Source organism: Facivitalis istanbulensis (assembly GCF_040560405.1).
Lineage (GTDB): Bacteria > Pseudomonadota > Alphaproteobacteria > Sphingomonadales > Sphingomonadaceae > Sphingomonas > Sphingomonas istanbulensis.
In genome coordinates this window covers 54334-110995 of record NZ_JAVSCQ010000004.1, presented here as the reverse complement: position 1 = coordinate 110995, position 56662 = coordinate 54334, and the positions used below count along the sequence as shown (strand labels likewise).

The 56662-nt window shown below is 67.6% G+C and carries 52 protein-coding genes (1 of these 52 cut by a window edge); 15 read left to right on the top strand and 37 right to left on the bottom strand.

What is annotated here, in order from left to right; genetic code table 11:
- From RN629_RS04370 to RN629_RS04355, 4 genes are all read right to left on the bottom strand, one after another.
- Positions 1-216: the 5' portion of an RcnB family protein gene (locus RN629_RS04370; RefSeq protein ID WP_407034051.1), read on the bottom strand. 774 nt of this gene lie to the left of the window's left edge; 216 of the gene's 990 nt are visible here — the first part of the coding sequence; the start codon lies at positions 214-216; its stop codon lies beyond the left edge, outside the window.
- A 121-nt stretch (positions 217-337) separates the two neighbouring features.
- The gene (locus RN629_RS04365; protein WP_407034169.1) at positions 338-832 is read right to left on the bottom strand and encodes a GAF domain-containing protein; all 495 of its coding nucleotides are present in this window, start codon (positions 830-832) and stop codon (positions 338-340) included.
- 146 nt (positions 833-978) lie between these two features.
- A complete protein-coding gene (gene arfB, locus RN629_RS04360; protein WP_407034050.1) occupies positions 979-1404 on the bottom strand; it encodes an alternative ribosome rescue aminoacyl-tRNA hydrolase ArfB in 426 nt (141 codons plus the stop codon).
- 13 nt (positions 1405-1417) lie between these two features.
- Positions 1418-2062 carry an RluA family pseudouridine synthase gene (locus RN629_RS04355; protein ID WP_407034049.1) on the bottom strand — a complete coding sequence of 215 codons (645 nt, stop codon included), beginning with the start codon at positions 2060-2062 and terminating at the stop codon, positions 1418-1420.
- A gap of 49 nt (positions 2063-2111) precedes the next feature.
- On the opposite strand from RN629_RS04355, the gene RN629_RS04350 reads away from it, so the two are divergent.
- Positions 2112-2882, top strand: a complete 771-nt coding sequence (locus RN629_RS04350; protein WP_407034048.1) for a M15 family metallopeptidase — start codon at positions 2112-2114, stop codon at positions 2880-2882.
- A 60-nt stretch (positions 2883-2942) separates the two neighbouring features.
- On the opposite strand, the gene wrbA is transcribed toward RN629_RS04350, so the two are convergent.
- Both wrbA and RN629_RS04340 read right to left on the bottom strand, forming a co-directional pair.
- Positions 2943-3545 carry an NAD(P)H:quinone oxidoreductase gene (gene wrbA / locus RN629_RS04345; RefSeq protein WP_407034047.1) on the bottom strand — a complete coding sequence of 201 codons (603 nt, stop codon included), beginning with the start codon at positions 3543-3545 and terminating at the stop codon, positions 2943-2945.
- 31 nt (positions 3546-3576) lie between these two features.
- A complete protein-coding gene (locus RN629_RS04340; protein ID WP_407034046.1) occupies positions 3577-4311 on the bottom strand; it encodes a pirin family protein in 735 nt (244 codons plus the stop codon).
- Positions 4312-4463: 152 nt separating this feature from the next.
- On the opposite strand from RN629_RS04340, the gene RN629_RS04335 reads away from it, so the two are divergent.
- The 3 genes from RN629_RS04335 (at position 4464) to ctrA (ending at position 7298) form a co-directional block, all read left to right on the top strand.
- Positions 4464-5390 (top strand): LysR family transcriptional regulator, encoded by a 927-nt coding sequence (locus RN629_RS04335; protein ID WP_407034045.1) that lies wholly within the window; start codon positions 4464-4466, stop codon positions 5388-5390.
- Positions 5387-6472, top strand: coding sequence for an AI-2E family transporter (locus tag RN629_RS04330; protein WP_407034044.1), 1086 nt, complete (start codon positions 5387-5389; stop codon positions 6470-6472). Before RN629_RS04335 ends, RN629_RS04330 begins: the two co-directional genes overlap by 4 nt.
- A 115-nt stretch (positions 6473-6587) precedes the next feature.
- Positions 6588-7298, top strand: a complete 711-nt coding sequence (gene ctrA, locus RN629_RS04325) for a response regulator transcription factor CtrA (RefSeq protein WP_407034043.1) — start codon at positions 6588-6590, stop codon at positions 7296-7298.
- Positions 7299-7400: 102 nt separating this feature from the next.
- Here the strand turns inward: ctrA and RN629_RS04320 are convergent, their stop codons facing one another.
- The 3 genes from RN629_RS04320 to RN629_RS04310 all read right to left on the bottom strand — a co-directional run bounded on the left by RN629_RS04320 (position 7401) and on the right by RN629_RS04310 (position 10766).
- Positions 7401-8477, bottom strand: a complete 1077-nt coding sequence (locus RN629_RS04320) for a choice-of-anchor A family protein (RefSeq protein ID WP_407034042.1) — start codon at positions 8475-8477, stop codon at positions 7401-7403.
- Between the two features lie 83 nt (positions 8478-8560).
- Positions 8561-10234, bottom strand: coding sequence for an amidohydrolase (locus tag RN629_RS04315; protein WP_407034041.1), 1674 nt, complete (start codon positions 10232-10234; stop codon positions 8561-8563).
- Between the two features lie 88 nt (positions 10235-10322).
- A complete protein-coding gene (locus tag RN629_RS04310; RefSeq protein WP_407034040.1) occupies positions 10323-10766 on the bottom strand; it encodes an Lrp/AsnC family transcriptional regulator in 444 nt (147 codons plus the stop codon).
- Positions 10767-10904: 138 nt separating this feature from the next.
- Here RN629_RS04310 and ald point away from each other — a divergent pair, with 138 nt between their 5' ends.
- On the top strand, positions 10905-12011 hold the full coding sequence (gene ald / locus RN629_RS04305) for an alanine dehydrogenase (protein ID WP_407034039.1): 1107 nt from the start codon (positions 10905-10907) through the stop codon (positions 12009-12011).
- 105 nt (positions 12012-12116) lie between these two features.
- Here ald and RN629_RS04300 read toward each other — a convergent pair whose 3' ends face one another.
- The 6 genes from RN629_RS04300 to ccmC all read right to left on the bottom strand — a co-directional run bounded on the left by RN629_RS04300 (position 12117) and on the right by ccmC (position 16843).
- Positions 12117-12743 (bottom strand): tetratricopeptide repeat protein, encoded by a 627-nt coding sequence (locus RN629_RS04300; RefSeq protein ID WP_407034038.1) that lies wholly within the window; start codon positions 12741-12743, stop codon positions 12117-12119.
- Positions 12743-13120, bottom strand: coding sequence for a cytochrome c-type biogenesis protein (locus RN629_RS04295; RefSeq protein ID WP_407034037.1), 378 nt, complete (start codon positions 13118-13120; stop codon positions 12743-12745). The genes RN629_RS04300 and RN629_RS04295 overlap by 1 nt, the downstream gene beginning before the upstream one ends.
- Positions 13117-13644, bottom strand: coding sequence for a redoxin family protein (locus RN629_RS04290; protein WP_407034036.1), 528 nt, complete (start codon positions 13642-13644; stop codon positions 13117-13119). Before RN629_RS04290 ends, RN629_RS04295 begins: the two co-directional genes overlap by 4 nt.
- A 10-nt stretch (positions 13645-13654) precedes the next feature.
- Positions 13655-15589, bottom strand: a complete 1935-nt coding sequence (locus RN629_RS04285; RefSeq protein WP_407034035.1) for a heme lyase CcmF/NrfE family subunit — start codon at positions 15587-15589, stop codon at positions 13655-13657.
- Positions 15586-16020 carry a cytochrome c maturation protein CcmE gene (gene ccmE / locus RN629_RS04280; protein ID WP_407034034.1) on the bottom strand — a complete coding sequence of 145 codons (435 nt, stop codon included), beginning with the start codon at positions 16018-16020 and terminating at the stop codon, positions 15586-15588. The genes RN629_RS04285 and ccmE overlap by 4 nt, the downstream gene beginning before the upstream one ends.
- Positions 16021-16117: 97 nt before the next feature.
- Entirely contained in the window at positions 16118-16843 is a 726-nt protein-coding gene (ccmC, locus tag RN629_RS04275) for a heme ABC transporter permease CcmC (protein WP_407034033.1), read from the bottom strand.
- 260 nt (positions 16844-17103) lie between these two features.
- Here ccmC and RN629_RS04270 point away from each other — a divergent pair, with 260 nt between their 5' ends.
- Positions 17104-19209 (top strand): TonB-dependent receptor, encoded by a 2106-nt coding sequence (locus RN629_RS04270; protein WP_407034032.1) that lies wholly within the window; start codon positions 17104-17106, stop codon positions 19207-19209.
- A 9-nt stretch (positions 19210-19218) separates the two neighbouring features.
- Here RN629_RS04270 and RN629_RS04265 read toward each other — a convergent pair whose 3' ends face one another.
- From RN629_RS04265 to RN629_RS04245, 5 genes are read right to left on the bottom strand one after another with little or no spacing between them, the layout of a single operon-like run.
- A complete protein-coding gene (locus tag RN629_RS04265) occupies positions 19219-19671 on the bottom strand; it encodes a MaoC family dehydratase (protein WP_407034031.1) in 453 nt (150 codons plus the stop codon).
- Positions 19668-21521: an acetyl/propionyl/methylcrotonyl-CoA carboxylase subunit alpha gene (locus tag RN629_RS04260; RefSeq protein ID WP_407034030.1), complete on the bottom strand. Its 1854-nt coding sequence runs from the start codon at positions 21519-21521 to the stop codon at positions 19668-19670. The genes RN629_RS04265 and RN629_RS04260 overlap by 4 nt, the downstream gene beginning before the upstream one ends.
- A gap of 4 nt (positions 21522-21525) precedes the next feature.
- The gene (locus tag RN629_RS04255) at positions 21526-21801 is read right to left on the bottom strand and encodes a barstar family protein (protein ID WP_407034029.1); all 276 of its coding nucleotides are present in this window, start codon (positions 21799-21801) and stop codon (positions 21526-21528) included.
- Between the two features lie 5 nt (positions 21802-21806).
- On the bottom strand, positions 21807-23405 hold the full coding sequence (locus tag RN629_RS04250; RefSeq protein ID WP_407034028.1) for a carboxyl transferase domain-containing protein: 1599 nt from the start codon (positions 23403-23405) through the stop codon (positions 21807-21809).
- A gap of 16 nt (positions 23406-23421) precedes the next feature.
- Positions 23422-24588, bottom strand: a complete 1167-nt coding sequence (locus tag RN629_RS04245) for an acyl-CoA dehydrogenase family protein (protein WP_407034027.1) — start codon at positions 24586-24588, stop codon at positions 23422-23424.
- A gap of 181 nt (positions 24589-24769) precedes the next feature.
- On the opposite strand from RN629_RS04245, the gene RN629_RS04240 reads away from it, so the two are divergent.
- Positions 24770-26926, top strand: a complete 2157-nt coding sequence (locus RN629_RS04240) for a histidine kinase dimerization/phosphoacceptor domain -containing protein (RefSeq protein WP_407034026.1) — start codon at positions 24770-24772, stop codon at positions 26924-26926.
- 39 nt (positions 26927-26965) lie between these two features.
- Here RN629_RS04240 and RN629_RS04235 read toward each other — a convergent pair whose 3' ends face one another.
- From RN629_RS04235 to rpiA, 6 genes are all read right to left on the bottom strand, one after another.
- Positions 26966-27712 carry an HAD-IIB family hydrolase gene (locus RN629_RS04235; RefSeq protein WP_407034025.1) on the bottom strand — a complete coding sequence of 249 codons (747 nt, stop codon included), beginning with the start codon at positions 27710-27712 and terminating at the stop codon, positions 26966-26968.
- Positions 27709-28530 (bottom strand): Cof-type HAD-IIB family hydrolase, encoded by an 822-nt coding sequence (locus RN629_RS04230; protein WP_407034024.1) that lies wholly within the window; start codon positions 28528-28530, stop codon positions 27709-27711. The genes RN629_RS04235 and RN629_RS04230 overlap by 4 nt, the downstream gene beginning before the upstream one ends.
- Positions 28527-29510 (bottom strand): phosphogluconate dehydrogenase (NAD(+)-dependent, decarboxylating), encoded by a 984-nt coding sequence (gene gnd, locus RN629_RS04225; protein ID WP_407034023.1) that lies wholly within the window; start codon positions 29508-29510, stop codon positions 28527-28529. The genes RN629_RS04230 and gnd overlap by 4 nt, the downstream gene beginning before the upstream one ends.
- Before the next feature lie 85 nt (positions 29511-29595).
- Complete coding sequence (tal, locus tag RN629_RS04220; protein WP_407034022.1) at positions 29596-30720, bottom strand: transaldolase; 1125 nt, start codon at positions 30718-30720, stop codon at positions 29596-29598.
- A complete protein-coding gene (gene tkt, locus RN629_RS04215) occupies positions 30720-32807 on the bottom strand; it encodes a transketolase (protein ID WP_407034021.1) in 2088 nt (695 codons plus the stop codon). Before tkt ends, tal begins: the two co-directional genes overlap by 1 nt.
- Positions 32808-32876: 69 nt before the next feature.
- Positions 32877-33548: a ribose-5-phosphate isomerase RpiA gene (gene rpiA / locus RN629_RS04210; RefSeq protein WP_407034020.1), complete on the bottom strand. Its 672-nt coding sequence runs from the start codon at positions 33546-33548 to the stop codon at positions 32877-32879.
- Between the two features lie 210 nt (positions 33549-33758).
- Between rpiA and RN629_RS04205 the strand changes: the two genes are divergently transcribed.
- The 3 genes from RN629_RS04205 to RN629_RS04195 are packed head-to-tail and all read left to right on the top strand — an operon-like array spanning position 33759 to position 39770.
- The gene (locus RN629_RS04205) at positions 33759-34994 is read left to right on the top strand and encodes an efflux RND transporter periplasmic adaptor subunit (protein ID WP_407034019.1); all 1236 of its coding nucleotides are present in this window, start codon (positions 33759-33761) and stop codon (positions 34992-34994) included.
- 7 nt (positions 34995-35001) lie between these two features.
- Positions 35002-38226, top strand: a complete 3225-nt coding sequence (locus tag RN629_RS04200) for a multidrug efflux RND transporter permease subunit (protein ID WP_407034018.1) — start codon at positions 35002-35004, stop codon at positions 38224-38226.
- Complete coding sequence (locus RN629_RS04195) at positions 38226-39770, top strand: efflux transporter outer membrane subunit (protein ID WP_407034017.1); 1545 nt, start codon at positions 38226-38228, stop codon at positions 39768-39770. Before RN629_RS04200 ends, RN629_RS04195 begins: the two co-directional genes overlap by 1 nt.
- Before the next feature lie 49 nt (positions 39771-39819).
- Here RN629_RS04195 and phaP read toward each other — a convergent pair whose 3' ends face one another.
- The 6 genes from phaP to RN629_RS04165 all read right to left on the bottom strand — a co-directional run bounded on the left by phaP (position 39820) and on the right by RN629_RS04165 (position 42850).
- Positions 39820-40182, bottom strand: a complete 363-nt coding sequence (gene phaP, locus RN629_RS04190; protein WP_407034016.1) for a TIGR01841 family phasin — start codon at positions 40180-40182, stop codon at positions 39820-39822.
- 106 nt (positions 40183-40288) lie between these two features.
- Entirely contained in the window at positions 40289-40747 is a 459-nt protein-coding gene (locus RN629_RS04185; RefSeq protein ID WP_407034015.1) for a hypothetical protein, read from the bottom strand.
- Positions 40734-41225 (bottom strand): hypothetical protein, encoded by a 492-nt coding sequence (locus RN629_RS04180; RefSeq protein ID WP_407034014.1) that lies wholly within the window; start codon positions 41223-41225, stop codon positions 40734-40736. The genes RN629_RS04185 and RN629_RS04180 overlap by 14 nt, the downstream gene beginning before the upstream one ends.
- A 51-nt stretch (positions 41226-41276) precedes the next feature.
- Positions 41277-41594: a hypothetical protein gene (locus RN629_RS04175; RefSeq protein ID WP_407034013.1), complete on the bottom strand. Its 318-nt coding sequence runs from the start codon at positions 41592-41594 to the stop codon at positions 41277-41279.
- 84 nt (positions 41595-41678) lie between these two features.
- Positions 41679-42260 (bottom strand): helix-turn-helix domain-containing protein, encoded by a 582-nt coding sequence (locus RN629_RS04170; RefSeq protein ID WP_407034012.1) that lies wholly within the window; start codon positions 42258-42260, stop codon positions 41679-41681.
- Positions 42261-42544: 284 nt separating this feature from the next.
- A complete protein-coding gene (locus RN629_RS04165) occupies positions 42545-42850 on the bottom strand; it encodes a hypothetical protein (RefSeq protein WP_407034011.1) in 306 nt (101 codons plus the stop codon).
- 284 nt (positions 42851-43134) lie between these two features.
- Between RN629_RS04165 and acnA the strand changes: the two genes are divergently transcribed.
- The gene (gene acnA, locus RN629_RS04160) at positions 43135-45822 is read left to right on the top strand and encodes an aconitate hydratase AcnA (RefSeq protein WP_407034010.1); all 2688 of its coding nucleotides are present in this window, start codon (positions 43135-43137) and stop codon (positions 45820-45822) included.
- A gap of 295 nt (positions 45823-46117) precedes the next feature.
- On the opposite strand, the gene RN629_RS04155 is transcribed toward acnA, so the two are convergent.
- Positions 46118-46846, bottom strand: coding sequence for a hypothetical protein (locus RN629_RS04155; RefSeq protein ID WP_407034009.1), 729 nt, complete (start codon positions 46844-46846; stop codon positions 46118-46120).
- A complete protein-coding gene (locus RN629_RS04150; protein WP_407034008.1) occupies positions 46843-48063 on the bottom strand; it encodes a TIGR04063 family PEP-CTERM/XrtA system glycosyltransferase in 1221 nt (406 codons plus the stop codon). Before RN629_RS04150 ends, RN629_RS04155 begins: the two co-directional genes overlap by 4 nt.
- A gap of 106 nt (positions 48064-48169) precedes the next feature.
- Between RN629_RS04150 and RN629_RS04145 the strand changes: the two genes are divergently transcribed.
- Positions 48170-48307, top strand: coding sequence for a hypothetical protein (locus tag RN629_RS04145; protein ID WP_407034007.1), 138 nt, complete (start codon positions 48170-48172; stop codon positions 48305-48307).
- The gene (locus RN629_RS04140; RefSeq protein ID WP_407034006.1) at positions 48300-49682 is read left to right on the top strand and encodes a putative O-glycosylation ligase, exosortase A system-associated; all 1383 of its coding nucleotides are present in this window, start codon (positions 48300-48302) and stop codon (positions 49680-49682) included. The genes RN629_RS04145 and RN629_RS04140 overlap by 8 nt, the downstream gene beginning before the upstream one ends.
- Here RN629_RS04140 and RN629_RS04135 read toward each other — a convergent pair.
- Complete coding sequence (locus tag RN629_RS04135) at positions 49657-50583, bottom strand: right-handed parallel beta-helix repeat-containing protein (protein ID WP_407034005.1); 927 nt, start codon at positions 50581-50583, stop codon at positions 49657-49659. The genes RN629_RS04140 and RN629_RS04135 overlap by 26 nt on opposite strands.
- A gap of 133 nt (positions 50584-50716) precedes the next feature.
- On the bottom strand, positions 50717-51289 hold the full coding sequence (locus RN629_RS04130) for a type 1 glutamine amidotransferase domain-containing protein (RefSeq protein WP_407034004.1): 573 nt from the start codon (positions 51287-51289) through the stop codon (positions 50717-50719).
- A gap of 132 nt (positions 51290-51421) precedes the next feature.
- Between RN629_RS04130 and RN629_RS04125 the strand changes: the two genes are divergently transcribed.
- Positions 51422-52423, top strand: a complete 1002-nt coding sequence (locus RN629_RS04125; RefSeq protein WP_407034003.1) for a DNA topoisomerase IB — start codon at positions 51422-51424, stop codon at positions 52421-52423.
- A 25-nt stretch (positions 52424-52448) separates the two neighbouring features.
- On the top strand, positions 52449-53603 hold the full coding sequence (locus RN629_RS04120) for a mechanosensitive ion channel family protein (RefSeq protein WP_407034002.1): 1155 nt from the start codon (positions 52449-52451) through the stop codon (positions 53601-53603).
- Positions 53604-53653: 50 nt separating this feature from the next.
- On the opposite strand, the gene RN629_RS04115 is transcribed toward RN629_RS04120, so the two are convergent.
- The gene (locus RN629_RS04115; protein ID WP_407034168.1) at positions 53654-56584 is read right to left on the bottom strand and encodes an L-glutamate gamma-semialdehyde dehydrogenase; all 2931 of its coding nucleotides are present in this window, start codon (positions 56582-56584) and stop codon (positions 53654-53656) included.
- Positions 56585-56662 lie beyond the last annotated feature (78 nt).

Sequence of the window (56662 nt, the reverse complement as noted above, 5' to 3'; positions counted from 1 at the left end):
ACCCCACCAGCGGCCATCGACCCTGCTGCCCCAGCGCTGCGATGCGGCCCGCGCGTCACCGACCGTCCGGGTGGTGACCACGGGGCGGTCCATGCTCGGCGGGGCGGTGTCGATCGCCGGACGGGGATAGCTGGCGCCAGCGCGCGACTGCGCGAGGGCGGGCGTCGCAACACCGGTCACGAGGCTAAGGGCGATCAGGGGCGAGACGATCCGCATGGCGTGATGATTTTCCCGTGTTCAAAAGGCCATGGCGTCTCTCCACGCGCATTGGCCACCACGGATTTTGTATCACCCGGACGCCCGCGCCGATAGCGGCGCGGTCCGTCCCGAATCAGGATCAGGCCAGCATCGCCGCCAGCCGGGGCGCGAGCAGCGTCATCAATGCCTCGCATCCCGCCTGATCCTCCGCATCGAAGCGGCCGGGCGCCGGGCTGTCGAGGTCGAGGACACCCAGAACATGGCCGTCATGGACGATCGGCACGACCAGTTCCGATCGGCTCGCCGCGTCGCAGGCGATATGGCCGGGAAAAGCATGGACATCAGCGACGCGCTGGGTCTCGCCGGTGGCGACGGCGCTGCCGCACACGCCCTTGCCGACCGGGATGCGGATACAGGCCGCCTTGCCCTGAAACGGCCCCAGCACCAGTTCGTCCGCCACCATGCGGTAGAAACCGGCCCAGTTGAGATCGGGCAGATACTGCCAGATCAGCGCCGAGGCATTGGCCATATTGGCGACCGCATCCGCCTCCCCCGCCGTCAATGCGTCGAGCGCGGCATGAAGATCGCGGTAAAGCTCCGCCTTCGATCCGGCGGCGATGTCGAACTGATACATGCCGGCCGATGTAGGCGCGGCGGACCGCCCCGTCATCCCCCGATCGGGCCCCGATCGGCGAAACGCCCGCCCATCGCCCGTCGAGCCGGGTCCGTCATCCTGCCGCACATCCTCCGCCTGCACCGCGCGATGGCGCCCGGCGGGCGTCAGTCGAACCGCACCTTCCCGCGTCCGGCCTTCACCGCGCTGCGGCCCTTCTTCGCATCGACCCGGCGCGTCTGGGACGCGCGGGTGGGCTTGGTCGGGCGGCGCTTCTTGGGGACGATCGTCGCCTCGCGGATCAATTCGACCAGCCGTTCGCGCACCTCGCGCCGGTTCATCTCCTGCGATCGGCTGGCGTCGGCACGCAGGGTCAGCACGCCGTCCCTGGTCAGCCGGCTCCCGGCCAGCACGGCCAGCCGGTCCTTCACCATCTCGGGCAGATTGGGCGACCCGGCCACGTCGAAGCGCAGCAGCACCGCGCTGTCGGTCGTGTTCACATGCTGCCCCCCCGGCCCGGAGGCACGGGTGAAGCTTTCGACGACCTCCCGCTCGTCGATCGCGATGGCGCGGGTGACGGGGATCAGCGCCATCGCCGTAGCCGCGCTATCGCGCGAACGCGCCGAAGCGTTCGGGAATCGGCGCCTCCGCCGTGATCGGGTCCTTGGCATCCCCGCGCGGGACGGTCAGGCTGGCGGCGTGGAGCAGCATGCCGCCCGCATCCGACCGGCCATAGACCGGATCACCGATGACCGGCGCGCCCAGGCCGGTCGCGGCATGAACGCGAATCTGATGCGTGCGCCCGGTTTCGGGGCGGAACTCGACCAGCGTCCGCCCGCCTTCGTGGCGCAGCGCGCGCCAGGCGGTGCGCGCGGCCTTGCCCGCCGGGTCGGCGACGATCCGCCAGCCGGTCTCACGAGTCGAGACCTTTGCAAGCGCCAGGTCGATCATCCCCTTGCCTTCCACCACGCCGTCCAGCACCGCCAGATAGCGTTTCTGGACCAACCCGGCCTCGAACGCCTGCTGGAACCGGGCATGGGCCTTGGGATTGCGCGACAGCAACAGGCATCCGCTGGTGTCACGGTCCAGCCGATGCACCGCCTGCGGCCAGCGCTTGAACCCGAATTTCAGCGATTCCATATGGTTTTCAAGACTGATCGACCCGTCGCGGGGTCGATCGACGGGCAGGCCCGCCGGTTTGTCGATCACCAGCGCCTCGCCGTCGATGAATAGTACGCGATCTCCGTGCATCGCGCTCCCTTGCCACCGCGCGCGTCGACATGCCAGAGGCGCGCGCGTCATGCCGACCGTTCTTGTCCCCCTGTTCCGGTGCGCCGCGCTGCTGGCCATCGCCGCGACGCCCCTCATGGCTCAAGCGCAGTCCTGTGGCGGATCGCTGCCGCCGCCGGGCCCTGATGGACGAGTCGCCGGGCATTTCGCCTATGGCGACGCGCCGCCGGGCGAGATCGTGCCCGCGCCGCCGGGCTTCGGGCTGAAACCCTATTGCCAGCTCAACCGGGCGATGCTGCCCGATCTGGAACGGCTGCTCGATGCGGCACGGCGCGATCCGGCGGTGGGGGGCGAGTTGCGCGGACTGTCCTGCCACCGTGCAGTCGCCCGGCAACACAATGTCTTCTGTCGCGAACGCAACATCTCCGCCGCCGAACGCGCCATTTCGGTCGCCCCCGCCGGGCATAGCGAACATGCGACCGGCTATGCGATCGACTTCGCGGTTCGCCCCGCGCATGGTTGTCCCGATGCCGAGGGGTGCATGGCCGCGCTGCCCGCCGCGCGCTGGCTGATGGCGAACGCGCCGCGCTATGGGTTCGAAATGAGCTTTCCCGCCGGCAACCGGCAGCATGTGAAATGGGAGCCGTGGCATTGGCGCTGGGTCGGCACCAGCCCGAATGCGCCCGGCGCGGCGCAGGCGCGGGCCGTGTTCGCCCGGGCACGCGCGCGCTTCCCGGCGAATCCGGGGGTGCGCGATCCGCTGAAGGTCCTATTGACCGGCCAGCCGCCGGTCCCGGTCCAGCCCGCGGCCCCGGCCGGGAAAAAGCGGAAGCGGCGATAGCGGCCCGTCACGCCCCCGCGAAAAGCGGGGGCACCGTCGTCCGGCACCCCCGCTCCTGCCTCATCCGAACAGCTTGGCGGCCGTCTCGGCGATGCGCTTGCCCTGATAGCGGGCGCCGTCCAGATCGACCTGGCTCGGCTGGCGGCTGCCATCGCCGTCCGCCAGCGTCGACGCGCCGTAAGGCGTGCCGCCATGGACTTCCTTCACGCCCATCTGGCCCTGGAAGCCATAGTCCAGGCCGACGATCGTCATGCCGTGATGGATCAGGTTGGTCAGGACCGAGAACAGCGTCGTCTCCTGCCCGCCATGCTGGCTGGCAGTCGAGGTGAAGGCACCGCCGACCTTGCCGACCAGGCCGCCCTTCATCCACACGCCGCCCGTGGTGTCCCAGAAGGCCGCCATCTGGCTCGCCATCCGGCCATAGCGGGTCGGCGTGCCGACGACGATCGCGTCATAGTTCATCAGCGCATCGGGCCCCTCGATCTCGGGATGCGCGGTGTCGGTCTTGAAACCGGCGGCCTTCACCACCGCGTCGGGCGCGGTTTCGGCGACGCGGCGGATGTCCACCTCGGCCCCGGCCGAACGCGCGCCCTCGGCGATCGCGTCGGCCATCTGCTCGATATGACCATAAGACGAATAATAAAGGACCAGAACCTTGGCCATGTCACATACTCCCTTGGCAAACAGGTTGAACTTACTCGGCGTCGACCAATACGATCTCGGCATCCTCGATCGCGGTGATGGTCACGGACCGGCCACCTGCTTCGGTGGCCGAAAGCGCCGCACCGTCGCGTGCCGCGAACGGCACACCGTCGATTTCGATCCGTCCCGTGGCGGGGACGAGATAGACATGACGCCCCTCGCCCACCTCATGGGTCACGCTTTCCCCGGCGCGCAGCGTCGCGCCCAGCACACGGGCATCGGCGCGGATGCGCAGCGCGTCGCCATCCTGCTCGAACCCGCTGGCCAGCGTGACGAACCGGCCGGAGCGCTCGCCCTTGGGAAACGGCTTCGCCCCCCAGCTCGGCTGGCCGCCACGGCTGCGCGGTTCGATCCAGATCTGGAAGAGCGTGGTCGGCTCGGCCTCCAGATTATATTCGGCGTGGCGCACGCCCGACCCCGCGCTCATCACCTGCACGTCGCCCGCCGCCGTGCGGCCGACATTGCCCATCGAATCCTGATGGGTGATCGCGCCGGTGCGGACATAGGTGATGATCTCCATGTCGGCATGCGGGTGCGGCGGGAAACCGGCGTTCGGGGCGATGACATCATCGTTCCAGACGCGGATCGCGCCCCAGCCCATGCGGGCGGGATCATAATAATTGGCGAAAGAGAAATGATGGCGCGCATCGAGCCAGCCATGATTGGCATGGCCAAGACTGTCGAAGCTGCGCCGCTCGATACCATTTTCGATCATGGTCGTGGTCATGGGGCGTCTCCTTGTGTTGGTGCCAAGATAGGGCGGATTATGGTCGCGTAAACGGAAACGCTGGAAACCGATCGTTTCCACGTTCATTGTAGCGCCAGGCCGACCGCCACAAGGTCGCGCACGGGCCCGGAGGGGTGCCAAGGGGGGTGTCGATGCGTCTGCCGGATCTGGAAGCCTGGGCGATCTTCGCCGCCGTGGTCGAGCATCGCTCGTTCAGCGCCGCCGCCGACGCGATCGGCCTGTCCAAGGCCACCGTGTCCAAGGCGATCACCCGGCTGGAGGCCCAGCTCAACCAGTCGCTGTTCCACCGCACCTCGCGCCGTCTGGCGCTGACCGAGGCGGGCAAGCCGCTGGCGGATCATGCCGCGCGCATCCTGGCCGAGGCCCGCGCCGCCGAGGAAGCCGCGCGCGACGCCGCCAGCGCGCCCGCGGGGCGCATCCGGCTGGCCGCGCCCATGTCCTTCGGCAACACCAACATCGCCCCGCTGATCGCCGATTTCCTGGTCCTGCATCCGGGCATCGAGATCGAGTTGCACTTGTCCGACGCGCGGGTCGACATCGTGGCGGAAGGCTATGACATCGCGCTGCGCATCGCCGACCTGCCCGACAGCTCGCTGCGCGCGCGGCGACTGTGCGGGATTTCGACGCATGTCGTCGCCTCGCCGCGCTATCTGGCCGATCATGGTCGGCCGACCCATCCCAATGAACTCGGCGAGCATCGACTGCTCGGCTATGCCAATATCGTCGGGCCGTGGCGCTTCCGCCGGTCGGACGGCGCCGAGGTGTCGGTGCGCGCACAAGGCCCGCTGACCGCCAATAGCGGCGACGCGCTGGTGCCCGCCGTGCTCGCCGATCTGGGCATCGCGCGGCTGCCCGGCTTCATCATCGGTCCATATCTGGACAGCGGGCGCGTGACCGAGATCCTGACCGACTGGGCGCCGCCGGCCACCGGCCTGCACCTGCTGACCCCGCCCAGCCGCCTGCGCCCCGCGCGGGTCGAGGCGCTGATCGCCTGGCTTGTCGACCGGGTGCGCGATCCGTGCGCCATGGTCGGCCAGGCGAAGGACGCCGTCGCATGAACCGCCTGCGCCCCGATCAGGACGATAGCCGCTTCATCCGGCGGATCGTCATGACCCTGCTGATCCTGGCGGTCACCGCCGCGCTGTTGCGCGCGGGCAATCTGCTGATCCTCGCCTTCGGTTCGATCCTGGGCGCGATCGTCATCCACGCCGTCGCCGATCTCTATGCCGATCACCTGCGGGTCGGGCCGAAGCGATCGCTGACCCTGGCGATCGCGACCCTGCTGGCGCTGCTGGGCTTTCTCGCCTGGCTGTTCGGCGTCGCCTTTCGCCAGCAGCTCAACACCCTGGTCACCCAGTTGCCGATCCTGCTCGACCAGCTGGCGCGCTGGGCCTCGCAATCGCCGGTGGGGGACAAGATCGTCGATGCCGTCCGCGCCTCCTATGCGGGCAGCCGGGTGGCGCAGGATATCGGCGGCATCGTGTCGGGCGCGGGCGAGTTCATCCTCAATTGCCTGCTGCTTCTGGTCGGGGCGCTGTTCTTCGCCGCCGATCCGAAGGTCTATGAACGCGGCTTCCTGCTCCTCGTCCCGCGATCGATGCGCCCCGCCATGGAGGATGCGCTGTTCGACACCGGCTCGACCCTGCGGCTGTGGCTGCGCGCGCAGTTGATCCAGATGACGACGATGGGCGTGCTGGTCGGCGTCGGGTTGGCGATCGCGGGCGTGCCCTCGCCGGCGGCGCTGGGCCTGCTGACCGGGCTCAGCGAGTTCGTGCCCTATGTCGGGCCGATCGCCGCGATGCTGCCTGCGCTGGGGCTGGCGGTGCAGGGCGGCAATGGCGCGGTGATCGGCACGCTCATCACCTTCGCGATCGTCCGCCTGATCCAGACCAACGCGATCACCCCCTTCGTCACCAGCCGCGTCGTGGCGATCCCGCCCGCGATCACCCTGTTCGCGATCATCGGCATCGGCACCATCTTCGGCCTGTTCGGCCTGTTCTTCTCCGCCGCGCTGCTGGTCGTGCTGTTTACCCTGATCCGCAGCCTGTATCTGCGCGAAGTGCTGGGCGAGGATATCCCGCGGGCCGCGCACCAGACGTTGCTCGCCGCCAATGCGCGGCTCAAGTCCACCGAAGATTAATCCGGTTTAGGATCGAATTAACCTTTTGCGTTCATACCCGCATTGGTTAATGAATCGAATACCAGATCGCCGGGGGGCACCAAGCAGGGCGATTGCTCGCAAATGGGGACTATCGATGCGCGTATTGCTGATCGAAGACGAACCTACGACCGCCAAGGCCATCGAGTTGATGCTCGGCAGCGAGGGTTTCAACGTCTACACCACCGACCTGGGCGAAGAAGGCCTCGATCTCGGCAAGTTGTATGATTACGATATCATCCTGCTCGACCTGAACCTGCCCGACATGCACGGCTATGACGTGTTGAAGCGGCTCCGCGTCGCCCGTGTCGCCACCCCCGTGCTGATCCTGTCGGGGATCAACGAGATGGACTCCAAGGTGCGCAGCTTCGGTTTCGGGGCCGATGACTATGTCACCAAGCCGTTCCACCGCGAGGAACTGGTCGCGCGCATCCACGCCGTCGTCCGCCGCTCCAAGGGCCATTCGCAGTCGATCATCCGCACCGGCAAGCTGGCGGTCAATCTGGACGCCAAGACGGTCGAGGTCGACAATGCCCGCGTCCACCTGACCGGCAAGGAATATGCCATGCTGGAGCTGCTCTCGCTCCGCAAGGGCACCACGCTGACCAAGGAAATGTTCCTGAACCATCTCTATGGCGGGATGGACGAGCCGGAACTGAAGATCATCGACGTCTTTATCTGCAAGCTGCGCAAGAAGCTGAGCCTGGCCTGTGACGGCGAGAATTATATCGAGACCGTCTGGGGCCGCGGCTATGTGCTGCGCGAGCCGGATGAGGTCGGTCAGGAGGCACAGGCCGCCGTCGCCTGATAGGCCGTCCGGTTCCGATTCAAAAGGGCTGGCTCGCAACCGCGGGCCAGCCCTTTTCATTGTATCCAGCCTCAAGATGGCCGCCCGTCAGGCAGCCAGGTATCAGGCGGCCACCCGCCTCCGCCGCCGGGCGATGAACGCGAAGAGGCCCAGCCCGGTCATCAGCAGTGCCAGGCTCGCGGGCTCCGGCACGGGCGTGGGCGAACCGCCTCCGCCGCTTCCCCCCGAACTGCTCCCGCCCGAACTGCTGGGGCCGCCCGTCCCGTTCGGGACATAGACGCCGACATAGGTGCCCAGATGGAATTCGCCATTCTGGATCAGGCTGCCGAACACCGCCGATCCCTCGATATAATTGCCCGTTACCGCCGCCGCCTTGGGGGCCAGGACCGAGCCTTTCCAGGCGGTGGTCAGGCGCAGGTCGGTCGCCTCGGGGAAATTCCAGATGACATGCTCGCCCAGCCCGGTGGCATTGCCCAGGAAATTGTCGTCCAGCCGCACCGAGGTGCCGGACACGTTGACGATCACCGTATCCGCGCCGTTGCGGTTGAACGCGATCTCACCGAACCGCGACAGGTCGGACGCCTTCAGGTTGAACACCGCCACGCCATCGGCATTGGGAACGGCGTTGAAGGTCGCGCGGTTGTTGGCGATGCCGACCGCGGCGGTGGCGGTCAGCGCGGCATAGCCGTTGGACAGATCGACCATGCTGCTCGCCAGCAGGCTCTTCTGCAGGTTGAGCCCGGACACGAAACCGGGATCGCTCGTCCCCAGCCCCGCCTGCACGATATTCTGGTTGATATTGGTGTTGGACAGCGTGCCGCCGACCTTCACCGTCTGCACCCCGCCATTCAGGTTGAAGCCGCCCTGCACATTGCCGCCGACCAGTGCGCCCGAACCATTGTTCAGGTTTTTGGCCCCGCCCAGCACGTCGCCCACCACGGTCAGGCCCGGCACGGCATAGTTGGACGCCGCAGGGGTGCGGATCTGATAGTTGGACGAATTGCCGCTCAGATTTCCGCCGACAAAGGTCCGTCCCTCCACCTCCGAACTGGAGTTCAGATCGCCCAGGACGATCAGATTCCATTCCTTCAGCGCATCGATTCCCACCACGGGCGAGGCCATGGCGACAGACGGCAAGGCGGCCGCGACCAGCCCGGCAAGCAGCAGACGATGATTCATGACGGTATAACTACACCGAACCACGCATAGGTTCCGCTATTATCTGGGCCGCATCATGGTCAACTTTGGGACGATGCCCGCGATCAGCGCCGGTCCCAGACCTTCTGCCCGCCGATCCACGTCTCTTCCACCTTCGTCGCCCGCAGGTCGGTCGGGCTGGATTCCAGCGGATCGCGATCGACGATGATGAAATCGGCCTGCTGTCCCTGTCCCAGTCGGCCGAACATGTCCTCGGCAAAGGCGGCATAGGCGCCGTCCATGGTATAGGCGCGCCACGCCGCCTCGCGCCCGATGATCTCCTGCGGCTGCCACCCGCCATAGGGCTGGCTGTCGGGGCCCTGGCGGGTGATCGCGGCGGCCCATCCCGCGAAGGGATCGGGGCTTTCGACCGGATAGTCGGACCCGAAGGCCAGCGTCGCACCGTTCTTCAGCATCGAATTCCAGGCATAGGCCCCGGCCAGCCGCGCCGGGCCGAGCCGCGCCTCAGCCATGATCCGGTCGGATGTCTCATGCACCGGCTGCATCGACGCGATGATGCCGTGCCGGCCGAATCGCGGCAGATCCGCCGGATCGACGATCTGCGCATGTTCGATCCGCCAGCGGCGATCACCCTTGTAAGTCTCGGCGAGTTCGTCGATCGCGTCCAGCACCTGGGCATTGGCGCGGTCGCCGATGGCGTGGACGGCGACCTGATATTTGTCCATCGCCGCGCGGCTCATCAGGTTGCGGATCACATCGTCCGACAGGAAGCCCAGCCCGCTCTGGCCCGGCGCATCGGCATAGGGTTGCTTCAACCAGGCCCCGCGCGACCCCAGCGCGCCGTCGGCATAGAGCTTGACCCCGACCAGCCGGAGCCGGTTGTTGTAGAGCCACTGGGTCGGCCCGGTGCCGCCGATCCGCACGCTATCCTCGACGCCGCCGCCATAGCTCAGGATACGGATGCGGATATTCCCCGCATCGCCCATCCGGCGATAGGTCATCCATTCGTCCAGCGAGGTGCCCATATCGGTGGTCGCCGTGATGCCATGGCTCAGCAATGCATTCTGCGCCTTCAGAAAGGCGGTGTTGCGATCCTTGGCCAGCGGCTGGGGCACCGCCTTCTGGATCAGCGCCATGGCGGCATCGACGAATACGCCCGAAGGCTGCCCGCCCACCTTCTCGATCCGCCCCCCGGCCGGGGCGATCGTGCGGGCGGTGATGCCAGCCGCCTTCATCGCCGCGCTGTTGGCCCAGAGCGAATGGCCGTCGGCACGCTCCATCACGGCCGGGCGATCGGACACGACGGCATCCAGATCGGCCGCGGTCGGGAAGCGCCCCAGCCCCCAGGCCTCCTGGTTCCAGCCGCCGCCCAGCACCCATTTGCGATCGGGATTGGCCGCCGCATAGGCCGCGATCCGCGCCTTGGCCTCGTCGAGCGACCGGGTGGGGGACAAATCGAGTTCGAGCAGGCGAAAGCCCAGCCCCATCAGATGGCCGTGCGAATCGACGAAACCGGGCAGCAGCACCCGCCCCTTCATATCCGCGCGCCAGTCGAGCTTGTCGGGACGCTTGTCCTTGGGGCCGAGCAGCCGGACGACCTTGCCATCGGGGGTCAGCAACAGGCCGGTGAACCGGACGACCTTGCCGTCCTTGTCCAGCGTCCGCCCGGCCACATTGTCGATCAACGCATCGGCGAACGCGGCGGCGGGGGTCCATGCGATCGCCAGCGCGACGAGGGTGGAACGGAGGATGCGGGGGAAGGAAGCCGGCTTTACCATGGCCGATCCCTATCGGGTGATGGCCTCCGTTGGAAGCGTCCGCCTCTGCCCGGCCCCCGGCACGCGGGCCATGATGCCGCCGGCGGCGTCAGGACCGCCGCACCACCTCGCGAATCACGAAATGCGACGCCAGCCGGGTCACGCCCGGTAGGCGCGCCAGCGTCTCGCGATGGATACGCTCGTAACTGTCGTCGCGACGCACCTCGACCTGGATCATGTAATCCGCCTCGCCGCTCATCAGGAAACATTCCACGATCTCGGGACAGCGCAGGATTTCGCGCTCGAACGCCGCCATGGTCTCGTGCCGCTGGTCCTTCAGCGTGACGTTGACCATCACGATCGATGGCCGTCCCCGCGCCTCGTGGCTCAGGATCGCGCGATAGCCGGTAATCACCCCGGCCTCGCGCAGTTGCGCCACGCGGCGATGCGCGGCGCTGGCGGACAGCCCGACCTTCTCGCCCAGCGCCGCGCTGGTCAGATCGGAGTCGCGGACCAGTTGGGCCAGAATGCGGCGGTCGATCGCGTCGGACATTCCATCCCGATACACCCTCGAAACACGCAAGAAAATCGCGAATTATACGATGTTTCGGGAAAGCTTTGCACACCTCTCCCAGTCGATCGGCGCTACGATCATCGTGACGATAGAGACGATATATAAGGAGAGATCATCATGCGCGTCGGTGTCCCAAAGGAAATCAAGAACCACGAATATCGCGTCGGCCTGACCCCGCCCTCGGTGGCCGAACTGGTCGCGGCCGGTCATGAGGTCATCGTCGAAACGAAAGCCGGTGGCGGCATCGATTTCGAGGATCAGGACTATATCGACGCGGGCGCGCGCATCGTCGCCACCGCCGCAGAGGTGTTCGACCAGGCCGAGATGATCGTGAAGGTCAAGGAGCCGCAGCCGGGCGAGGTCGCGATGCTGCGCCCGCATCACCTGCTCTTCACCTATCTCCACCTCGCCGCCGACAAGCCGCAGGCCGAGGGATTGATGCAGTCGGGCGCGACCTGCATCGCCTATGAAACCGTCACCAGCCCGCGTGGCGGCGTGCCGCTGCTCAAGCCGATGTCGGAAGTCGCGGGCCGCATGGCGGTGCAGGTCGGCGCGCATTATCTGGAAAAGCAGCAGGGCGGCCGTGGTATCCTGCTCGGCGGCGTACCCGGTGTCGCGCCGGCCAAGGTCGCGATCCTGGGCGGCGGCGTGTCGGGCGTGAACGCGGCGCAGATGGCGGTGGGCCTGCGCGCCGACGTCACCATCTATGACATCAACAACGACCGCCTCGCCGAGCTGGACATGTTCTTCTCCAGCCAGATCAAGACCGCCTATGCCTCCAAGGCGGCGATCGCGGCGGCGGTGAAGAACGCCCATCTCGTCATCGGCGCGGTGCTGGTCCCCGGCGCGGCGGCCCCCAAGCTCGTCACCCGCGACATGCTGAAGACGATGAAGCGTGGATCGGTGATGGTCGACATCGCGATCGACCAGGGCGGTTGTTTCGAGACCAGCCATGCGACCACCCACCAGGACCCGGTGTTCGAGATCGACGGCGTGATCCATTATTGCGTCGCCAACATGCCGGGCGCGGTCGCGCGCACCTCGACCTTCGCGCTCAACAACGCGACGCTGCCTTTCGCGGTCAAGCTCGCCAACATGGGCGCGGACGCCGCGATGAAGGCCGATCCGCATCTCGCCAACGGCCTGAACGTCTCGGATGGCAAGATCCGTCACGCCGCGGTCGCCGAAGCGCTCGACCTGCCGCTCGAGGCCTGGGCGGGCTGAGCCGCCTCCGGTCGTGCCGGGCGAAGCCGCATCACGCGACTTCGCCCGGTCGACGGATCGACCAGCGCGAATCACCGCGTTACGAAAGATGCCAAGGGGAAACCCCTATTGGCCCATCATCCCGATCGCGCGGTCGAGCAGCATCACCCGCTGCGCAATCGCCGCCCGATAGGGCGCGTCGGCCGGCGTCCGCTGCAGCGCCAGCCGCCACAGGGTCCGCGCCTTCATGACGTCTCCCGCGCGTATCTGCGCCATCCCCTCGAAGAAAAAGGGCGCGGGGTCTCTCGGGCCCAGGGTTCGCGCCCGGCGAAAGGCGAATTGCGCGGCGGGCGACATCTGATAGCCGTCATGCGCGAACAGGAGATTGCCCAGTTCGGTCCAATAGGCGACGCTGTCGGGCTTGCCGCCGACCGCCGCCAGCATGATCCGCACGGCGGTGCGCTTGTCCCCCGATCGGGCCAGCGCGTCGGCGGCGGTGAACATCGCCGCCTCGCCGCCGAACCGGCCCATCAACTGGCCGCGCAGTTCGCGCATGTCCTCATCGTCGACGCGGGGGTCGGGGCGCGGCGCGGGCGCGCTGGCGGGCAGGCCCGGCCACCCCTGCCACGCATAGCCGACCCCGCCCAGCGCCAGCGCCGCGCCCATCATGGTCCAGAGCGGACGCGGCAGCCCCAGACGCACGGCCAGCCCGATCGCCAGCGCGATGAGCAGCAGGAGGATCAGCCAGCCCATCAGCGCCGCTTGCCGAAACTGGACCGCGCGATCCACCCGCCGATCGCAAGCAACAGGATCGGGGTCGCCCACAGCAACGCCGTCGCCGCCGACAGCGGCGGGTCATAGCTGACATAATCGCCATAGCGTTCGATCAGCCAGGCACGAATAGCGGCCGGGCTGTCCCCGCGCGCGATACGCTGGCGCACCAGCGCGCGCATGTCGGCGGCCATGTCGGCGTCGCTGTCGGCGATCGACTGGCCCTGGCACACCACACAGCGCAGTTCGCCCATCAGCGCGCGCGCGCGCGCTTCCGCCCGGGCGTCGGGCAATTGCGTATTGCCGTAATCGGGCGCAGCCGTTCCGGCGGCCAGCGCGATCGCGAGCAGCAGACTCATCGTGCGGCGGCCACGTCGCGGGCGATCTCGTCGACCTGCTCGGGGCGGATATCGCCGATATATTGCCGCACGATCCGCCCACGCCCGTCGATCAGGAAGGTCTCGGGCACGCCCGACGAACCGAGCGACATCTGGACGCGGCTCTGCCGGTCATCGCCGATCGCGCGGTATGGGTCGCCGTTGCGCCGTAAAAAGCCCGCAATGGCCGGGCTTTTGTCGTGAATGGCGATGGCATCGATCGTCACGCCGCGCACCTTGAGCTGCATCAACTGCGGCGCTTCGGCGATGCATGGAATACACCAGCTCGCGAAGATGTTGAGGAGGCGCGGCTGCCCCCGGCCGAAATCGCCGCTCGCCAGCCCCGGCTTGCCCGCCACCATCGGGTCGAGGCGAAAGGCGGGCAGCGGCTTGTCGACCAGCGTGGAATGCACGGTGGTGTCGCCCGGCCGCATCAATCCGGCGGCGACCACCGCGAACAACACGCCGAACAGCGCGAGCGGCGTCCAGATCAACCAGCGTCTCATCCCCGACTTCTCATCCCCAAAGGGCCTCCCGCCGCCGCTTCGTCCATTCCTTCCACCAGCGGCCGACCAGCGCCAGCGCGCCGCCCAGCGCGATCAGCGCGCCGCCCAGCCAGATCAGCGTCACGAACGGCTTCCACCACAACCGCAACTGCCAGCGGCCGGTCGCCGCATCCTGCTGTCCCAGCACCGTGTAGAGCTGGCCATTCCAACGGGTGGCGATGGCGCTTTCGCTGGTGGTGGTGGGCGGATCGGTGAAGAAACGCTGTTGCGGGCGCAGGCTGGCGCTATCGCCGTCGCGCGTGGCGGTCAGACGCGCCTCCAGCGCCGACCAATTGGGACCGACATTGGGGTAGATGCGGTTCAACTGGACGCGCCACGGGCCCACGATCGTCGCCTGCCCCGGATAGAGCGCGACCAGACGTTCGGCGGTGAAGGCGCTGTCGCAGGCCATGCCGATCATGCTGACCCCGATCCCGGCATGGGCAACGACCATGCCCCAGATAGGCAGCGGCGTGCGCCGCCAGTTGCGCCGCGCGACCGGCAGCACGCTGGCGACGACCAGCCCGACGCCGAAGGACAGGCCGAGCAGCGGCAGGACGTCCATCCCGCCGCTCAGCGTCAGCACCAGTGCAAAGGTCCCCGCCGCCGCGACCATCGGCCACAGCATGCGGACCAGCACCGCCTCGGCATCGTCCCGTCGCCAGCGCAGGCTGGGCCCGACCGCCATGACCGCGACCAGCGCCAGCGCGATCGGCCCAGCCGCCGTGTGGAAGAAGGGCGGCCCGACCGACAACCGCACGCCGAACCCCGCCGCGACCAGCGGGTAGAGCGTGCCGATCAGCACGATGCCCAGGATCACCGAGAGCAGCAGGTTGTTGATGACCAGCCCGCCCTCGCGGCTGACGAACGCGAAATTGCGCCCCGCGCGGACCTGCCCGATCCGCGCGCCGAACAATGCCAGCGCGCCGCCGATATACAGGCCCAGCAATCCCAGGATGAACGCGCCGCGTCGCGGGTCGACGGCAAAGGCATGGACGCTGGTCAGGATGCCCGAACGGACGAGGAAGGTGCCGATCATCGACATGGAAAAGGCCACCACCGCCAGCATCACCGTCCAGGCGCGCAGCCCGTCGCGCGCCGCCAGCACATTGACCGAATGCAGCAGCGCCGTCGCCGCCAGCCAGGGCATCAGCGAGGCATTCTCGACCGGGTCCCAGAACCACCAGCCGCCCCAGCCCAGCTCATAATAGGCCCAATAGGAGCCCGCCGTGATGCCGATGGTGAGGAACACCCAGGCGCCCAGCACCCAGGGGCGCATCGCCCGGGCGAAGGCCGGCCCGACCTGCCCCGTCACCAGCGCGCCGACCGCGAAGGAAAAGGCGACCGACAACCCGACATAGCCCGCGTAGAGCGTCGGCGGATGGAAGGCGAGGCCGGGGTCCTGCAACAGCGGGTTCAGCCCCTGCCCCTCGACCGGCGCGGGATTCAACCGGGCGAACGGATTGGAGGCGAAAAGGAGAAACGCATAGAAGCCCAGCGCGATCGCGCCTTGCGCCGCCAGCGTCGCGACATGGGTCGCCCGGTCCAGCGCGCGCTCCTTCCACGCGACCAGCGCGCCGCCCGCGCCAAGGATCGTCACCCAGAGCAACATCGAGCCTTCATGATTGCCCCAGGCCCCAGCGAATTTATAGATCCAGGGCTTGGCCGAATGGCTGTTCTCCGCGACCAGCCTGACCGACAGGTCGGTGTCCAGGAACACCCCGATCAGCGCCGCCATGGCAAGGACGACCAGCCCGCCCTGCACGATCGCGACCGGGCCGATCGCGGCCATCGCCTGCGCGCCCGCCGCATCGCGGCGGCGCAGGCCCAGTACGCCCAGCAGCAGTTGCAGCCCCGCGAGCATCGCCGACAGCCAGAGCGAGGCGAGTCCGGCCTCCGCGATCATGGCTTCAGGCTCCGGCTCTCGTGCATGGTGCCCGCCATTTCGGGCGGCATATATTTCTCGTCATGCTTGGCCAGCAAATTGGTCGCCACGAACCGGCCATCGGGCTGAAACTGCCCCTCCGCCACCACACCCGATTTTTCGCGGAACAGATCGGGCGTGATCCCGGCGAAGGTGACGGGCGTCGTCGCCTTGCCATCGGTCACGACGAACCGCACCGTCACGCCGTCGGGCGCGCGGTGGACCGACCCGGCCTGGACCATCCCGCCCAGCCGCACGGCCCGCCCCAGCGGCAAGCCCTGCGCCTTCGCGTCGGAGGGGGTGTAGAAAAAGGCCGCCTGATCTTTCATCGCCGACATGGCGAGCAACACGGCCGCGACGATCGCGGCCAGCGCCAGCAGCACCAGCGTGAGACGTTGGGATTTGGGAGTCATTTCTCGGCGCGCTTCATCGCCGCATAGCTGATCGCCAGCACCAGGCCGGTACCGCCCAGCATGACCGCATAGGCGGCGGCGACGAACGCCCACTGGTTCATGCCCGCGCCATCCGCCGCATCCGCGCCTCGGCCTTGGCCAGCGCGAGCAAGGTGCGCATCCGCATCAGCACGATCGCCGCGAACAACAGGGTGAAGCCGCCCAGCATGATCGGCAGCGGCCAGAGCAGCGACCCCGCGATGCTCGATCCGGTCAGCCCGATCGACTGGCCCTGGTGCAGCGTGTTCCACCAGACGACCGAATAGCGGATGACCGGCAACAGCGCGGTGCCCGCCAATCCGTAGAGCGCCGGTATCCGGCCGTCCCCACCGCGATCCGCGTCCGCCCGGGCGAGCGCGATATAGCCCAGATAGACGAAGAACAGCAGCAACATGGACGTCAGCCGCCCGTCCCATTGCCACCAGGTGCCCCAGGTCGGCCGTCCCCAGATCGATCCCGTCAGCAGGCACAGCCCGGCGAACACCGCCCCCGGCCAGGCGATGGCGCGCGCCGCCACCTGCGCCAGCGGGTGCCGCCAGACGATCAGCGACAGGCTGGCCATCGCGATCCCGCTCCATCCGCCCATCGCCAGCCAGGCAGCCGGGACATGGATATAGAGGATCCGCACCGTCTCCCCCTGAAGATAATCGGGCGGTGTCCGGGTGAGCCCCGCCCAGGCCCCGATCAGGACCAGCAACAGCCCCAGGCCCAGGCAAATCCCGGTCAGCGGACGAGCGATCACCAGGAAACGCGCGGGATTCGCAAGGGCATGGATCGTCGGCACAATAGTGGGACTTTAGGGGCGTTTTTCCGGCCCGTCATCCGTTTGCGTTGAAGATTCTTCCGCCCCCGCAAGCCGACGCAAGGCGGCTGGCTTTCCCCGCGAAGATGGGCTTTACCACCCATCCGTCATCCCGGCACGCACGGGCAACGCCGCCGGACGGACAAGGCCGAGAACCGCGCCGGGCCACAGATGCGACGGCAACCGGGGCAAGGACGGATCAGCGACGGATCAGGGACGGACCAGAGGGGATTTCGACCGGCATGACCGTTTCCATCCGCGCGATACGGCATCCGTTGAGGCTGGCCCGATGGCTGGCCTGCGGGCTGGCGGCCACCACCGTCCCTATGGCTGCCATGGCACAGGCCATGCCCGAGGCGGGCACCAGCATCACCGTCACCGGGCGCGGGCTGGACAGTCCACCGGGCGACCACGCGTTCGATATCGTGACCATCGATCGCGGCCGGATCGTGCAGAACGCCTCTCAGCGCTTGGAGACGGTGCTCGCCGATGTCGCGGGGCTCCAGCAGTTTCGCCGGTCGGACAGCCGCTCGGCGCATCCGACCTCTCAGGGGATCACGCTGCGCGGGCTGGGCGGCAATGCGTCGAGCCGGGCGCTGCTGATCCTCGACGGCGTGCCACAGGCCGATCCGTTCGGCGGCTGGGTGGTGTTTCCCGCTTATGCCACCGGGCGGCTGGGGCGCATCCGGGTGACGCGCGGCGGCGGGTCGGGCTTCTGGGGGCCGGGCGCGCTGGCGGGCACGATCGAGATGGACAGCGCGACCCCCGACCAGCTTGCGCCGCTCGACATGGCGGTCGCCTATGGCAGCCGCCATTCGGTGGATGCGCAAGGGTCTGCCGCGCTCGTGCGCGGGAGCGGGTTCCTGACGCTGTCGGGGGCCTATGCGCGCGGCGACGGCTTCACCCCGATCGTCGCGGGGCAGCGCGGGCCGGTCGACCGCCCCGCCCCCTACGAGCAATATTCGGGCGCGGCGCGCGGCGTGGTCGGCATCGCCCCCGCCACCGAATTGCAGATGACGCTCGCCGCCTTCCACGATGCGCGCGATCGGGGCACCGACTTCACCGCCAATCGCTCGGATGGCGCGGATGCCAGCATCCGGCTGGTCGGGCGCGGAGCCTGGGGCTGGTCGGCGCTGGCCTATGTCCAGACGCGGCAATTCGTCTCGCGCTATGCCAGCGTCAATGCCGCGCGGACGGCCGCCACGCGGACCCTCGACCAATATGCCGTTCCCGCCACCGGGCTGGGCGCGCGGCTGGAGGTCGCGCCGCCACTCGGCAAGGGGGTGACGCTACGGCTGGGCAGCGATGTTCGCAATACAAGCGGACGAACGCAGGAGCTTTACACCTATGTCGCGGGGGCACCCACCCGGCGACGTGTGGCGGGTGGGGCGACGCGGACCATGGGGCTGTTCGCCGATGGCAGCGTTGCGGCGGGGATGCTCACCCTCACCGCCGCCGCGCGGGTCGATGACTGGCACATCGGCAACGGGCGGCTGGGCGAGACGGTGCTGGCGACCGGGGCGATGCCGAGCGACCGCGATTTCCCGGATCGTTCGGGGCGGGAATTCACCGGACGGCTGGGCGTGGCGGTGCGGCCGATCGCGCCGCTGACCTTGCGGGCGGCGGCCTATCGCGGATGGCGGCTACCGACACTCAACGAACTCTATCGACCATTCCGGGCGGGGACCGATGCCACCGCCGCCAATGCCGCGCTCAACCCCGAGCATGGCGAGGGGGTGGAGGGCGGCTTCGACCTGATCCCGGTCAAGGGTCTGCGGCTGTCAGCGACCTATTTCGTCAACCGGCTGACCGACGCCATCGCCAATGTGACGATGGGGCGCGGGCCGGGGACGTTTCCTGGCGTAGGCTTCGTCGGCGCTACCGGCGTTTATCGGATACGGCAGAATCTGGACGCGATCCGATCAGAAGGGTTCGCATTGGAAGCGAATGCCGGCATCGGGCCAGTCGGCGCCCGCGCCTCCTGGTCGCATGTCTCGGCACGGGTCGCGGCGTCGAGCGCGGCGGCACCACTTAATGGCCTGCGACCAGCGCAGACGCCGCGCGACCAGTTTTCGGCGACATTGGCGGTCGAGCATCGCGGCGCGACGTTGAGCGGGACCGTGCGGCATGTCGGTCGCCAGTTCGAGGATGACCAGAATCTCCGCACGCTGGCACCCGCGACGACGCTGGATGCCTATGCGGCGGTGCCGGTCGTCAGCGGTTGGCGGATAGAACTGCGCGCGGAAAACCTCGCCGATGCGCAGGTGCAGGCGGCCTATAGCGGTGCGGGGTTGATCGAACGGGCGACGCCGCGGACCCTGTGGATGGGGGTTCGGACGCAGTTATAGGCCCTTGGCCTACCCGTCCCGCTTCTTGACCAGCGCCGTCCGCAGGCACCGGCACACCACCGCGCCCCGCTGGTTCAACGCCTCGTGCCGGAACGTCACCAGCCCCGCCCCCGGCCGCGAACGGCTCTCGCGCAACGCCGTCACTTCGCTGGTCGCGCGCAGTGTATCGCCCAGGAATACCGGCGCGGGCATGACCAGTTCGTCATAGCCCAGATTCGCCACCAGCGTTCCCAGCGTCGTCTCCCCTACCGACAGCCCGACCATCAACGCGAAGGTGAAGGTGCCGTTGACGAGGATCTGGCCGAACTCGCTGGCCTTCGCCGCCTCGGCATCAATGTGCAGCGGCTGGGGATTGTGGGTCATGGTCGAGAAGAGCAGATTGTCCGTCTCGGTCACGGTGCGGCGGATGGGATGATCGATCCGGTCGCCGATCGTCCAGTCGTCGAAGAAGCGCCCGCTCATGCCGCGTCCTCCGCGACAATACGGACCAGGGCGACGCCCTCGGCCACCTGCCCGCCCGTCTCCGCCGTCAAGTCGGCGACCTTGCCGTCGAACGGCGCGGTCAGGACATGCTCCATCTTCATCGCCTCCAGCGTGACGAGCGGCTGGCCCGCGCTGACCGCTTGCCCCTCGGCCACCGCGACCGCGATGATCCGGCCGGGCATGGGCGACAGGATCGCACCGTCCCCTGCCCCGCCCGCCGCCAGCCCATCGGCGCGCCAGCGGGTGAAGGACCAGCTCTGCCCCCCTTCGGAGATCAGCAATTCGTCCGTCGGCGCAGGCGGCACCTCACCCGCCTCGCTGAAATCAACCGTGATCGGCCGACCGTCGAGCAGGAAGCGCGCGCTCCGCCGGGGCGCGGCGTTGAGGCGGAAGCCGGTCAGCGCCCCTGCCCCGACCAGCGCGGCGGCGGCCTCGGTCAAGGCCTCTTCGGAAGGTTCGGCGGGCGGCATCAGCGCCTCGCCCTCACGCGCAATCAGGCCGGTATCGACCTGGCCGCTCGCGAAGTCGACATGGTCGAGCGCCTCGACCAGAAAGCCTGCATTGGTGCGCACCGGCCAGATCACCGCCTCGTCCAGCGCATCGGCCAGCATCTCGCGCGCCTCGTCGCGGGTGTCGCCATGCGCGATGACCTTGGCGATCATCGGGTCGTACCACGGGGTGATCTCCGCGCCCTCCTCGACCCCGGTGTCGATGCGGATCGCGGGATCGTCGCCGAGGTCGAACACCTCCAGCGTGCCGGTCGCGGGCAAAAAGCCCTTGGCCGGGTCCTCGGCATAGAGCCGCGCCTCGATCGCATGGCCGTGGATGGCCAGGTCGTCCTGACCCAGCGGCAACGGTTCGCCCGCCGCGACAAGCAACTGCCACTCGACCAGATCGACGCCAGTGATCGCCTCCGTTACGGGATGCTCGACCTGAAGCCGGGTGTTCATCTCCATGAACCAGACCCGGTCGGCGCGCAGCCCTTCGGAGGCGTCGGCGATGAACTCGATCGTGCCCGCGCCGACATAGTCGACCGCCTGCGCGGCGCGGACGGCGGCGGCGCACACCGCGTCGCGCGTCGCGTCGTCCATGCCGGGCGCGGGGGCTTCCTCGATCACCTTCTGGTGGCGGCGTTGCAGCGAGCAGTCGCGCTCGAACAGATGGACGACCTGCCCGTGGCGATCGCCGAAGACCTGCACCTCGATATGGCGGGGCGAGAGGATGTACTTTTCGATCAGCACCCGGTCGTCGCCGAACGAGGAGGCCGCCTCGCGACGGCAGGACGTCAATGCTTCAGCGAAGGCGGCAGGATCGTCGACGCGGCGCATCCCCTTGCCGCCGCCACCCGCGACCGCCTTGATAAGCACGGGATAGCCGACCGCCTCCGCCTCGGCGGCAAGGCGGTCGGGGGACTGGTCTTCGCCCAGATAGCCGGGGGTGACGGGGACGCCCGCCGCGATCATCCGCGCCTTGGCGGCATCCTTCAGCCCCATCGCCCGGATGCTGGCGGGATCGGGACCGACCCAGACCAGCCCGGCGGCGATCACCCGCTCGGCAAAGTCCGCATTCTCGGACAGGAAGCCATAGCCGGGATGGATCGCCTCCGCCCCGCTGTCCTTCGCCGCGGCCAGGATGCGCGCGGCGTCGAGATAGCTTTCCCGCGCCGGGGCGGGACCGATGGCGACGGCCTCGTCCGCCATCCGCACATGCAGCGCCTGCGCATCGGCCTCGGAATAGACGGCGATGGTGCGCAGGCCCATCGCGCGCGCGGTGCGGATGATGCGGCAGGCGATCTCGCCGCGATTGGCGATGAGGAGGCTTTTCATCATCGGATCAGGATTCCAGCTTGAACGTGATCGCGCCATCGGGCCGCTCGGCCACAGCGTCGAGGATCGCGGTCACGATCCGGTCGAACCGCTCGCCGATGATCCGCCGCGTAACCGCCGCGTGGGTCAGGTGCAGAGTGATCGGCGGATCGACCACCGCGATGAGCAGGTCGAACAGCGCATCCAGACTGCCGCCATACCATTCGACGCCCGACGCCTCGCGGATGCGGGCGTGGAAATCGGCCTCGTCCTTCACGGTCCGGCCATCGATGGTCAGGTCCATCGCCATTACATGCGGAACACCCCGAAGCGGGGCGCCTCCGCGATGGGCGCATTGAGACATGCATCCAGCGCCAGCCCCAGCACGTCGCGCGTCTGCGCCGGATCGACGATGCCGTCATCCCAGAGCCGCGCGGTGGCGTACCAGGGATTGCCCTCATCCTCGTAACGCTGGCGGATCGGCGCCTTGAACGCCTCCGCCTCGTTCGGCGTCCAGCTCTCGGCGTCGCGGTGGACGGTGGCCAGCACGCTCGCCGCCTGCTCGCCGCCCATCACGCTGATCCGCGCATTGGGCCAGGTGAACAGGAAGCGCGGGCTATAGGCGCGCCCGCACATGCCGTAATTGCCCGCGCCGAAGCTGCCGCCGATCAGCACGGTGATCTTGGGCACCTGCGCCGTCGCCACCGCCGTCACCAGCTTGGCGCCATGCTTGGCGATCCCCTCCCCCTCGTACCGCCCGCCGACCATGAAGCCGGAGATGTTCTGGAGGAACAGCAACGGGATACGCCGCTGGCACGCCAGCTCGATGAAATGCGCGCCCTTTTGCGCGCTCTCCGAGAAGAGCACGCCGTTATTGGCGAGGATCGCGACCGGCTTGCCATGGATATGCGCAAAGCCGCACACGAGGCTCGCGCCGTACAGCGCCTTGAATTCGTGGAAGCGCGATCCGTCGACCAGCCGCGCGATCACCTCATGCACGTCGTATGGCGCGCGGACGTCCTGCGGGATCAGGCCGTACAGCTCCTCCGCCGGATAGAGCGGCGCGTCCGCTTCGGCGAGGTTGACCTCGGGCAGCGTCTGGGGCGGCAGGGTCTCGACGATGTCGCGGACAATCGACAGGGCATGGTCGTCATTCTCAGCGACATGATCGACCACGCCAGACTTGCGGCCATGGGTGTCCGCGCCGCCCAGATCCTCGGCCGAGATGACCTCGCCCGTCGCCGCCTTCACCAGCGGCGGCCCGGCGAGGAAGATCGTCCCCTGCCCGCGTACGATCACGGTCTCGTCGGACATGGCGGGAACATAGGCCCCGCCCGCTGTACAGCTTCCCATCACGCAGGCGATCTGCGGAATGCCCGCCGCCGACATCTGCGCCTGGTTGAAGAAGATGCGGCCGAAATGATCGCGGTCGGGAAACACCTCCGCCTGATGCGGCAGGTTCGCGCCGCCGCTATCGACCAGATAGATACAGGGCAGCCGGTTCTCCAGCGCGATCTCCTGCGCGCGGAGATGCTTCTTGACGGTGAGGGGGAAGTAGGTGCCGCCTTTCACCGTCGCGTCATTGGCGACGATCATCACCTGTCGGCCATGGACCCGGCCGATCCCGGCGATCAGCCCAGCGCCCGGCACCGCATCGTTATACAGGCCGTTGGCGGCCAGTTGCCCGATCTCCAGAAACGGCGCCCCCGCGTCGAGCAACTGCTCCACCCGGTCGCGGGGGAGCAGCTTGCCGCGCGCGACATGGCGGTCGCGCGACGCCGCACCGCCGCCCATTCCCGCGCTGGCCACATCGTCGCGCAGCCGCGCGGCCAGCGCGCGGTTATGGTCGGTATTGGCGCGGAACGCCGCATCGTCGCGCGACAACCGCGAGGCGATCACCGCCCCCATCACTCGTCCTCCAGGCTCATTGCGCCACCTTTTCGAGCTTGCCGATCAGTTCGCGTCCGATCAGCATCCGGCGGATCTCGTTGGTGCCGGCACCGATGTCGAGCAGCTTGGCATCACGCGCAAAGCGCTCGACCGGCCAGTCCCTGGTATAGCCCGCGCCGCCCAGTGCCTGGATCGCCTCCATCGCCACCTTCACCGCATTCTCGCTCGCCAGCAGGATCGCGCCCGCCGCGTCGAACCGGGTCGTCCGCCCGGCATCGCACGACCGCGCCACCGCATAGACATAGGCCCGCGCCGAATTGAGCGCGACATACATGTCGGCGATCTTGGCCTGGATCAGCTGGAACTCACCGATCGCACGACCGAACTGCCGCCGCTCGCGCACATAGGGCACGACGACGTCGAGGCACGCCTGCATGATACCCAGCTGGATGCCCGCCAGCACCGCGCGCTCATAGTCCAGCCCGCTCATCAGCACGCCGACGCCGCCGTTGACCGGTCCCATCACCTGCGCATCGGCGACGAGACAATCATCGAAGACCAGCTCGGCGGTCGGGCTGCCGCGCATGCCCATCTTGTCGATCTTCTGACCGATCGCGAAGCCCGCCATGTCCTTTTCGATCAGGAAGGCGGTGATCCCCCGGCTGCCCTCGCCCGTTTTGGCATAGACGACCAGCGTGTCGGCATAGGGCGCGTTGGTGATCCAGAATTTGGTGCCGTTCAGCCGCCAGCCGCCTTCGACCTTCTCGGCGCGCAGCTTCATCGAGACGACGTCGGACCCCGCCGACACCTCCGACATGGCAAGGCTGCCGACATGCTCGCCCGAGATCAGGCCGGGGAGGTATTTCGCCTTCTGTTCAGGCGAGCCCCAACGCCGGATCTGGTTGACGCACAAATTGGAATGCGCGCCGTAGGACAACCCCAGCGATGCCGAGGCGCGCGATACTTCCTCGATCGCGACGACATGCTCCAGATAGCCCAGGCCCAGCCCGCCATCGGCTTCCTCCACCGTGATGCCATGCAGGCCAAGCGCGCCCATTTCGGGCCAGATGTCGCGCGGGAACCAGTCCTCCGCGTCCATCCGCGCGGCCAGCGGCGCGATCCGGTCGGACGCGAAACGGCGCGTCGCGTCGCGGATCATGTCCGCGCTTTCTCCCAACGCGAAGTCGAAATCGTCGATCATGTCCTCTCCAGGCGGATCTCTGGGTCCGTTGCGTCATCTTAAACGGATATTACCCAAACGCGCAATCTTTGTTCCATAATGGGAAGCGCCCTCCAAGCCGGATCGATTGGCCTGTTCATTCATTTGTAGGCGAGCGAAAAACCCGGCATGAGGCCAATATAGAGAGGAAAGTCCGTCCCTTATGGCCACCCGTCCCGTTGTGACCGATCCGGATCAGGACGTTTCGGCCTGTGATCGCGAGCCCATTCGCAGTCCGGGCGCGATTCAACCGCATGGCCTGTTGCTGATCGCCGATGCGCCAAGCGGGCGCGTCATCGCCGGAGCGGGCGCGATCGAGGATCGCCTCGCCGCCGAATGGCTGGGCCTGTCGCTGGAAACCCTGCTGGGCCGCGCTGTGGCGACGATGGTATCGGCCATGCCGGTCGGGCCCGGTTCATCGATATCGACCGGCACGGTCCAGGGGATGACCGAGGACTTCGCGGTGACCGCGCACCGCCTGGCAGGCGATCGGATCGCGATCGAACTGGAGCCCGCACACACCGAAACGCCCTGGGGCTCGGGCAGCCCGCTCAACTGGCTCGACGCCGTCGCCACCGGTTTCGAGCGGACCGGCGACCTGACCATGTTGTGCGAGCGCGCGGCAAGCGCCTTTCGCCTGCTGACCGGGTTCGACCGGGTCATGGTCTATCGCTTTCTGGACGAGGATTCGGGGCAGGTGGTGGCGGAGGCGCGCGCCGCCGGGCAGCATTCCTTCCTCAACCACCATTTCCCCGCCTCGGACATTCCGAAACAGGCGCGCGCGCTCTATGTCCGCAACCGTACGCGCAGCATTCCCGATGCGCACTATACGCCCGCGCCGCTCCGCCCCGAAGGGTTCGAGATGGTCGACCTCAGCGATGTCGGCCTGCGCAGCGTGTCGCCGATCCATGTCCGCTATCTGCGCAACATGGGCGTCGCCGCCTCCGCCTCGATCTCGATCGTCAAGGATGGGATGTTGTGGGGCATGATCGCGTGTCACCACGACACGCCGCGCCACCTGTCGCCCGAGCTGCGCGCCGCCGCCGCGGCGCTCGCCGGCAATCTGACCCGACAGATCCGCGCCAAGGAAGAGGCGGAGCTGTATCGCGAACGGCTGCGCCTGCGCGCGGCCGAGGATGCGCTGCTGCCCCGGCTGACCGGCCCGGGCGCGTCCGAACCCGCGCTGCGCCATCTCATGCCCGACCTGATGGCGATCATGGCCGCGACCGGCTTCGCGATGGTCGAGGGTGGCCAGGTGCATTGCCACGGCGTATGCCCGCCCGTGATCGGCATATTGGAGGCCGCGCGCTGGACCGCGACACGCAGCGGCGGCGACCTGTTCGTCACCCATGAACTCGGCGCGGTCATGCCCCATGCCGGTCCGCTGAGCGCCACCGCCAGCGGCCTGATGGCGCTTCCGCTGGCCGAGGGCGGCCTTACCCTGTTGTGGTTCCGCGCCGAACAGGTCCAGGACGTCGAATGGGCGGGCAATCCGCACAAGTCGATGGCGCTGACCCCCGGCGAGATGCTGACCCCGCGCGCATCATTCGAGAGCTGGAGCGAGACGGTGCGCGGGCGATCCCGCCGCTGGACGCTGGAGGAAGTGGAGGCGGCCCATCGTCTGCGCCGCAGCTTGCACGAGGCCTATCAGAGCCACCGGCTGCGCGGGCTCAACGGCGCGTTGCAGCGGACGCTGGACGAAAAGGACGCCTTGCTGCTCCAGAAGGACGTGCTGATGAAGGAGGTGGACCACCGCGTCCAGAACAGCCTCCAGCTCGTCTCCTCCTTCCTCGCGCTTCAGGCGAAGGCCGCCGACGATCCGCGGGTGCGCGACCAGCTGATCGAGGCGCAGGCCCGGATGTCCGCCGTCGCGCTGGTCCATCGCCGCCTCTATCGCGACGACCAGATCCAGACGATCGAACTGGCGCGCTATCTGGAGGATCTGGTCGGCGACATGAGACAGTCGCTGGGCGCCGAATGGTCGGCGATGATACGGCTCGATCTCGCGCCCGTGCTGATCCCCACCGACCGCGCGGTCAATCTGGGGCTGGTGACGACCGAACTCATCATCAATGCGACCAAATATGCCTATGATGGCGCGGCCGGGCCGGTCACCATTTCGCTCCGGCAATATGGCAATCGCCTGTGCATGATCGTCGCCGACGAAGGCCGGGGCCGCGCCGGGGAGGCGATCATTGACGGATCGGGCTTTGGCAGCCGGATGATGACCGCGATGATGCAGCGCCTGTCCGGTTCGATCGACTATGCCGACAACCGGCCGGGCCTGCGCGCGATCGTGATGGCACCGATCGCGGATTAGCGCCCGCCGACCGCCCCCTGCGCAGAGGCGGCGCGCGCCTTATTTAAGGCAGGCGACGATCCCCGCGATGACCGCCAGCGTCTCCTGCGGGTCGCGGACGCGCACCGTGTCGAGGCCCAGTTCCTTGGCGGGATAGTCGTTGCCGCCCGGGAAGATCGCGTCGCCGATGAAGATCATCGCATCAAGCGCGATCCCGCTGGCATCGCGCAGCTTCTTCAGGCCATAGGCCTTGTCGACCCCCTCGCGGGTGATGTCGATCGAGGTCGCACCGCCCATGTTGATCGACAGGCCCGGCAGGCGCTGCTTGAGATCGGCCTGGATGACCTTGCGCTTCTCGAACCTGGGGTCCCAATGTTCCTTGGCGTCGATCGGCGCCTGCTGGCCAAGCGCGGAGAAGGTGATCTGACTGCCGCGATCCTCGATCCGCTCGCCCCAGGTCTGCTCGGGAACGAAGCCGGTCGCCTCCAGCGACGCGTCGAACGCCTCCAGGATCTTCGCCTTGGTCGCATCGTCGAACAGCTCGGCATAGACGGGCGACCAGCTACCGTCCTTGAACGTGTAGAGTTTGGTGCCGGTGGTCGGCATCAGCCACAGCTTGCTGCGATCGGCGCGCACGGGCAGGCGGCTGGCCACCTGCTTGTCGAATTGCGGCCAGTCACCGCCCGAAATCACCGCGACATGCGCGACATCGAGCAGATCGGCCAGCGCCTCCCCCATCGGGTCGCCCAGGGGCTGTTTGCTTTCGGCCAGCGTACCGTCGAGGTCGAACGCAACCAGTTGCTTCATGAAGACACTCCGATTCTGGGCATGATGATGGTATCGATGGCATAGGCCACGCCGTCGTCCGCGTTGGAACGGGTGCGTAGCTGTATCTGTTCCCTAACCGCCTGCGGTGCGTTCGCCATCACGATCGGCAACCCGGCGCGTCTCAACATGGGAAGGTCGTTGGCCTGATCGCCCAGCACCGCCACCTGTTCCAGCGGCACGCCGAACGCCGCCGCCAGTATCGCCACGCCATCGCCCTTGTTCGCGGCCAGCGCGGTCACGTCGAGATAATAGGTCTGGGACTGGGCGATGGTCGCGGCCGTGCCATGAATGGCATCGGCTTTCGCATGGAGTGCGCGCAGCAGTTCGGCGTCGTCGCTGACCAGGGTGATCTTGTCGACCCGGTCGACGAGCGAAGCGAAATCGCTGGCCAGGACGGGTGGCTGCGCCGAGGCCATGGCTTCATGTTCGACATGCTGTCCGTCGCCGCGGCTGGCATACCAGCGATCGTCGGCGAAGACCCAGATGGCGACCGGCGTCTCCGCCGCCAGCGCCAGCACGTCCTTCACCACGTCGACCGGCACCCGGTATTGCGCTTCGATCGCGCCATTGCGCCGAAAGACCGTGCCGCCGTTGAACGCCGCCATCGGTGCGTCGATCGCCAGCTCGTCGGCCAGCCACCCCAGCCCCGACCGTGGCCGGGCGCTGATGATGGTGAAGCCCACCCCCGCCGCCTCCAGCCGCCGGACGGCGGCGATGGTGACGGCGCGGAGCCGCTTGTCCGGATCGACCAGCGTGCCGTCCACATCCGACACGACCAGCCGGATCGGCGGCGTCATTGCGGGATTTCGGTGTGGCCGCCAAAGCCGAAGCGCATCGCCGACAGCACCTTGTCGCCATAGGTGTGCTCGATCCGGCTGCGATAGCGCGCGAAGAGCGAGGCGGTCAGGACATTGGCCGGAACCTTCTCCTCCATCGCCGCGTCGATCGTCCACTGGCCCTCGCCCGAATCGGCGACATGGCCCGAGAACTGCTCGAGCATCTCGTCCTTCGCCAGCGCGGTCGCGGTCAGGTCGAGCAGCCAGGACGAGATCACGCTGCCGCGCCGCCACACCTCGGCGATGTCGGTCAGGTTCAGGTCGAACCGCTCATCCTCGGGCAGCTTGTCGCTGTTCTTGGACTTCAGGATGTCGAAGCCCTCGGCATAGGCCTGCATCAGGCCGTACTCGATGCCGTTGTGGATCATCTTGACGAAGTGGCCCGCCCCCGCCGGACCGGCATGGATATAGCCCTTCTCGGCCCGCGGATCGACCTTGTCCGCGACGCGGCCGGGCGTGCGGACGATGCTGCCCTCGCCGGGGGCGAGCGCCTCGAAAATCGGATCGAGATGATCGATGGTTTCCTTGTCGCCGCCGATCATCATGCAATAGCCGCGCTCCAGCCCCCAGACGCCGCCCGAGGTGCCGACATCGACATAATGGATGCCCTGTTCGGCCAGCGTCTTCGACCGGCGGATATCGTCCTTGTAGAAGCTGTTGCCGCCATCGATAACGACGTCGCCGTCCTTGGCCAACTTGGCGATCTCTGCGATCGTGTCCTCGGTCGGGCCACCGGCGGGCAGCATCACCCACCAGATCGCCTTATCCGCCAGCTTGGCGGCCATGTCCTCCAGCCCCGTAGCGGCCTCCGCGCCGTCCTTGGCGAGCGTCTGCACCGCCTCGTCGCTGCGATCCCAGGCCACCACCTGATGCCCGGCCAGCATCAGGCGGCGTGCGATATTGCCACCCATGCGGCCAAGGCCGACCAGACCGATCTTCATGCGGGAACTCCGTTACTGTCGTTGGAAAGAGGGACGTTACAAAGAGAAAGGCCCCCTTCCCGGCCGGGGAAGGGGGCCTGTCGGATCAGGCCTTGGCGGCCTGCTTCTGCCCGATCGCGCCGAGCAGGTCGTCAAACGCCTTGACGAAGGAGGAGACCCCCTCCTCCACCAGCGTGTCGGTAACGCCGTTCAGGTCCAGGCCGAGCCGATCCGCCTCGGCCAGCACATGGCGAGCCTCGTCGATATCGGCGGTCAGCGTGTCGGCCACGGTGCCATGGTCGCGGAACGCGTCCATCGTCTTGGGCGGCATGGTGTTGACCGTGTCCGGCCCGATCAGCGTGTCGACATAGAGCGTGTCGGGATAGGACGGGTCCTTGGTGCCCGTCGACGCCCAGAGCAGCCGCTGCGGCTGCGCGCCCTTGGCGGCCAGCGCCTGCCAGCGGTCGGACTTCAGGAAATCCAGATACCACTGATACGCCCTTTTGGCGTTGGCGATGGCGACCTTGCCGCGCACGGCCTTCAGCGCCTCGGCCTCCGCGTCACCGGCGGCGACGCGCTCGTCGATCTTCTTGTCGATCGCCGAGTCGATCCGGCTGATGAAGAAGCTGGCGACGCTGGCGATCCTGTCGACCGGCTGGCCCGCCTTGACCCGCTCCTCGAGCCCGGCGGCATAGGCCTCGGCGACCTTGATATAGGCATCGACCGAGAAGAGCAGCGTGACGTTGACATTGATCCCCTTGGCGATGGTCGCCGAGATCGCGGGCGCGCCGGCGGCGGTGCCGGGGATCTTGATCATCAGGTTCGGGCGATCGACCGCATGCCACAGCTTTTCCGCCTCGGCGATGGTCGCGTCGGTGTCATCGGCGATGTAGGGCGACACCTCCAGGCTGACATAGCCGTCCTTCGCATCCAGACGGTCATAGACGGGCTTCAGCGTGTCCGCCGCCGCCTTGATGTCCTGGATCGCCAGATGCTCGTACCGATCGATCGTCGCTGCGCCGGGATTCGCCTTGTCGAAGGCCGCCAGCGTGGCGTCATAGGCGTCGCCATGCCCCATCGCCTTTTCGAAGATCGACGGGTTGGAGGTGACGCCGGTCAGCCCGTCCTCGGCGACGAGCTTTTCCAGCCCCTTCGCCTCGAGGAACTTGCGATCGACGAAATCGAGCCAAGGGGCGCAACCCTTGGCGCCCAGTTCCGACAGCTTGCTCATCACTTGGTCTCCAGCATTTCGCGGGCCACCGTCACGACATGGTCGTGGGTGAAGCCGAACTTGTCCTGCAACTTGGCGAGCGGGGCCGACGCCCCAAAGGTCGACATGGTGATGGTGCGACCGTCGAACCCGACATAGCGGTCCCAGCCGATCGACCCGGCCTGCTCGACCGCGAGCCGCTTGGTGACAGCGCGCGGCAGGACGCTGTCCTTGTACGCGGCATCCTGCAACTCGAACCGATACCAGCTCGGCAGCGAGACGACGCGCACCTTCCTGCCCTCGGCCTTCAGCGTCTCATAGGCGTCGGTCACCAGCGACAGTTCCGAACCCGTTGCGATGAGGATGATGTCGGGTGTGCCGTCGCAGTCCGCAAGGACATAGCCCCCCTTCTTCACGCCCGAGGCCGGTGCGTACTTGCTGCGGTCCAGCGTCGGCAGCGCCTGGCGCGAGAAGATCAGCGCGGTCGGGTGGTCGGCCGACTCGGCGGCGCAACGCCACGCCTCGGCGACCTCGTTGGCATCGCCGGGGCGGATGGTGTCGAGGCCGGGGATCGCACGCAGCGTCGCCAGATGCTCGATCGGCTGGTGGGTCGGACCGTCCTCGCCCACGCCGATCGAATCGTGCGTGAAGACGAACACCGCGCCCAGCTCCATGATCGCGGCGAGGCGGATCGGCGCGCGCATGTAATCGGAGAAGACCAGGAAGGTCGCGCCGTAGGAGCGCAGGTGCGACAGCGCCATGCCGTCGACGATCGCACCCATCGAATGCTCACGCACGCCGAAATGCAGGTTGCGCCCGTCATAATGGCCCGGCTGGAACGAGCCGCCGTCCTTGATGAGCGTCTTGGTCGAGGGCGCAAGGTCGGCCGAACCGCCGACCAGCCACGGCACCCTGGCGGCGATGGCGTTCTGCACCTTGCCACCCGAATCGCGGCTGGCAACGCCCTTGGCATCCGCCTCGAACACCGGAATATCGGCGTCCCAGCCCTCGGGCAGCCGGTCGGCGAGCATCGTGTCGAGTTGCGCGGCGAGTTCGGGATGGGCCCCGCGGTACTTCTCGACCATCGCGACCCATGCGTCGCGCAGCGGCTTGCCCCGCGCCTCGATCGCGCCCTGGAACGCCTCGCGGACGCCGTCCGGTACCAGGAACTTGGCGTCCTCGGGCCAGCCATAGGCCTTCTTGGTCGCGCGGATCGCATCCTCGCCCAGCGGCTCGCCATGCGCCTTTTCGCTGCCCGCCTTGGGGCTGCCATAGCCGATCACCGACTTGACCACGATGAAGGTCGGCTTGTCGGTGGCCGCCTTGAAATTGTCGAGCGCGGCGGTCAGCGCGGCCACGTCATTGGCGTCGTCGACGTGGAGCACGTTCCAGCCATAGGCCTCGAACCGCTTCGCCACATCCTCGTCGAACGCGATGTCGGTGCCGCCCTCGATCGAAATCTGGTTCGAGTCGTAGATCCAGCACAGGTTCGACAGCTTCAGGTGCCCGGCGGTCGACGCCGCCTCGGACGCGACGCCCTCCATCATGTCGCCGTCGCCGCACAGGACATAGACGTCATGGTCGAAGACCGGGAACCCCTCGCGGTTGAAATGCGCCGCCAGCCAGCGCTCGGCGAGCGCCATGCCGACCGAGTTGCCGCAACCCGCGCCCAGCGGGCCGGTCGTCGTCTCGACGCCGGTGGTGTGGCGATATTCGGGGTGGCCCGGCGTCCGGGAGTTGAGCTGGCGAAAGCCCTTGAGGTCTTCGAGGCTGAGCGCGGGCTTGCCCGACTTGTTGCCCTCCGCATCGATCTCCTCGATCCCCGCCAGGTGGATCAGCGAGTAGAGCAGCATCGAGGCATGGCCGACCGACAGCACGAAGCGATCGCGATTGGGCCAGTCGGCATGGGCCGGATCATAACGCAGGAATTTCGACCAGATGGTGTGGCCCACCGGGGCCAGCGCCATCGGCGTGCCGGGGTGCCCGGAATTGGCCTGCTGCACGGCATCCATCGACAGAGTGCGAATGGTATCGATCGTGAGGCGTTCGATCGAGCCGTCCTCGTGCAGGCCAGCATCGGTCGGGATGTTGGTGGTGGCATCGCTCATGGAGTCTGGCCTTATCCTTACAATGTGCGACCGAGCGTGCGCCCCGGTCTGTTTCAAGCGTCACGGGCCTTAGCGCGGGTTCCGTCCCCGTTCCAGCCGGGTAACGATCCCGTTTTCCGCGATATAGGCGGCATCGACCTCGCGCAGGAACAGGCCATGGCCGACCACGCCCGGCACCGCCATCAGCCTGTCGGCCAGCGCACGCGGCGACGCATCGTCCCAGCCATGGCCATCGATGACGATATGGCCATTGTCGGTGCGATAGCCAGCGCGCTCGACACAGCGGACGAAATAGGCCGACAGCCGGTCAAGGACGAAGGCACGGGCAAAGGGCAGGACCTCCACCGGTAGCGCGGTCGCGCCGAGACGGGCGACACGCTTCGTCCCATCGGCGATGACCAGCATCCGGCGCGCCGCCTCCGCAACCACTTTTTCCCGCAGCATCGCGCCACCGGCGCCCTTCACGCAGCGCAGTCGCGCATCGATCGCGTCGGCGCCGTCGATCGCCAGGTCGACATGCGCGACATCGGCGAAATCGCGTACGACCAGCCCCTTGGACCGCGCCAGTGCCGCGCTCGCCTCCGATGTCGCCACGGTTTCGATGCGCAGGCCCCGCGCAGCCAGCGCCGCAATCGCATGCGCGGCGGTCGAGCCCGTGCCCAGGCCCACCAGCATATGGTCGCGTACCTCACCCACGGCGGTTTCGGCGGCAAGGCGCTTGTCGGCGTCCCGATCCCTCATATTCCTTGTCAAATGCATGAGAAGTCCAAAGGCTCCCGCGCGCCGCGCCCGCCAAGGACGACGACAATTTGCGACAATTAAGACGCGCAGATTAGGCCATGATCGCTTGCCTTTTCGCCCCGGCGTCGTGCAGTTTGACGCAGAACGACATCGTTTCCCCAGTCCGCGCCGTCGCAGGCGACCGGGGCGCGTTTCCAGCATTTCAAACGGGTGGTCGAATTGAACGTATCAGGCTTTCGCGGGCGCCGGGTGCTTGCCGGCACGGCCATCGCACTCGCGCTGGCGGCACTGACGGGGTGCAGCGGAGATAAGGGCGCCAGCAAGGACGCCGCCGCGCGCCAGCATAGGCCGACCGTCGGTTTCGTGACGGTCCAGCCGACCGATTCGCCCATCGTCACCGAACTGGCCGCGCGCACCACCGCCTTTGAAAGCTCGGACGTGCGCCCGCAGGTGACGGGCGTGATCCGCCGCCGCTTCTTCACCGAAGGCTCGCTGGTCCGGCGCGGACAGCCGCTCTATGAGATCGACCCGCGCGTCTATCGCGCCGCCGCCAACCAGGCCGCCGCCAATCTGCAAAGCGCGCAGGCCAGCGCGGAGGCGACCCGGACGCTCGCCGACCGCTATCGCCCGCTGGCGGAGATCGAGGCGATCTCGAAACAGGATTACACCAACGCCGTCGCGTCCGCGCGGCAGGCCGCCGCGCAGGTGGCGCAGACCCGCGCCGCCCTGGAAACCGCGCGGGTCAACCTGCAATTCACCACCGTCCCGGCCCCGATCACCGGGCGGATCGGGCGGTCGCTGTTCACCGTCGGCGCGCTGGTCAGCGCGGGCCAGGCCGATCCACTGGCCCAGATCCAGCGGCTCGACCCCATCTTCGTCGATATCCAGCAATCGGCCACCGACCTGCTCACGCTGCGCCGCAGCCTGTCGTCGCGCGACGGCCTGGTCCCCGCCAGTGCTTCCGTTCGGCTGAAGCTGGAGGATGGCAGCGATTATGACGCGGCGGGCACGGTCCAGTTCGCCGAGGCGGTGGTCGATCCGCAGACCGGCACGGTGACGCTGCGCGCACGCTTTCCCAATCCACAGGGGCTGCTGCTGCCCGGCATGTTCGTCCGCGCGCGCTTCGCACAGGCGATCAACACGCGCGCCTTCCTGGTCCCGCAACAAGCGGTATCGCGCGATGCGAAGGGCAATGCGACGCTGTTCGTCGTCGGCCCGAACGACAAGGTCGCGCAAAAGACCGTGAAGGCCGAACGGACGCAGGGCGCCTATTGGGTCGTCACCCAGGGGCTGGGCGCGGGCGACCGGATCATCACCCAGGGCCTCGCCAATCTTCGCCCCGGCCAGAGCGTGAAGGCGGTGCCCGCCGACAGCCCGCAAACGGTCCAGCCTCCCTCGCCCGAGGAATTGCGAAAGATGCGGGCGGCCAAGGGCAAGGCGGGCTGACGAACCCATGCTCAGCCGCGTCTTCATCGATCGCCCCATCTTCGCCTGGGTCCTCGCCATCATCACCATGCTGGCGGGGATCGGCGCCATCATGGGCCTGCCCATCGCGCAATATCCGGACGTCGCGCCGCCGCAAGTGTCGATCCGCGCGACCTTCCCCGGCGCTTCGGCCCAGACGCTGCAAAACTCGGTCACGCAGGTCATCGAACAGCAGCTGACCGGTATCGACGGGCTGCTCTATTTCCAGTCCTCCTCGTCCAGCCGGGGACAGGTGACGATCACCGCCACCTTCGCCAAGGGCATCGATCCCGACATCGCGCAGGTGCAGGTCCAGAACCAGGTCCAGCAATCGGTCGCCCGCCTGCCGCAGCAGGTGCAGCAACAGGGGCTGGTCGTCCGCAAGTCCAACCCAGACTTCCTGTTGATCGCCGGCGTCTATGACGAGACGAACCGGATGACCAATCAGGACGTCTCCGACTATCTCGTCTCCAATTTGCAGGACCCGCTGGGCCGTATCCAGGGCGTCGGCGACACCAACGTCTTCGGATCGCAATATGCGATGCGCATCTGGCTGAACCCGGAAAAGCTGGCCTCCTATCAGTTGATGCCGTCCGACGTCACGACGGCGATCCAGAACCAGAATACCGAGGTCGCGGCCGGGGAAGTGGGCGGCACGCCGTCCGCCTCGACCCAGATGCTCAACGCCACCGTGACCTCGATGTCGCGGCTCCAGACGCCCGAGCAGTTCCGCGAGATCATCGTCAAGACGCTGAACAACGGCGCGACCGTCAAGCTGTCCGACGTGGCGCGGATCGAGCTGGGCGCGGAAAGCTATGCCGCGGTCAGCCGGATCAACCAGCATCCGGGCGCGGGCATCGCCGTGCTGATGGCGCCGGGCGCCGACGCGCTGAAGACCGCCGAACTGGTCAAGGCGGAGATCAACCGCGTCGCCCGGAATTTCCCGCCGGGGCTCAAGGTCGCCTATGCCAACGACACCACCGCCTTCATCAAGCTGTCGATCGACGAGGTGGTCAAGACGCTGATCGAGGCGATCATCCTCGTCGTCATCGTCATGTTCGTCTTCCTGCAAAGCTGGCGCGCGACGCTGATCCCGACGATCGCGGTGCCGGTGGTGCTGCTGGGCACGTTCGCCATCTTCTACATGGCGGGATTCTCGATCAACACGCTGACGCTGTTCGGGCTGGTGCTCGCCATTGGCCTGCTGGTCGACGACGCGATCGTGGTCGTGGAGAATGTCGAGCGCCTGCTCGAGGAGAATCCCGACATGACCCCGCGCGAGGCGACCATCGAGTCGATGCGCGAGATCACCGTCGCGCTGATCGCGATCGCGCTGGTCCTGTCGGCGGTGTTCCTGCCGATGGCGTTCTTCGGCGGGTCGACCGGCGTCATCTATCGCCAATTCTCGATCACTATCGTCTCGGCGATGATCCTGTCGGTCGCGGTGGCGATCATCCTGTCGCCCGCGCTGACCGCCACTCTGCTGAAGCAAAAGGCGCGGCAGGGTGAGGACGGCGCCTGGCTCGACCGCAAATTCCCGGGCGTGGCGCACGGCCTGCAACGCGCCAAGGACGGGTTCAACAGCCGTTTCGACTGGACGGTGGAGAAATACAGCGCGGCCGTGCGCACCGTGGTCGATCGCAAATGGCTGTTCCTGCTGCTCTATGTCGGCGTGGTCGCACTGCTGGCGATCCTGTTCCTGCGCCTGCCGACCGGCTTCCTCCCGACCGAGGACCAGGGCGCGGCGCTCGTCCAGTTCCGCCTGCCCGCCGGGGCGACGCAGGCCCGTACCATGGAGGTCCAGCGGCGCGTCGAGCAGTATTTCGCCAAGAACGAGGGCAAGAACGTCCAGGTGCTGTTCACCGTCGCGGGCGGCGGCGCGGGCGCGAGCGGACAGAATACCGGCCAGGGCTTCCTCAACCTTGTCGACTGGGCCAATCGTAAGGGCAGGCTGAACAGCGCCGATGCGATCACCGGCCGCGCTTCCGTCGCGTTCCGGGGACTGCGCGACGCACAGGTCTTCGCGCTGGTCCCGCCCGCCATTCGCGGGCTGGGCCAGTCGGACGGCTTCACCATGGAGTTGCAGAACATCTCCGGCATGCCGCTCGACAAGTTCGAGGCGGTGCGCGACGCATTGCTGGCCAAGGCCAATGCCGATCCTCGGCTGGCCTCGGTCCGCCTGTCCGAACTGCCCGACATCGCCACGCTGCGCGTCGACCTCGACCAGCAGAAGCTGGCCGCGCTCGGCCTGACCCAACAGCAGGTGAATTCGACCCTGTCGACCGCCTGGGGTGGCCAATATGTCAATGACTTCATCGATCGCGGCCGGGTGAAGCGCGTCTTCGTCCAGGGCGACGCCCCCTATCGCGCCGAGCCCGAGGATCTGAAGCAATGGTTCGTGCGCGGGTCGAGCGGCCGGATGACGCCTTTCTCATCCTTCTCGACGATCAACTGGGGCGTCGCGCCGACCACCCTGTCGCGGTTCAACGGCATCCCGTCCTATGAATTCCAGGGCTCGGCCGCGCCGGGCTACAGTTCGGGCGACGCCATGCAGCGCATGGCCGAGCTGGCCTCGCAGATCCCCGGCACCTCCATCGCCTGGGCGGGGCTATCCTATCAGGAACGGCTGTCGGGCGGGCAGGCGCCGATCCTCTACGGCCTGTCGATCCTGGTCGTCTTCCTGTGCCTGGCCGCCTTGTATGAAAGCTGGTCGATCCCGTTCGCGGTGCTGCTGGTCATCCCGCTGGGCCTGATCGGCGCGGTGGCGTTCGTGACGCTGCGCGGGCTGACCAACGACGTCTATCTCCAGATCGGGTTGCTGACGACGATGGGGCTGGCGGCGAAGAACGCCATCCTGATGATCGAATTCGCCGAACAGGCCGAAAAACAGGGCAAGCGCGTCATCGACGCCGCGCTGGAGGCCGCCCGGATCCGCCTCCGCCCGATCCTGATGACCAGCTTCGCCTTCATCTTCGGCGTGCTGCCGCTGGCCATTTCGACCGGGGCGGGGGCGAACAGCCGCATCGCGATCGGCACCGCCGTGATCGGCGGAATGCTGACCGCGACGGTGCTGGCGATCTTCTACATCCCGCTGTTCTTCGTGCTGGTCCGCCGGTCGGTCCGCAACGGCCTGGCCCGTCTGCGCGGGCGCCCGACATCGGAACATGGCGCAGGACACCGGCCCCGGGATGATGCCGGAGCGGAGACGGCCTGATGCGTATCCTGTCCCCCTTCCCCATGCTGCTGCTCGCCGCGACCGCGCTGGGCGGCTGCTCGATGGCCCCGAACTATACGCGGCCCGCAGCCCCGGTGCCACCGTCCTGGCCGGTCGGCGATGCCTATCTGCGCCAGTCGGAGGCGACGCTGCCGACCGTGCGGTACAGCGACATCTTCCGCGATCCCCGGTTGCAGCAACTGGTGACCCAGGCCCTTGCCAACAACCGCGACCTGCGGATCGCGGCCGCCAATATCGCCTCGGCCCGCGCGCAGTATCGCATCCAGCGTGCCGACCTGTTGCCGCAACTCGATGCGACCGGCCGGTACAGCTATACCGATCGGGGATCGGGCGGAGCGCGGTCGACCGCGATCGGCGGCACCGGCAATGGCGGCACGGGCGGGGCCGGGACCGGGAACGGCGGTGCGGGCGGCCTCGGCAGCGGCGGCAATGGCGGGGCCGGAAGCGGCAGCGCGTGGTCGGTCAATCTGGGCATGACCGCGTTCGAGCTGGACCTGTTCGGTCGCATCCGCTCGCTGACCGGCGCGGCGCTGGACCGTTATTTCGCGACCGAGGCGGCGGCACGCGCCACCCGCCTGACGCTGGTCGGCGATATCGCGACCGCCTGGCTGAACCAGGCCGCCGACCAGAGCCTGTTGACCATCGCGCAACAGACCGCCGCCAATGCCGAGCGTAGCGTCAGGCTGACCCGTGCCCGGCTGACCGGCGGGATCGCGCCACGCACCGACCTGCGACAGGCGGAACAGGTGCTGGCGACCGCGCAGGCCGACTTGGCGCAACAGCGCACCGCGGTGGCGCAGGATGTCAACGCGCTGCAATTGCTGGTCGGCGGACCGGTGGACACAGCCTTGCTGCCGCGCTCGATCGACGAGGCCGCCCCGACCATCGGGACGCTGCCCGCCGGGCTCGATTCGGGTATCCTGCTGCGCCGCCCCGATGTGGTGCAGGCGGAATATACGCTGCGCGCCGCCAATGGGCAGATCGGCGCGGCGCGCGCGGCCCTGTTCCCGCGTATCTCGCTGACCGGGCTGGTGGGCTTTGCCAGCACCGCGCTCTCATCGCTCTTCTCGGGCGGCAGCTTCAACTATTCGGTCGCGCCGTCGGCCAGCTATCCGATCTTTCAGGCGGGGGCGGGCGTCGCCAATGTCCGCTATTCGGAGGCGCAGCGCGACGCCGCCCTGGCGACCTATGAGAAGGCGATCCAGACCGCCTTCCGGGAAACCGCCAACGCATTGGCGCGGCAGGGCACGATCGAGGACCAGTTGGCAGCCAATCGCCGCTTCCTGTCGGCGGCGTCGGACACCTATCGGCTGACCGAGGCCAGCTATCGTGGCGGGGTCACGCCCTTCCTGAACACGCTGGATGCGCAGCGCTCGCTCTATTCGGCGCAGCGGACACTGGTCGCGACGCAGCTTGTCGCGGCGAGCAACCGTGTGACGCTCTACCGCGTGCTGGGCGGCGACTCGCTGCTGGATGCGACGGCCCAAGGGCCGGTGCCGGTCGGCGGCGCGACCCGTCGCTGAGGAACCCGCCGGCGCGTCTTGCCACGCGCCGGCGGGGCAATGGTTCACGTCACTCGTGGCCGCGAGCGCCACCGATCGCGTCGCGCCCGAACTGGACGATCATCTCGCTGATCTCGCGCGCCTGCGCCATGGCGCGATTGCCCTGTTCGCGCAGGAAGTCGGACTGGATGCGCATCACGTCCGAGAGATCACTGGCCGAGGCGGCGGCGCGCATCGCGGCAAAGGCCTCGCGCGCATTGGATTCCGCCTGCTCCAGCATCTTGAGCGTGACCGCCGAGCCACCCTCGGCCATCTTGCGGCCCGAAGCCTGGATCGCCTCGCCCGCGCCTTTCAGGCTTTCGGTGAAACGGGCCGCGCCCCGGTCACCGCCTGCCGAACCCGCACCACCGCCATTTTGCGTATCATCGACCATGTCGCCGTCTCCTCGCCTTCCCATCGGTTCGGATTGAACCCCTGGGGCGTTCAGGAGTTGCACGCGCCCAAGCCGTAGCGGCGAATCCGTAGGCGGTGGCGGCGGGTCAAAGTCCGTCGAAATAGCGCGCCAGCAGGACGGCGCCGGGTTCGCCCAGCACCAGCTTGCCGTCTTCGCGCGTGAGCCAGCCGCGTTGCTCGAGGATCGCGATCCAGCGACGCGGCGCGCGGGCCTCCAACGAAAAGCCCGCCGTCGTCAGCAACGCCATATCGTCCAGCCGAACCTCGGACTGAAACACGGTCAACAGGAGTTCCCAGGCCGGATCGCTGAACATGTCACCGTCCGCCCCCGCCAATGTGCGCAGATCACGCCGATGCGCCAGGATCATCCGCGCGCATTCCTGCGGCGTCGGCGCTCGGGGCACTCGTGGTACCGGCACGCCGCCCAGTTCCCCCGAAATCGCCTGCACCCGCGCCTGCAAATCGCCCAGCACGTTCACGAAATGGTGAAAGCGCGCCCGATCCTCTTCAGGCCAATGGAGGAGACGCAATTCAGACGCGGTCATGCGTCACCTCGCCACGGCCCACGCCATAGCCACGCCATGGCAGCGTCCAGTCGGGATCACGCCCATAGCGCGCGAGCCGCAGCCGGTGACGCAACACTCCGATCGCGAGGAGCGCGATCATCGGATAGGCGATCTTGCCGCCCGCCGCCGCATACATCCACGGCACCAGCGCGGTGTCGAATCCCTTCACCCCGTGGATCCCGATCGCCAGCAGATGCAGCGCGGTCAGCCACAACGGCCAGAACCGATTGGCGAGCAGGGCAACCGAGATCAGCCCCGCCATCAGCGACACGTCGATCAGCAATTCCAGCGTCTCGACCGTCCGGAAACTGCGCGAGGGATCGAACGGCAACAGGATCGTCGCGACCGACGCCCCCAGAAGAAAGATGGCCGTCCAACGTTCCGGCCATCCTCCCAGCCACAGGGCGCAGAGGCAGATGAGCCCCTGCACCAGATTGAAGACATAGATATGGGTCAAGGCGTGCCCCGTCTTGTGGTAATTCGATGAAGCACGCCGAGCCCGGTCCGATCAGGCCGCCGCGCGCAGCGGAAGCGCGGTCAGCGCACCAGCCACTTCGGGCGGCTTGGGGCGATTGTCGCCATAATCGTCGGCGTCGAAACCGATCGTCTTGCCGACCTTGTCGAGGACCCGGTGGCTCTGCACCGCATGGCCGCGGGCATGACCGATGGCGAGCATCGTCTGGCTCAACGCTTCAAAGGCATGCTGGCCGACCACCGCCGACAGACGGGCCGCGGTCCGCGCACGTGGCAACGCCGTCGCCAGTTCGCCGGCCGTGGCGAAGGCCGCGTCCAGTTCTTTTTCCAATTTCCACAAGAGCTGTGTCACTTGAACAGCCGCTTCATGCTCGGTCGTCATTGCCTCATGCTCCGGTCGCGGTCCCCCGCCCCGGCGGGGTCGGGGGAGTGGTGGTCACCCGGCCATATGAGACAGCCGCCCGATCACGCGGGTCATCACATCGAGGCCGGTCGCCAACATGCCGAAGCCGATGGCGAGAGCGATCGCGATGGTGGGAACCCAGAGCAGCCTTTCGGTCACTCCCATGTCGTTGCGGGTCTGTCCCGGCCGCCGGATGGGTAGGGACAAGCGGGGCGATACGTGGGCATGGCCGCCCTGCACCACCCCGCCGACCGTACTCCCATCCGGTGCCACCGTCTCTGTCACCGGAGCGGCGGGCGGAACCAGCCCCGTAGAATCGGGTATGATTTTATAGGGGTCCGAGTTTTCTTCGATTTCAGACAGTTGGTCAGAATACTCAACCGTCTCCCCAGCATCTTCGTCGGTCGAATCGGCTTCGAACTCGGCAAGCGCGAGCGCGGCTTCGCGGCGATTGCGCGCGCCGAGCAGGCGGACGGCCTCGGCCAGATAGCTGTCGACGGTGGATTTCCCGAGGCCCAGTTCGGCGGCGATTTCCTTGGAGCCCTTCAATGCCTTCACGCCCCGCAGGCACTCGCGATGGCGACGGGTCAAAAGGTGGAAACGTTCGGGGATCATTTCACTTTCCGGCTACGCCGATCGACATTCGCGGACGCATGGCGATGTCCCTAGCCGGGAGAAGGCCCTTTCGCCAACCCATCCCACCGTCGCCGGACGCAAACCGGACCGATTCGGGAATCGATCGGCCTGACCAGATGGCCGACCAGCCTGTCGCAGGAGGGAAATGGCGGCCTGGCCGCTACGCCCGGTCGGGCGGCGTAGGCCGGGACGGGCGAAGACCGGCCCGGTTCGCTGGCCCGGTTCGCTGGCCCGGTTCGCTGGCGTGGTTGGCGTCGCCAGCGTTACTGCGGCTTGCCGGGGCCTTTGATGATCTCGAATGTATCGAGCGCGCGCAACAGATCCTCGAACGGCGTATCCTGCTGGACGGGGAAGGAGCGGCGGAAGCCCGTGCCGAGTACGTCGAGGTCACGCTGGGTCAGAAGCCCGACGGCGACGATCCGCTCCCCCTGACCCCGCTCGCGATGGTTCGCCGTCATGGTCGCCGCCGCCACGCCGAGGTCCGACCCGTCGGACCCGCCCCATTCAAGCCGCCCGACATGTGGTCCGGCGCGGTGCCACGCCGCATCGTCATGGCATGGGCAATCCATGTGCCGGAGAAGATCGGGGCAGTCATGCACATGGGCAACTCTCCACTAATGGCGACTCAACCCGTCATTTGACCAAGCTGTTCCACGCAAAACCCACAACTTGCAACCGATCGCCGATACTCGTCGGGCAATTGCCGGGATTTCGATACCGCGACGCCCTTCCCTGTACGCCAACCCCTTGCTAAGGCGCGCCGGTCAACCGGATCTATCCCCGGCGCGCCTGCTCGCGGCTGCATGCTGCCGTGTCCCCCGGGCGTGCTAGGCTCGACCAAGAAGGGACGCCCATGACTGCGATAGGCCAGGACAGCCTGAACACCCGCTCAACGCTCGACGTGCGGGGCAAGACCTATGATTATTACAGCCTCGCCAAGGCTTCCGAACAGCTCGGCGACATCAGCCGCCTGCCCTTCTCGATGAAGGTGCTGCTGGAGAATCTGCTGCGATTCGAGGACGGCAAGACCGTCACGCGCGAGGATATCCAGGCGATCGTCGATTGGCAGAAGACGCAGCGTTCGGACCGCGAGATCCAGTATCGCCCGGCCCGCGTGCTGATGCAGGACTTTACCGGCGTCCCTTGCGTGGTCGACCTCGCCGCGATGCGTGACGCGATCACCAAGCTGGGCGGCGACGCGGCCAAGATCAATCCGCAGGTCCCCGTCCACCTCGTCATCGACCACTCGGTCATGGTCGACGAGTTCGGCACGCCGCAGGCGTTCGAGGATAACGTCGACCTCGAATATCAGCGCAACATGGAGCGTTACGAGTTCCTCAAGTGGGGCTCCAAGGCGCTCGACAATTTCTCGGTGGTGCCGCCGGGCACCGGCATCTGCCACCAGGTCAATCTGGAATATATCGGCCAGGCCATCTGGTCCTCGACCGAGACCGGCGAACACGCAAAGGGCGGCGCGGCGATCGCCTATCCCGACACGCTGGTCGGCACCGACAGCCACACCACGATGATCAACGGCCTGGGCGTGCTCGGCTGGGGCGTCGGCGGGATCGAGGCGGAGGCCGCGATGCTCGGCCAGCCCGTATCGATGCTGATCCCCGAAGTCGTCGGCTTCAAGCTGACCGGCAAGCTCCAGGAAGGCATCACCGCCACCGACCTGGTGCTGACCATCACCCAGATGCTGCGCGCCAAGGGCGTGGTCGGCCGCTTCGTCGAGTTCTACGGCCCCGGCCTGTCGTCGATGACGCTCGCCGACCGTGCGACGATCGCCAACATGGCGCCCGAGTACGGCGCGACCTGCGGCTTCTTCCCGATCGACGACAAGACGCTCGACTATATGCGCCTGACCGCGCGTTCGGACGAGAATGTCGCGCTGGTCGAGGCCTATGCCAAGGCGAACGGCTTCTGGCGCCATGACGATGCCGCCGACCCCGTCTTCACCGACACGCTGGAACTCGACATGGCGACGGTCGTGCCGTCGCTCGCCGGCCCGAAGCGCCCGCAGGACAAGGTCGTCCTCACCGAGGTGGACGACGTGTTCAACGCCGACCTCGCCAAGGTGTACAAGAAGGACGCCCCGGCGCGCGTCGCGGTCGACGATCGTGGCCATGACATTGGCGATGGCGACGTCGTGATCGCCGCGATCACGAGCTGCACCAACACCTCGAACCCGAGCGTCCTGGTCGCCGCCGGTCTGGTCGCGCGCAAGGCGAACGAACTCGGCCTGAAGCCCAAGCCCTGGGTCAAGACCTCGCTTGCGCCGGGTAGCCAGGTCGTCACCGATTATCTCGACAAGGCGGGCCTGACCGCCGATCTCGACGCGATCGGCTTCAACCTGGTCGGCTATGGCTGCACCACCTGCATCGGCAATTCGGGGCCGCTCGCCGAGCCGATCTCGAAGGCGATCAACGGCAACGATATCGTCGCTGCCTCGGTCCTGTCGGGCAACCGCAACTTCGAAGGCCGCGTGTCGCCCGACGTGCGCGCCAACTTCCTCGCCTCGCCGCCGCTGGTGGTCGCGTACGCGCTGAAGGGCACCGTCACGCAGGACATGCGCGAGACGCCGATCGGCCAGGGCAAGGACGGCCAGGACGTCTATCTGAAGGACATCTGGCCCTCGAACGAGGAAGTCCGCAGCCTGATGGACGCGAACATCGATGACGAGATGTTCCGTTCGCGCTACGGCAATGTCTATGCGGGCGACGCCAAATGGTCGGCGATCGAGGTGACCGGCTCGGACACCTATGCCTGGCCGTCGGGTTCGACCTATGTCGCCAATCCGCCCTATTTCGAGGGCATGGAGATGACGCCGAAGCCCGTCACCGACATCATCGAGGCCAGGCCGCTCGCCATCCTGGGCGATTCGATCACCACCGACCACATCAGCCCGGCCGGTTCGATCAAGGCCGACAGCCCGGCGGGCATCTTCCTGCAGGAGCATCAGGTCGCCAAGAAGGACTTCAACTCCTATGGCGCGCGTCGCGGCAACCACGACGTGATGATGCGCGGCACCTTCGCCAATATCCGCATCAAGAACGAGATGGTGCCGGGGATCGAGGGCGGCATGACCCAGTATGAGGGTCAGGTGATGCCGATCTATGACGCCGCGATGCGTCACAAGGCGGACGGCACACCGCTCGTCATCGTCGCGGGCAAGGAATATGGCACCGGCTCGTCGCGCGACTGGGCGGCGAAGGGCACCAACCTGCTCGGCGTGCGCGCGGTCATCACCGAGAGCTTCGAGCGTATCCACCGCTCGAACCTGGTCGGCATGGGCGTCCTGCCGCTGCAGTTCGCCGAAGGCGTGACCCGCGAGACGCTGAAGCTGGACGGCACCGAGACCTTCACCATCCAGAATGTCGCGAACCTGCGTCCGCGTCAGGATGTCGAAGTGATCCTGGGCCGCAAGGATGGCTCGACCGAGACCTTCCTGACCAAGTGCCGCATCGATACCGTCAACGAGCTGGAATATTTCCTGAACGGCGGCATCCTGCAATACGTGCTGCGCAACCTGGCGGCGTAACGCCTTTTCAGGGGCGGGCTTCCGGGTCCGCCCTTTCGGGATGCGAAAAGGCCCGCCCGGATCGCTCCGGACGGGCCTTTTTTCGTATCATAGGGGCCCGCGAGCTCCCCGCTATTCCGGGGAGTCCATTGCTCCTCCCCCGCGAGACGAGGTCGCAGGCCAAAGGCCCGACGGCGGGGTGTCCCGGCCGGAAAGAATGGGAGGCGCCACTGGCGGCCTTTCCGTTAAAAACGAGGAAGAGCGCGCGGCCCATATGAGTCGCCGCGCCGGCCTCACCCGGACCTGACGCGGCCGGTCAGTCGAACCGGCGCGCCTTGCGGCGGGCGGTCTCGCGCTCCAGCCGTTCGAGCAGGGTTTCGATCGACTCGTCACGATCGGGCAGCGGCAGGGCGGCCCCCTGTTCGGGCTGTTCCGGCTCGCGCATCGGCGGCATGGGCATCGGACCGGGCTCGGGCGCAAGGTGGGACCCGGGGCGGGACGCGGGACGAACAGGCTCGCGCGGCGTGGACAGGATGGCCTCCGGATCGAAGGCCGCCAATGGCTGGTCCAGATCGGCGGGCAGCGTGCGTTCGACCGTGTCCTCCTCCCCGACCGGCGTGGCCGGCACAGCAGGCAGCGGCGGCGGCGGCGCGCCCAGTTCGGCGGCGTGGAGCGGACGGCGCGGCGGCGCGTCGGGGTGGCGATCCGAGCGCCGGACCGAGGGTATATATTCCCCCTCCGCGTCGGCATCCTGCGGCGCGGCGCGCTGTCCCAGCAGGCCGCCCGGCCCCCAGAGCAGATAGGCCGCGGCCCAGACCACCGCGCCGGCCCCGCCACCCGCGATACAGGCGAGGAGCATGCGGGCCTTCAGCCCCAGCGGCGGGCGCGCGGCCGCGATCACATCGCCCAGCCCCAGTTGCCCGACCAGCATCTCCAGCCGCCAGCCGGGGGCGATCAGAACCAGAAAGGCCATGAGGACGCCGATCGCCCCGCCCACAAGTGCGGGCCAATAGCGATGGGAAGAGGGCGTGGCGGTGAAGGTCATGGGCGTATCGTGGTACCAGGGCCTAGCAGGCTTTGGTAAACAGGTTCGTAACGACGGACGTTCGACGCCCAGTCGCGTTCTTTCTCGACGAAAAGCCGGCCTGCCGCGCGCCGCCTGTCCCAGGCGCCCCGATCCGCGAGCAGCCCCGCCAGCGCATCGGCGATCGCCACCGGATCGTCCGGCGCGAACAGCGTCCCCGTCTCTCCGTCGCGGATCAGTTCGCGATGCCCGCCGACATCGGATGCGGCGACCAGGCGGCGTTGCGCCATCGCCTCCAATGGTTTGAGCGGCGTGACCAGGTCGGTCAGCCGCATCTTCTTGCGCGGATAGGCCAGCACGTCGACCAGCCCGTAATAGCGCTCGACCATCTGGTGCGGCACGCGTCCGACGAAGCGGATGGCGTCGGCCACGGGCGAGGCCTGGGCCTGCCCGCGCAAAGCCGCCTCCATCGGGCCGCCGCCGACCAGCAACAACCGCGCCAGGGGCCGTGCCGCCACCAGCCGGGGCATCGCCGCGATCAGGTCGTCCAGCCCCTCATAATCATAGAAGCTGCCGATGAAGCCGATCACCTCCGCCCCCTCCAGCCCCAGTTCGCGGGCCAGCGCGGGGTCGCGGGGCGGCTCCTGCCCGAACAGGGTCAGGTCGACCCCGTTGGGCGAGACGATGATCTTGTCCGCCGCGATGCCGCGCGCGATCAGGTCGCCGCGCAAGCCTTCGCAAATGACCGCGACCGCATCGGCGCGCCGACAGGCCCAGCTTTCGAGCGCGCGGGTGGCGCGATAGCGCGCGCTGCCCTCCGTCCCCGTGCCGTTGCCGACCGCCGCATCCTCCCAGAAGGCGCGAATCTCATAGACCAGCGGCAATTTCGCACGGCGCGCCACCCGCCACGCCGCCAGCGCGTCGAGCACGGGGGAATGGGCGTGGAGGATATCCGGGCGGAACGTCTTTACCGCCGCAGCGATCGCGCGGGTGTGCGCCGCGATCGCCGCCACCTCGCCGCGCAGGCCGCCGCCGACCGTGTCCCCCTCCGCCACCGGCGTCCGGTGGAACACCAGCCCGTCATGGTCCTCCCGCCCCGCGCCCGGCCCCTGTCGCGGGCCGGTCACCGCCGCCACGCTGTGGCCAAGCGCCTGCTGCGCCTTCAATATGGCGCGCGTGCGAAACGTGTATCCGCTTTGCAGCGGCAGACCGTGGTCGAGGATATGCAGGATGCGCATGGCGTCGCCCTGTCATGCCAGCCCTTAACGCCGCGTCAACCTGCGGTTTATAGGCAGGCATGGCCGGGTTCGGGACGGTTGGCCGCAGAAAGGGAGGGACGACGCGATGATCGACGGCTTTGCCCTGGTGGTGACGCACGGCCTGATGCTGCTCGCCGCCTGGCGCCTGCTCACGCGTCGCGATCTGGACAGCGAGACGGACGGCCCGCGCCACCCGTTCCGGCGAAAGCGTCCCGATGCGTGACCTGTTCCTGATCGGTTTCCTCTTCAGCCTGTTCGCGATGGGGCTGAGACGGCCCTTCCTGTTCGTGCTGGCCTATATCTATATCGATATCGTCTCGCCCCAGCGGCTGACCTATTATCTGCTGAACACCGTGCCGATCTCCCTGATCGCGGCGGTCGCGGCGGTCGGCGGCTGGGCGCTGGCCGATGACAAGCGCGACAGCGTGTTCACCGCGCGGCAGGGCGCGATCCTGCTCCTGCTCGTCTATTGCGGAGTCACGACCTTTTTCGGCGCGGACTTCCCGATGGAGGCGCGGGAGAAATGGGCCTGGGTGTGGAAGGCGCTGGCCTTCGCGGTCTTCCTGCCGCTGACCCTGCGGACGAGGCTGCGGGTCGAGGCGCTGCTGCTGTTCATGATCCTGTCGGTGGGGTCGATCGTCATCGTCGGCGGGATCAAGACGCTGTTCAGCGGCGGCGGCTATGGCGAGCTGAACCTGATGGTCAGCAACAATGCCGGGCTGTACGAAGGCAGCATCATCTCGACCGTGTCGGTCGCGATCATCCCCGTCATCATCTGGCTCGCGCGGTTCGGCACGATCTTCCGGCCCGAATGGCGGGTCACCGCCTTCGCCGCCGCGCTGAGCTTTGCCTGCCTGCTGATTCCCATCGGCACCTCGGCGCGCACCGGCCTGCTCTGTATCGGGCTGCTCGCGCTGCTGATGCTGCGCGACGTCAAGCGGCGGCTGCTCTATCTCGGCGCGCTGGCGGCGGCGGGGATGATCGCGGTGCCGCTGCTCCCCTCCTCCTATACGCAGCGGATGAACACCATCCGCACCTATAAGGGTGACGAGTCCGCCTCCACCCGGCTGGCGGTGTGGAAATGGACGCTGGGCTATGCCAACCAGCATCCCTTTGGCGGGGGGTTCAACGCCTATCTCCAGAACAATGTCAGCTATGACCTGACCTCGGTCGAGGGTTCGGCGCGCGATTCCAAGATCGAGAATCGCCGCGCCACCGACCGCGCCCGCGCCTACCACAGCAGCTATTTCGAGATGTTGGGCGAACAGGGCTGGGTCGGGCTGTTCCTGTGGCTGGGCATCAACGCCGCCGGGATGATCCGCATGGAGGCGCTGCGCCGCCGCTATCGCCGCCCCGAGGATCCGCTTCACTGGGGCGGGCAGCTGGCCGGCGCGCTCCAGCATGCGCATCTGATCTACATGCTGGGCGCGGCGTTCGTCGGGATCGCGTTCAACCCCTTCCTCTATCAGATGATGGCCGCGCAGATCGGGCTGGACACCTATCTGTCGCGCAAGACCCGCGAGGCGCGGCAGAAGATGCCCGGCCGCCGTGGCGGCAGGGCCGAGGCCGACCTCACCACTTCCGCGCGGTCGGCGTAATCCCGGCACCCAGGATATTGCCGCGCAGGACGATCGCCTCGCCCGACCAGTTGCCCACGAACACCGGCTTGAAATCCGCCCCCGGCGCCAGCCGCGCGCGGTTGTTCTCGACGATCAGCCCGGTGGAGTCGTTCTTGGCCCCTTCGGGCGCGACGCTGATCAGGGTCGAGTGATTGTCCTTGTCGCGGCCGAAGACGAACTCATTGCCCGCGATCCGCCCCTTTGCGCCATTGGACAGGTCGATCATATAGTTGGTCATATGGCCGTGGCTGTCGTCGAAGCTGCTGTCCATTACCTCGACATAGGGCGTGCGGCTCTTGACATAATGGCCGCCCTGCCCCCGCTCGAACCGGCAGGCGGTGACGCGCAGACGGCCATAATGGCCCATATAGATGCCATGCGCGCCGTTGCCGGTGGGATCATGGCCCAGGCCGGAAAAGGTCGAATGGTCGACCGTCACCACGCCATTGGGATCGTCGGCCGACAGGATGCCCGACTGGCTGTCGAGGAACATCGAATCGCTGACCGCCAGCGGCCCCTTTTCGATGCGGATGCCCGCGCCATTGCCGTCGCCCACCTCGATATGGCTGAACACGATGCCCTGCACCTCGGCCCCGCGCCCGCGCAGCACCAGCGCCGCCTTGCCCTCGCACGCGATGCGGGTGAAGATCGCCTTGCCCGGCTCCGCCGCGACATAGCGGATGCGGCCCGCGCTCTGCACCGCGCATTCGCGATAGGTGCCCGGCGCGATGCGGATCGTCCCCTCGCCATCGCCGATCGCGGCGATCGCGTCCTGCAACGTACCAAAGCCGCGCCCGCCGACCATGAAGGGCGAAGGCGCGGCCTGCGCCAGCGCGACGCCGGAGGTCAGACCGAGAAAGAGCAGCGGAATCACACGCATCGGGGGTGTCCTGTCAAAACCAAGCGGGCACCGCATCCTGCCACGCATGGTGGCGGGATGCGACGCCCGTTATCGTCCCGTGACGGGATCGGCGCGCCGGCCCTCCCCAAGCTCTCGCTCGGGAAGGAACCGATCACGCCTCCTCGGTCTCATCCTCGTCGGCCAGCTCTTCATGCAGCGCGGCCAGGATCGCTTCGTTGAAGGCGGGAATGTCCTGCGGATTGCGGCTGGTGATCAGATTGCCGTCGACCACCACTTCCTCGTCGACCACCTCGGCCCCCGCATTGGTCATGTCGGTGCGAATCGAGGGATAGCCGGTCATGCGGCGGCCATCGACCACATCCGCCTCGACCAGCAGCCACGGCGCGTGACAGATGGCCGCGACGATCTTGTCGTCTTCCATAAACTCGGTGACGATCTCGACCGCGCGCTCGTTCAGCCGCAGCTTGTCGGGGTTGCAGGTGCCGCCGGGAATGACCAGCGCGTCGTAATCATCGGTATCGACATCGTCGATGGTCAGGTCGGGGGTCGCGGTTTCGCCCTTGTTGATATCCTGCTCCATGCCCTGAATCGGATCGGCCTTGAGCGAGGCGAGCGTCACCGTCGCGCCCGCCGCCTCCAGCGCCTTGCGCGGTTCGAACAGTTCGACGGTCTCGAAGCCGTCGGCGGCGAGCATCAGGACGCGTGCCTGGGAAAGATCGGCCATGATGGAAAACTCCTGTCGGGAATGCCGTTGGGGGATTGGCAGCCTCAGAACCCGCCATCCGGGCCGCCGTTCCACCCCCGACGGAACGAAGCGACCGGCAACGCATTTGCAAGGACGATCCGAGGGAGAATGATGGCCATCCGATTAGTCTATTGCGACGACACCAGGCCCGGCATCACCCGGACGAAGGTACGCGGTCACTGGGCCTATTGGAGCCCAGAGGGCGAGCGCATCACCGATACGGGCGAGATCGACCGGCTGAACCGGATCGCCCTGCCCCCCGCTTACCGCGACGCATGGTTCTGCCCGCGCGCCAACGGGCATATCCAGGCGGTCGGCTGGGACGAGAAGGGGCGCAAGCAATATCGCTATCACCTCGATTTCCGCGAGGCGCAGGAGGCGGCCAAATATGAACGCTGCGCCGCCTTCGGCCATGTGCTCCCAGGCTTGCGCAAGCGGGTGGAGGCGGATCTGAGGAAGCGCGGGCTTTGCAAGGAGCGCGCGGTCGCCGCCGTCGTCCGGTTGCTCGACAACGGCCATCTGCGCGTCGGGAACGAGGCTTATGCCGCGACCAACAAGAGCTTCGGCGCGACGACGCTGCGCAAGCGGCACGGCAAGGTGAAGGGCACCACGCTGCGGCTGCGCTATCGCGGCAAGTCGGGCAAGATGCGCGACCTGACCCTGACCGACCGCTCTCTCGCCAGCTTCGTCAAGCGGTGCCAGGATCTGGACGAACAGCATCTCTTCGCCTGGGTCGATGCCGAGGGCGAAGCAAACCCGGTCAGTTCCTCCGACGTCAACGCCTATATCCGTGACGCGACAGGGTGCGACTTCACCGCCAAGCATTTCCGCACCTGGGCCGCCAGCGTCGCCGCGTTCGAGGCGCTGGCGCTGGCCGAGGCGGACCTCAGCCTGAAGGCGATGCTGGAGCCGGTCGTCGAGAAGCTGGGCAACACCCCGGCCATCGCGCGCAAATCCTATGTCCACCCCTCGCTGATCGCGCTCGTCAAGGACGGGCAGGCGGCGTTCCGCAAGGCGCTGCGCCTGCCGCGGGCGCGCGCCGGGTTGAGCCGCGTCGAATGCGGGCTGATCGCGTTTCTCGAAGCCGGAACCCCGGCCACCAAGGCGGCCTGACCGCTTCCCTTTTCCAGGAGTCCCCATGGCGACGAGCAATCACTCGGCCAAGACGCCGATCTTCGACGGCACCCAAATTCCCGATCAGGCTGGACAGGTGATCAACGCGACCTATGTCTGGGTGCAGGACTATTGGCTGAAGGTGCTGATCGCGATCGGCGTGGGCGCGGCCATCGTGCTGGCGCTGCTCTGGGTGCGCAAGCTGGGCGACCGGCTGTGCAGCAAGCCCGGTTTCGCGGGTGGCTGGGGCGTCATCATCGGCCATGCCATCGCGCGGACCAACAGCTTCTTCATCGTCACGCTCGCCGCGCAACTGGTGTCCGGCTATGCGGGGGCACCGGGCGAAGTCGCCAAGACGATCAGCTTCTTCTTCACCATCGCCAGCACCTTCCAGGCCGCGATCTGGGCACGCGAACTGATCCTCGGCGCGATCGAGCATCGCACCCAGTCCGAACATTATTCGGGCGAGGCACTGCTGTCCGCGATGGGGTTGATCCGGTTGCTGGTGACGGTCGTGCTGTTCGCGATCGCGCTGGTCGTGGTGCTCGACAATCTGGGGGTGAACGTCACCGGGCTGGTCGCGGGTCTGGGCGTCGGCGGCATCGCCATCGGTCTGGCCGCGCAAGGAATTTTCGGCGACCTGTTCGCCGCGCTCGCCATCATCTTTGACCGGCCGTTCCGGCGGGGGGACAAGATCGCCTATGGCAATACCAGCGGCGTGATCGAGTCGATCGGACTGAAATCGACGCGCATCCGGGCCTTTACCGGCGAGTTGCGGATCATCTCCAACCGCCAGCTGCTCGACAAGGAAATCCAGAATACGACGGTGCGCGACCATGTCCGGCTGTCGTTCACCATCGGCGTCGCCTATGAAACCCCGCCCGACACGCTGGCGCGCATCCCGGCCCTGCTGACCGAGATCGTCGAGAGCGAGGGCGGCACCGTGGCGCGCGCGGGGTTCGAGACGTTCGGCGCGTCGAGCCTGGACTTCGCGCTGCAATTCGACGTGCCGGGTGACGACTGGGCCACCGCGCACGACTTGCGCAACCGGGTGCTCGTCACGCTGATGAAGCGGTTCGCGGCGGAGGGGATTTCGATCCCCTACCCGACGCAGACCACCTACACCGCCGCGCCGGACGGGACGATGGTCATGCCCTATCCCCCGACGCAACCGGCCTGAGCAAGGCGATCCTCCCTTTCCCGCCCGGAGAGGGAGGATCGCGTCCCGCCTCAGATCCCGCCTTCGTCCAGCGACAGCAGCGTCGCGTTGCCGCCCGCCGAGGTCGTGTCCACCGACACCGCCCGTTCCGCGCAGAAGCGGTACAGGTAATGCGGCCCGCCCGCCTTCGGCCCGGTGCCCGACAGCCCCTCGCCGCCAAAGGGCTGGCTGCCCACCACCGCGCCGATCATCGAGCGGTTGATATAGAGGTTGCCGACCGCCGCCTCGCTCTCGGCGACCTCGCCCGCGCGCGCGATGCGGCTGTGCAGCCCCATGGTCAGGCCATAGCCCTTGGCATTCACCTTCGCGATCGTCTCCGACAGCGTGCCCGCGTCCCAGGTCGCGACGTGCAGGATCGGACCGAACCATTCCTGGGTCAGGTCTTCCACCCGGTCGAGCCGGATCAGCGTCGGCGGCACGAACAGCCCCTCGGCCGGGGCATCGAGCGTCTCAACGGTCCGGGCCACCATCGACGCGCGATAGGCCATCAGCTTGTCATAGGCCGCCTGGTCGATCACCGGCCCGACATCGGTCGCCGGGTTGCCGGTGGGACCGAGGACCAGCGTGTCCATCGCACCCTTCAGCATCGCGATGACATTGTCCGCTACGTCCGCCTGCACCAGCAGCAGCCGCAAGGCCGAGCAACGCTGCCCCGCCGAACGGAAGGAGGAGGTGATGACGTCCGCCACCACCTGTTCGGGCAGCGCGGTCGAATCGACGATCATCGCGTTGATCCCGCCAGTCTCCGCGATCAGCGGCACGATCGGGCGGTCGTCATCGGCCACCAGCGTCCGCGCGATCCGCTTGGCGGTGGCGGTCGATCCGGTGAAGGCGACGCCCGCGATCCGGTGATCCTCGGTCAGCGCCTGCCCCACCGCCGGCCCGCCGACCGCGAGCAGCAGCGCGTCGCGCGGCACGCCCGCGCGGTACGCCAATTCGACCGCGGCTTGAGCGATGGCGGGGGTCTGCGGCGCGGGCTTGGCGACGACGGTGTTGCCGGTGACGAGCGCCGCCACCGTCTGCCCCAGGAAGATCGCCAGCGGGAAGTTCCACGGCGCGACCGTCGCCCAGACGCCGCGCCCTTCGAGGTGCAGCGTGTTGCGCTCCCCCGTCGGTCCCGGCAGTTCGACCGAGCCGAGTCGCATCCGCGCCTGCTGCGCATAGTAACGGCAGAAATCGGCGGCCTCGCGGACCTCGCCGATCGCGTCGGGGATGGTCTTGAACGCCTCCTGCACCAGAATCGCCATCAGCCGCTCGCGATCCTGCTCCAGCAGGTCCGCCAGCTTTTCCAGCACGGACGCACGGGTGTCGAGCGGCGTCGCGTTCCACGCCGGGAACGCGGCATGCGCGCGCGCGACCAGCGCTGTCACGTCCGCCGTCTCGGCGACCGGCGTCACGGCGGGTAGGGCCACCGCCTTCGCCGTCGCATCCAGCGTCGCGATGTCGCTCAGGTCGATGCCGGTCGAGTTGCGATGCCCCGGCGCGAACAGATCGATGGGCAACGGGATGCTCGGATGCCGCGCCCCGCCCACGGCGGCGATCTTGGCGACCGGATCGGCGAGGATCTCCGCCTCGGTCAGCCGCGCATCGGCGAGTTGGTGAACGAAGCTGGAATTCGCACCATTCTCCAGCAGGCGCCGGACCAGATAGGCCAGCAGGTCGCGGTGCCCGCCGACTGGCGCATAAATGCGGCATTTATAGCCCTGCTCGCGCACCAGCCGTTCGTACAGGCCATCGCCCATGCCATGCAGCCGCTGGAACTCGAAGTCCTGGGAATCGCCCGCCCATTCCAGGATGGTCGCGACGGTCAGCGCATTGTGGCTGGCAAAGGCCGGGCGGATATTCTCGGCCGCCAGCATGTCCTTGGCGACCGCCAGATAGGAGACGTCGGTCGCCGCCTTGCGGGTGAACAGCGGATAGTCGTTCAGCCCCTCGACCTGCGTCCGTTTGATCTCGCTATCCCAATAGGCGCCCTTGACCAGACGGACGTTCATGATTCGGCCGAGGCCGTTGGCCCAGGCGATGACCGCGCGGGCGCGCTTGCCATAGGCCTGCGCCGCCATGCCGAACCCGTCCCAACCTTTAAGCGCCGGGAGCGCCGCGACCCCGCCGATGATGTCGAGGCTCATCTCCAGCCGCTCGGACTCCTCGGCGTCGACGGTGAGCGCGATGCCTTTGTCCGCCGCCTGCCGCGCCAGCTGCGCCAGCATGTCGGTCAGCGCGGGCACGCACTCATAGGCGCGCGGCAGTTCGTAGCGCGGGTGCAGCGCCGACAGCTTGACCGACACCGAATGCCCCGCCGCCGGGTCCGACCCGACCGCGTCGATCGCCTTCACATAGGCGTCGAAATAGCGCTCGGCATCCTCGTGCGTCCGCGCCGCCTCGCCCAGCATGTCGAAGCTGGCGGTGAAGCCCTTGTTCTCGGGCTTCTTCATGCGGCGCATCGCCTCTTCGATGGTGCGGCCCATCACGAAGATCTCGCCCATCATCCGCATCGCCGCGCCGACTGCCTGCCGCACGAACGGCTCGCCCGCGCGCGACAACAGCCGCTTGAGCGGCCCCGCCTCGCCCTCGCCCACCAGCGCGCGACCGACGACGAGGCCCCAGGTGGCCGAATTGACCAGCTTCGACGCCGAACGCCCGGTATGCGCGCGCCAGTCCGCCTCGCCCAGCTTGTCGGCGATCAGCAGGTCGGCGGTTTCGGGATCGGGGACGCGCAGGAACGCCTCGGCCAGGCTGAGCAGCGCGACGCCCTCGGACGAGTTGAGCCGGTATTCCTGCAGGAACTGGTTCACCCAGCCACGATTCTGCGCCGCCCGCAGATCGGCGAGCAGCCCCGAGGCATGGCCCATGATCCGCTCGCGCGCGTCCGGGGTCGCGGCGGCACGGTCGAGCAGCGGCTTGAGCACATCCGGCTCGGGCGCGCGGTACAGCGATTTCATGGTCTTGCGCGCGTCGGCGGTAACGGCAGAGGTCATAGGTCCAAATTCCGGTCGGGCGACACGGCGCGGGTTGAGGCG

Excerpts from the sequence above, each read along its gene's own strand:
- RN629_RS04365 (WP_407034169.1), bottom strand. The coding sequence starts at position 832 with ATGTATCAGTTCGACATCGCCGCCGGATCGAAGGCGGAGCTTTACCGC.
- arfB (WP_407034050.1), bottom strand. The coding sequence starts at position 1,404 with ATGGCGCTGATCCCCGTCACCCGCGCCATCGCGATCGACGAGCGGGAG.
- RN629_RS04355 (WP_407034049.1), bottom strand. The coding sequence starts at position 2,062 with ATGCACGGAGATCGCGTACTATTCATCGACGGCGAGGCGCTGGTGATC.
- RN629_RS04350 (WP_407034048.1), top strand. The coding sequence starts at position 2,112 with ATGCCGACCGTTCTTGTCCCCCTGTTCCGGTGCGCCGCGCTGCTGGCC.
- wrbA (WP_407034047.1), bottom strand. The coding sequence starts at position 3,545 with ATGGCCAAGGTTCTGGTCCTTTATTATTCGTCTTATGGTCATATCGAG.
- RN629_RS04340 (WP_407034046.1), bottom strand. The coding sequence starts at position 4,311 with ATGACCACGACCATGATCGAAAATGGTATCGAGCGGCGCAGCTTCGAC.
- RN629_RS04335 (WP_407034045.1), top strand. The coding sequence starts at position 4,464 with ATGCGTCTGCCGGATCTGGAAGCCTGGGCGATCTTCGCCGCCGTGGTC.
- RN629_RS04330 (WP_407034044.1), top strand. The coding sequence starts at position 5,387 with ATGAACCGCCTGCGCCCCGATCAGGACGATAGCCGCTTCATCCGGCGG.
- ctrA (WP_407034043.1), top strand. The coding sequence starts at position 6,588 with ATGCGCGTATTGCTGATCGAAGACGAACCTACGACCGCCAAGGCCATC.
- RN629_RS04320 (WP_407034042.1), bottom strand. The coding sequence starts at position 8,477 with ATGAATCATCGTCTGCTGCTTGCCGGGCTGGTCGCGGCCGCCTTGCCG.
- RN629_RS04315 (WP_407034041.1), bottom strand. The coding sequence starts at position 10,234 with ATGGTAAAGCCGGCTTCCTTCCCCCGCATCCTCCGTTCCACCCTCGTC.
- RN629_RS04310 (WP_407034040.1), bottom strand. The coding sequence starts at position 10,766 with ATGTCCGACGCGATCGACCGCCGCATTCTGGCCCAACTGGTCCGCGAC.
- ald (WP_407034039.1), top strand. The coding sequence starts at position 10,905 with ATGCGCGTCGGTGTCCCAAAGGAAATCAAGAACCACGAATATCGCGTC.
- RN629_RS04300 (WP_407034038.1), bottom strand. The coding sequence starts at position 12,743 with ATGGGCTGGCTGATCCTCCTGCTGCTCATCGCGCTGGCGATCGGGCTG.
- RN629_RS04295 (WP_407034037.1), bottom strand. The coding sequence starts at position 13,120 with ATGAGTCTGCTGCTCGCGATCGCGCTGGCCGCCGGAACGGCTGCGCCC.
- RN629_RS04290 (WP_407034036.1), bottom strand. The coding sequence starts at position 13,644 with ATGAGACGCTGGTTGATCTGGACGCCGCTCGCGCTGTTCGGCGTGTTG.
- RN629_RS04285 (WP_407034035.1), bottom strand. The coding sequence starts at position 15,589 with ATGATCGCGGAGGCCGGACTCGCCTCGCTCTGGCTGTCGGCGATGCTC.
- ccmE (WP_407034034.1), bottom strand. The coding sequence starts at position 16,020 with ATGACTCCCAAATCCCAACGTCTCACGCTGGTGCTGCTGGCGCTGGCC.
- RN629_RS04270 (WP_407034032.1), top strand. The coding sequence starts at position 17,104 with ATGACCGTTTCCATCCGCGCGATACGGCATCCGTTGAGGCTGGCCCGA.
- RN629_RS04265 (WP_407034031.1), bottom strand. The coding sequence starts at position 19,671 with ATGAGCGGGCGCTTCTTCGACGACTGGACGATCGGCGACCGGATCGAT.
- RN629_RS04260 (WP_407034030.1), bottom strand. The coding sequence starts at position 21,521 with ATGATGAAAAGCCTCCTCATCGCCAATCGCGGCGAGATCGCCTGCCGC.
- RN629_RS04255 (WP_407034029.1), bottom strand. The coding sequence starts at position 21,801 with ATGGACCTGACCATCGATGGCCGGACCGTGAAGGACGAGGCCGATTTC.
- RN629_RS04250 (WP_407034028.1), bottom strand. The coding sequence starts at position 23,405 with ATGGGGGCGGTGATCGCCTCGCGGTTGTCGCGCGACGATGCGGCGTTC.
- RN629_RS04245 (WP_407034027.1), bottom strand. The coding sequence starts at position 24,588 with ATGATCGACGATTTCGACTTCGCGTTGGGAGAAAGCGCGGACATGATC.
- RN629_RS04240 (WP_407034026.1), top strand. The coding sequence starts at position 24,770 with ATGGCCACCCGTCCCGTTGTGACCGATCCGGATCAGGACGTTTCGGCC.
- RN629_RS04235 (WP_407034025.1), bottom strand. The coding sequence starts at position 27,712 with ATGAAGCAACTGGTTGCGTTCGACCTCGACGGTACGCTGGCCGAAAGC.
- RN629_RS04230 (WP_407034024.1), bottom strand. The coding sequence starts at position 28,530 with ATGACGCCGCCGATCCGGCTGGTCGTGTCGGATGTGGACGGCACGCTG.
- gnd (WP_407034023.1), bottom strand. The coding sequence starts at position 29,510 with ATGAAGATCGGTCTGGTCGGCCTTGGCCGCATGGGTGGCAATATCGCA.
- tal (WP_407034022.1), bottom strand. The coding sequence starts at position 30,720 with ATGAGCAAGCTGTCGGAACTGGGCGCCAAGGGTTGCGCCCCTTGGCTC.
- tkt (WP_407034021.1), bottom strand. The coding sequence starts at position 32,807 with ATGAGCGATGCCACCACCAACATCCCGACCGATGCTGGCCTGCACGAG.
- rpiA (WP_407034020.1), bottom strand. The coding sequence starts at position 33,548 with ATGAGGGATCGGGACGCCGACAAGCGCCTTGCCGCCGAAACCGCCGTG.
- RN629_RS04200 (WP_407034018.1), top strand. The coding sequence starts at position 35,002 with ATGCTCAGCCGCGTCTTCATCGATCGCCCCATCTTCGCCTGGGTCCTC.
- RN629_RS04195 (WP_407034017.1), top strand. The coding sequence starts at position 38,226 with ATGCGTATCCTGTCCCCCTTCCCCATGCTGCTGCTCGCCGCGACCGCG.
- phaP (WP_407034016.1), bottom strand. The coding sequence starts at position 40,182 with ATGGTCGATGATACGCAAAATGGCGGTGGTGCGGGTTCGGCAGGCGGT.
- RN629_RS04185 (WP_407034015.1), bottom strand. The coding sequence starts at position 40,747 with ATGACCGCGTCTGAATTGCGTCTCCTCCATTGGCCTGAAGAGGATCGG.
- RN629_RS04170 (WP_407034012.1), bottom strand. The coding sequence starts at position 42,260 with ATGATCCCCGAACGTTTCCACCTTTTGACCCGTCGCCATCGCGAGTGC.
- RN629_RS04165 (WP_407034011.1), bottom strand. The coding sequence starts at position 42,850 with ATGGATTGCCCATGCCATGACGATGCGGCGTGGCACCGCGCCGGACCA.
- acnA (WP_407034010.1), top strand. The coding sequence starts at position 43,135 with ATGACTGCGATAGGCCAGGACAGCCTGAACACCCGCTCAACGCTCGAC.
- RN629_RS04155 (WP_407034009.1), bottom strand. The coding sequence starts at position 46,846 with ATGACCTTCACCGCCACGCCCTCTTCCCATCGCTATTGGCCCGCACTT.
- RN629_RS04150 (WP_407034008.1), bottom strand. The coding sequence starts at position 48,063 with ATGCGCATCCTGCATATCCTCGACCACGGTCTGCCGCTGCAAAGCGGA.
- RN629_RS04145 (WP_407034007.1), top strand. The coding sequence starts at position 48,170 with ATGATCGACGGCTTTGCCCTGGTGGTGACGCACGGCCTGATGCTGCTC.
- RN629_RS04140 (WP_407034006.1), top strand. The coding sequence starts at position 48,300 with ATGCGTGACCTGTTCCTGATCGGTTTCCTCTTCAGCCTGTTCGCGATG.
- RN629_RS04135 (WP_407034005.1), bottom strand. The coding sequence starts at position 50,583 with ATGCGTGTGATTCCGCTGCTCTTTCTCGGTCTGACCTCCGGCGTCGCG.
- RN629_RS04130 (WP_407034004.1), bottom strand. The coding sequence starts at position 51,289 with ATGGCCGATCTTTCCCAGGCACGCGTCCTGATGCTCGCCGCCGACGGC.
- RN629_RS04125 (WP_407034003.1), top strand. The coding sequence starts at position 51,422 with ATGGCCATCCGATTAGTCTATTGCGACGACACCAGGCCCGGCATCACC.
- RN629_RS04120 (WP_407034002.1), top strand. The coding sequence starts at position 52,449 with ATGGCGACGAGCAATCACTCGGCCAAGACGCCGATCTTCGACGGCACC.
- RN629_RS04115 (WP_407034168.1), bottom strand. The coding sequence starts at position 56,584 with ATGAAATCGCTGTACCGCGCGCCCGAGCCGGATGTGCTCAAGCCGCTG.